Origin of the sequence: Planomonospora alba, assembly GCF_039534085.1 — a bacterium.
GTDB lineage: Bacteria > Actinomycetota > Actinomycetes > Streptosporangiales > Streptosporangiaceae > Planomonospora_B > Planomonospora_B alba.
In genome coordinates, this window is the sequence record NZ_BAAAUT010000011.1 from 1 (window position 1) to 54,143 (window position 54,143).

The 54,143-nt window shown below is 73.4% G+C and carries 55 protein-coding genes; 24 read left to right on the forward strand and 31 right to left on the reverse strand.

Features of this window, described 5'->3' with window-relative positions; all coding sequences use genetic code 11:
• Nucleotides 1-74: 74 nt before the first annotated feature.
• The 5 genes from serB to ABD823_RS08405 form a co-directional block, all read right to left on the reverse strand.
• On the reverse strand, nt 75-1,298 hold the full coding sequence (gene serB / locus ABD823_RS08385; RefSeq protein WP_344857529.1) for a phosphoserine phosphatase SerB: 1,224 nt from the start codon (nt 1,296-1,298) through the stop codon (nt 75-77).
• A gap of 175 nt (nt 1,299-1,473) precedes the next feature.
• Entirely contained in the window at nt 1,474-2,256 is a 783-nt protein-coding gene (locus ABD823_RS08390) for a COG1470 family protein (protein ID WP_344857531.1), read from the reverse strand.
• Nucleotides 2,257-2,281: 25 nt separating this feature from the next.
• Nucleotides 2,282-3,031, reverse strand: a complete 750-nt coding sequence (locus tag ABD823_RS08395) for a LutC/YkgG family protein (RefSeq protein WP_344857533.1) — start codon at nt 3,029-3,031, stop codon at nt 2,282-2,284.
• Nucleotides 3,028-4,467 (reverse strand): LutB/LldF family L-lactate oxidation iron-sulfur protein, encoded by a 1,440-nt coding sequence (locus ABD823_RS08400; RefSeq protein WP_344857535.1) that lies wholly within the window; start codon nt 4,465-4,467, stop codon nt 3,028-3,030. Before ABD823_RS08400 ends, ABD823_RS08395 begins: the two co-directional genes overlap by 4 nt.
• A complete protein-coding gene (locus ABD823_RS08405) occupies nt 4,464-5,240 on the reverse strand; it encodes a (Fe-S)-binding protein (RefSeq protein ID WP_344857814.1) in 777 nt (258 codons plus the stop codon). Before ABD823_RS08405 ends, ABD823_RS08400 begins: the two co-directional genes overlap by 4 nt.
• Nucleotides 5,241-5,699: 459 nt before the next feature.
• Between ABD823_RS08405 and ABD823_RS08410 the strand changes: the two genes are divergently transcribed.
• Complete coding sequence (locus tag ABD823_RS08410; RefSeq protein ID WP_344857816.1) at nt 5,700-6,455, forward strand: FadR/GntR family transcriptional regulator; 756 nt, start codon at nt 5,700-5,702, stop codon at nt 6,453-6,455.
• 8 nt (nt 6,456-6,463) lie between these two features.
• On the opposite strand, the gene ABD823_RS08415 is transcribed toward ABD823_RS08410, so the two are convergent.
• Complete coding sequence (locus ABD823_RS08415) at nt 6,464-7,594, reverse strand: S-adenosylmethionine:tRNA ribosyltransferase-isomerase (protein WP_344857537.1); 1,131 nt, start codon at nt 7,592-7,594, stop codon at nt 6,464-6,466.
• A complete protein-coding gene (locus ABD823_RS08420; protein WP_344857539.1) occupies nt 7,591-8,259 on the reverse strand; it encodes an SDR family NAD(P)-dependent oxidoreductase in 669 nt (222 codons plus the stop codon). The genes ABD823_RS08415 and ABD823_RS08420 overlap by 4 nt, the downstream gene beginning before the upstream one ends.
• Nucleotides 8,260-8,416: 157 nt before the next feature.
• On the opposite strand from ABD823_RS08420, the gene ABD823_RS08425 reads away from it, so the two are divergent.
• A complete protein-coding gene (locus ABD823_RS08425) occupies nt 8,417-9,541 on the forward strand; it encodes a GAF domain-containing sensor histidine kinase (protein WP_344857541.1) in 1,125 nt (374 codons plus the stop codon).
• Nucleotides 9,542-9,620: 79 nt separating this feature from the next.
• Nucleotides 9,621-10,253 carry a response regulator gene (locus ABD823_RS08430; RefSeq protein WP_344857543.1) on the forward strand — a complete coding sequence of 211 codons (633 nt, stop codon included), beginning with the start codon at nt 9,621-9,623 and terminating at the stop codon, nt 10,251-10,253.
• Nucleotides 10,254-10,378: 125 nt separating this feature from the next.
• Here the strand turns inward: ABD823_RS08430 and ABD823_RS08435 are convergent, their stop codons facing one another.
• Nucleotides 10,379-10,942 carry a dihydrofolate reductase family protein gene (locus ABD823_RS08435; RefSeq protein ID WP_344857545.1) on the reverse strand — a complete coding sequence of 188 codons (564 nt, stop codon included), beginning with the start codon at nt 10,940-10,942 and terminating at the stop codon, nt 10,379-10,381.
• Nucleotides 10,943-11,106: 164 nt separating this feature from the next.
• Here ABD823_RS08435 and ABD823_RS08440 point away from each other — a divergent pair, with 164 nt between their 5' ends.
• Nucleotides 11,107-11,748: a winged helix-turn-helix transcriptional regulator gene (locus ABD823_RS08440; RefSeq protein WP_344857547.1), complete on the forward strand. Its 642-nt coding sequence runs from the start codon at nt 11,107-11,109 to the stop codon at nt 11,746-11,748.
• An 80-nt stretch (nt 11,749-11,828) separates the two neighbouring features.
• Here ABD823_RS08440 and ABD823_RS08445 read toward each other — a convergent pair whose 3' ends face one another.
• Nucleotides 11,829-12,548, reverse strand: a complete 720-nt coding sequence (locus ABD823_RS08445; protein ID WP_344857549.1) for a hypothetical protein — start codon at nt 12,546-12,548, stop codon at nt 11,829-11,831.
• Nucleotides 12,549-12,614: 66 nt separating this feature from the next.
• On the opposite strand from ABD823_RS08445, the gene ABD823_RS08450 reads away from it, so the two are divergent.
• From ABD823_RS08450 to ABD823_RS08465, 4 genes are all read left to right on the forward strand, one after another.
• Complete coding sequence (locus ABD823_RS08450; protein ID WP_344857551.1) at nt 12,615-13,409, forward strand: ABC transporter ATP-binding protein; 795 nt, start codon at nt 12,615-12,617, stop codon at nt 13,407-13,409.
• A 94-nt stretch (nt 13,410-13,503) separates the two neighbouring features.
• A complete protein-coding gene (locus ABD823_RS08455) occupies nt 13,504-14,553 on the forward strand; it encodes an SPFH domain-containing protein (RefSeq protein WP_344857553.1) in 1,050 nt (349 codons plus the stop codon).
• Between the two features lie 78 nt (nt 14,554-14,631).
• Nucleotides 14,632-15,411, forward strand: a complete 780-nt coding sequence (locus tag ABD823_RS08460; protein ID WP_344857555.1) for a sulfite exporter TauE/SafE family protein — start codon at nt 14,632-14,634, stop codon at nt 15,409-15,411.
• 29 nt (nt 15,412-15,440) lie between these two features.
• The gene (locus tag ABD823_RS08465) at nt 15,441-15,671 is read left to right on the forward strand and encodes a hypothetical protein (RefSeq protein ID WP_344857557.1); all 231 of its coding nucleotides are present in this window, start codon (nt 15,441-15,443) and stop codon (nt 15,669-15,671) included.
• A gap of 155 nt (nt 15,672-15,826) precedes the next feature.
• On the opposite strand, the gene ABD823_RS08470 is transcribed toward ABD823_RS08465, so the two are convergent.
• The 5 genes from ABD823_RS08470 to ABD823_RS08490 form a co-directional block, all read right to left on the reverse strand.
• Nucleotides 15,827-16,741, reverse strand: coding sequence for a Rieske (2Fe-2S) protein (locus tag ABD823_RS08470; protein WP_344857559.1), 915 nt, complete (start codon nt 16,739-16,741; stop codon nt 15,827-15,829).
• A gap of 40 nt (nt 16,742-16,781) precedes the next feature.
• Nucleotides 16,782-17,387: an HD domain-containing protein gene (locus ABD823_RS08475; RefSeq protein ID WP_425566581.1), complete on the reverse strand. Its 606-nt coding sequence runs from the start codon at nt 17,385-17,387 to the stop codon at nt 16,782-16,784.
• A 70-nt stretch (nt 17,388-17,457) separates the two neighbouring features.
• Nucleotides 17,458-19,623 carry a molybdopterin-dependent oxidoreductase gene (locus tag ABD823_RS08480; protein ID WP_344857561.1) on the reverse strand — a complete coding sequence of 722 codons (2,166 nt, stop codon included), beginning with the start codon at nt 19,621-19,623 and terminating at the stop codon, nt 17,458-17,460.
• A gap of 142 nt (nt 19,624-19,765) precedes the next feature.
• Nucleotides 19,766-20,416, reverse strand: a complete 651-nt coding sequence (locus ABD823_RS08485) for a hypothetical protein (RefSeq protein ID WP_344857563.1) — start codon at nt 20,414-20,416, stop codon at nt 19,766-19,768.
• Complete coding sequence (locus ABD823_RS08490; RefSeq protein WP_344857565.1) at nt 20,403-20,636, reverse strand: hypothetical protein; 234 nt, start codon at nt 20,634-20,636, stop codon at nt 20,403-20,405. The genes ABD823_RS08485 and ABD823_RS08490 overlap by 14 nt, the downstream gene beginning before the upstream one ends.
• A 648-nt stretch (nt 20,637-21,284) precedes the next feature.
• Between ABD823_RS08490 and ABD823_RS08495 the strand changes: the two genes are divergently transcribed.
• Nucleotides 21,285-22,145 carry a helix-turn-helix domain-containing protein gene (locus ABD823_RS08495; protein WP_344857567.1) on the forward strand — a complete coding sequence of 287 codons (861 nt, stop codon included), beginning with the start codon at nt 21,285-21,287 and terminating at the stop codon, nt 22,143-22,145.
• Nucleotides 22,146-22,218: 73 nt separating this feature from the next.
• Entirely contained in the window at nt 22,219-22,425 is a 207-nt protein-coding gene (locus ABD823_RS08500) for a DUF397 domain-containing protein (RefSeq protein WP_344857569.1), read from the forward strand.
• Between the two features lie 82 nt (nt 22,426-22,507).
• Here the strand turns inward: ABD823_RS08500 and ABD823_RS08505 are convergent, their stop codons facing one another.
• Nucleotides 22,508-22,915: a Fur family transcriptional regulator gene (locus ABD823_RS08505; protein WP_344857571.1), complete on the reverse strand. Its 408-nt coding sequence runs from the start codon at nt 22,913-22,915 to the stop codon at nt 22,508-22,510.
• Between the two features lie 126 nt (nt 22,916-23,041).
• Here ABD823_RS08505 and ABD823_RS08510 point away from each other — a divergent pair, with 126 nt between their 5' ends.
• Nucleotides 23,042-24,157, forward strand: coding sequence for a CapA family protein (locus ABD823_RS08510; protein ID WP_344857820.1), 1,116 nt, complete (start codon nt 23,042-23,044; stop codon nt 24,155-24,157).
• Nucleotides 24,158-24,203: 46 nt separating this feature from the next.
• Entirely contained in the window at nt 24,204-24,869 is a 666-nt protein-coding gene (locus tag ABD823_RS08515; RefSeq protein WP_344857573.1) for a TetR/AcrR family transcriptional regulator, read from the forward strand.
• A 110-nt stretch (nt 24,870-24,979) separates the two neighbouring features.
• On the opposite strand, the gene ABD823_RS08520 is transcribed toward ABD823_RS08515, so the two are convergent.
• Nucleotides 24,980-25,876 carry a hypothetical protein gene (locus tag ABD823_RS08520; protein ID WP_344857575.1) on the reverse strand — a complete coding sequence of 299 codons (897 nt, stop codon included), beginning with the start codon at nt 25,874-25,876 and terminating at the stop codon, nt 24,980-24,982.
• A 170-nt stretch (nt 25,877-26,046) separates the two neighbouring features.
• On the opposite strand from ABD823_RS08520, the gene ABD823_RS08525 reads away from it, so the two are divergent.
• On the forward strand, nt 26,047-26,586 hold the full coding sequence (locus ABD823_RS08525) for a hypothetical protein (RefSeq protein WP_344857577.1): 540 nt from the start codon (nt 26,047-26,049) through the stop codon (nt 26,584-26,586).
• A 17-nt stretch (nt 26,587-26,603) separates the two neighbouring features.
• Here the strand turns inward: ABD823_RS08525 and ABD823_RS08530 are convergent, their stop codons facing one another.
• The 7 genes from ABD823_RS08530 to ABD823_RS08560 form a co-directional block, all read right to left on the reverse strand.
• Nucleotides 26,604-27,377, reverse strand: a complete 774-nt coding sequence (locus tag ABD823_RS08530) for a hypothetical protein (protein WP_344857579.1) — start codon at nt 27,375-27,377, stop codon at nt 26,604-26,606.
• A gap of 160 nt (nt 27,378-27,537) precedes the next feature.
• Nucleotides 27,538-30,129, reverse strand: a complete 2,592-nt coding sequence (clpB, locus tag ABD823_RS08535; RefSeq protein WP_344857581.1) for an ATP-dependent chaperone ClpB — start codon at nt 30,127-30,129, stop codon at nt 27,538-27,540.
• 34 nt (nt 30,130-30,163) lie between these two features.
• Nucleotides 30,164-30,511 carry a heat shock protein transcriptional repressor HspR gene (locus tag ABD823_RS08540; protein WP_425566582.1) on the reverse strand — a complete coding sequence of 116 codons (348 nt, stop codon included), beginning with the start codon at nt 30,509-30,511 and terminating at the stop codon, nt 30,164-30,166.
• 2 nt (nt 30,512-30,513) lie between these two features.
• Nucleotides 30,514-31,698 (reverse strand): molecular chaperone DnaJ, encoded by a 1,185-nt coding sequence (dnaJ, locus tag ABD823_RS08545; protein ID WP_344857583.1) that lies wholly within the window; start codon nt 31,696-31,698, stop codon nt 30,514-30,516.
• A gap of 28 nt (nt 31,699-31,726) precedes the next feature.
• Nucleotides 31,727-32,344 (reverse strand): nucleotide exchange factor GrpE, encoded by a 618-nt coding sequence (grpE, locus tag ABD823_RS08550; protein WP_344857585.1) that lies wholly within the window; start codon nt 32,342-32,344, stop codon nt 31,727-31,729.
• A 28-nt stretch (nt 32,345-32,372) separates the two neighbouring features.
• Nucleotides 32,373-34,244 (reverse strand): molecular chaperone DnaK, encoded by a 1,872-nt coding sequence (gene dnaK / locus ABD823_RS08555; protein WP_344857587.1) that lies wholly within the window; start codon nt 34,242-34,244, stop codon nt 32,373-32,375.
• 303 nt (nt 34,245-34,547) lie between these two features.
• Entirely contained in the window at nt 34,548-35,057 is a 510-nt protein-coding gene (locus ABD823_RS08560; RefSeq protein WP_344857589.1) for a hypothetical protein, read from the reverse strand.
• Between the two features lie 262 nt (nt 35,058-35,319).
• Between ABD823_RS08560 and ABD823_RS08565 the strand changes: the two genes are divergently transcribed.
• Nucleotides 35,320-37,371, forward strand: coding sequence for a neutral/alkaline ceramidase (locus tag ABD823_RS08565; RefSeq protein WP_344857591.1), 2,052 nt, complete (start codon nt 35,320-35,322; stop codon nt 37,369-37,371).
• A gap of 183 nt (nt 37,372-37,554) precedes the next feature.
• Nucleotides 37,555-38,349 (forward strand): pyrroline-5-carboxylate reductase, encoded by a 795-nt coding sequence (gene proC, locus ABD823_RS08570; protein WP_344857593.1) that lies wholly within the window; start codon nt 37,555-37,557, stop codon nt 38,347-38,349.
• Nucleotides 38,350-38,452: 103 nt separating this feature from the next.
• On the opposite strand, the gene ABD823_RS08575 is transcribed toward proC, so the two are convergent.
• The 4 genes from ABD823_RS08575 to ABD823_RS08590 form a co-directional block, all read right to left on the reverse strand.
• Nucleotides 38,453-39,190 carry an ABC transporter permease gene (locus tag ABD823_RS08575; protein WP_344857595.1) on the reverse strand — a complete coding sequence of 246 codons (738 nt, stop codon included), beginning with the start codon at nt 39,188-39,190 and terminating at the stop codon, nt 38,453-38,455.
• Between the two features lie 5 nt (nt 39,191-39,195).
• Entirely contained in the window at nt 39,196-40,125 is a 930-nt protein-coding gene (locus tag ABD823_RS08580; RefSeq protein WP_344857597.1) for an ABC transporter ATP-binding protein, read from the reverse strand.
• Between the two features lie 102 nt (nt 40,126-40,227).
• Entirely contained in the window at nt 40,228-40,887 is a 660-nt protein-coding gene (locus ABD823_RS08585; RefSeq protein ID WP_344857599.1) for a response regulator transcription factor, read from the reverse strand.
• Entirely contained in the window at nt 40,884-42,083 is a 1,200-nt protein-coding gene (locus ABD823_RS08590; RefSeq protein ID WP_344857601.1) for a sensor histidine kinase, read from the reverse strand. The genes ABD823_RS08585 and ABD823_RS08590 overlap by 4 nt, the downstream gene beginning before the upstream one ends.
• 197 nt (nt 42,084-42,280) lie before the next feature.
• Between ABD823_RS08590 and ABD823_RS08595 the strand changes: the two genes are divergently transcribed.
• From ABD823_RS08595 to ABD823_RS08625, 7 genes are all read left to right on the forward strand, one after another.
• Nucleotides 42,281-43,444 (forward strand): acetoin utilization protein AcuC, encoded by a 1,164-nt coding sequence (locus ABD823_RS08595; RefSeq protein ID WP_344857603.1) that lies wholly within the window; start codon nt 42,281-42,283, stop codon nt 43,442-43,444.
• A 110-nt stretch (nt 43,445-43,554) separates the two neighbouring features.
• Nucleotides 43,555-44,334: a phosphatase gene (locus tag ABD823_RS08600; RefSeq protein ID WP_344857822.1), complete on the forward strand. Its 780-nt coding sequence runs from the start codon at nt 43,555-43,557 to the stop codon at nt 44,332-44,334.
• A 322-nt stretch (nt 44,335-44,656) separates the two neighbouring features.
• A complete protein-coding gene (locus tag ABD823_RS08605; RefSeq protein ID WP_012887307.1) occupies nt 44,657-44,860 on the forward strand; it encodes a helix-turn-helix domain-containing protein in 204 nt (67 codons plus the stop codon).
• A 211-nt stretch (nt 44,861-45,071) separates the two neighbouring features.
• Complete coding sequence (locus ABD823_RS08610; RefSeq protein WP_018654693.1) at nt 45,072-45,170, forward strand: 30S ribosomal protein bS22; 99 nt, start codon at nt 45,072-45,074, stop codon at nt 45,168-45,170.
• Nucleotides 45,171-45,193: 23 nt separating this feature from the next.
• Nucleotides 45,194-46,219 (forward strand): NAD-dependent epimerase/dehydratase family protein, encoded by a 1,026-nt coding sequence (locus ABD823_RS08615; RefSeq protein ID WP_344857606.1) that lies wholly within the window; start codon nt 45,194-45,196, stop codon nt 46,217-46,219.
• On the forward strand, nt 46,216-47,211 hold the full coding sequence (locus tag ABD823_RS08620) for a lysophospholipid acyltransferase family protein (RefSeq protein WP_344857608.1): 996 nt from the start codon (nt 46,216-46,218) through the stop codon (nt 47,209-47,211). Before ABD823_RS08615 ends, ABD823_RS08620 begins: the two co-directional genes overlap by 4 nt.
• Before the next feature lie 193 nt (nt 47,212-47,404).
• Nucleotides 47,405-48,448, forward strand: coding sequence for an alpha/beta fold hydrolase (locus ABD823_RS08625; RefSeq protein ID WP_344857610.1), 1,044 nt, complete (start codon nt 47,405-47,407; stop codon nt 48,446-48,448).
• Nucleotides 48,449-48,505: 57 nt separating this feature from the next.
• Here ABD823_RS08625 and ABD823_RS08630 read toward each other — a convergent pair whose 3' ends face one another.
• The 3 genes from ABD823_RS08630 to ABD823_RS08640 all read right to left on the reverse strand — a co-directional run bounded on the left by ABD823_RS08630 (nt 48,506) and on the right by ABD823_RS08640 (nt 50,909).
• A complete protein-coding gene (locus ABD823_RS08630; protein ID WP_344857612.1) occupies nt 48,506-49,372 on the reverse strand; it encodes an HAD family hydrolase in 867 nt (288 codons plus the stop codon).
• Nucleotides 49,373-49,448: 76 nt separating this feature from the next.
• The gene (locus tag ABD823_RS08635; RefSeq protein WP_344857614.1) at nt 49,449-50,084 is read right to left on the reverse strand and encodes a DUF5667 domain-containing protein; all 636 of its coding nucleotides are present in this window, start codon (nt 50,082-50,084) and stop codon (nt 49,449-49,451) included.
• Between the two features lie 180 nt (nt 50,085-50,264).
• Entirely contained in the window at nt 50,265-50,909 is a 645-nt protein-coding gene (locus tag ABD823_RS08640; RefSeq protein ID WP_344857616.1) for a sigma-70 family RNA polymerase sigma factor, read from the reverse strand.
• A 204-nt stretch (nt 50,910-51,113) separates the two neighbouring features.
• On the opposite strand from ABD823_RS08640, the gene ABD823_RS08645 reads away from it, so the two are divergent.
• Entirely contained in the window at nt 51,114-52,796 is a 1,683-nt protein-coding gene (locus ABD823_RS08645; RefSeq protein WP_344857618.1) for an antibiotic biosynthesis monooxygenase, read from the forward strand.
• Nucleotides 52,797-52,819: 23 nt separating this feature from the next.
• Here the strand turns inward: ABD823_RS08645 and ABD823_RS08650 are convergent, their stop codons facing one another.
• Nucleotides 52,820-53,068 carry a glutaredoxin family protein gene (locus ABD823_RS08650; protein WP_344857620.1) on the reverse strand — a complete coding sequence of 83 codons (249 nt, stop codon included), beginning with the start codon at nt 53,066-53,068 and terminating at the stop codon, nt 52,820-52,822.
• Nucleotides 53,069-53,347: 279 nt separating this feature from the next.
• Between ABD823_RS08650 and ABD823_RS08655 the strand changes: the two genes are divergently transcribed.
• Entirely contained in the window at nt 53,348-54,055 is a 708-nt protein-coding gene (locus ABD823_RS08655) for a redox-sensing transcriptional repressor Rex (RefSeq protein WP_344857622.1), read from the forward strand.
• The last annotated feature ends 88 nt before the right edge of the window (nt 54,056-54,143 follow it).

Below are 54,143 nucleotides of genomic sequence, written 5' to 3' on the forward strand. Positions count from 1 at the left end.
GTCGGCCGGTTCGCCACGTCGCACCATGGCCGATCATCTAACCGCACCGGCCGTGGTCATTTATCAGACACGGCCTAGTGCTCCGCGGCGGTCAGGCCGTCCTCGGCGTCGGCGGCCTCGACCTCGGCCCGCGGGATGCCGAGCAGGTAGAGGATCGAGTCGAGGTACGGCACGCTGACCGCGGCGTCGGCCGCCTGGCGGACCACCGGCTTGGCGTTGAACGCGATCCCCAGGCCCGCCGCCGCGATCATGTCCAGGTCGTTGGCGCCGTCGCCGACGGCCACGGTCTGGCTGAGCGGGATGCCCGCCTCGCGGGCGAAGCGCTCCAGGGCGCGCGCCTTCCCCGCCCGGTCCACGATCTCGCCGACGACCCGGCCGGTGAGCACGCCGTCGACCACCTCCAAGGTGTTGGCCGCGGAGTAGTCGATCCCGAGCTCGTGCACGAGACCGTCGGTGAGCTGGGTGAAACCGCCGCTGACGATCGCGAACCGGTAGTCGAGCCGCTTGAGCGTCCGCACGAGGGTGCGGGCGCCGGGAGTGAGCACGATCTCCTTGCGGACCTTCTCGAAGATCTCCTCGGGCAGGCCCTCCAGCAGCGCGACCCGCCGGCGGAGCGACTCGGCGAAGTCGAGCTCGCCGCGCATGGCCTCCTCGGTGACCCGGGCGACCTCGTCGAGGCAGCCCGCGTGCGCGGCCAGCAGCTCGATCACCTCGGCCTGGATGAGCGTGGAGTCCACGTCCATCACGATCAGCCGCTTGGCCCTGCGGTACAGGCCGGTGCGCTGCACGGCCACGTCCACCTGCTGCGCGTGCGCCTCCACGGCCAGGTCGGCGCGGAGCGCGTCCGGGTCGGCGCCGGAGACGGCCAGTTCGATGCAGGTCACCGGGTAGCTGGACAGCCGCTCGATCCGGTCGATGTTGGCTCCGGAGGCGGCGATCCGGCCCGTGATGCCCGCCATCGCGGCGGGCAGCAGCGGCGCGCCGAGCACGGTGACGTGCAGGCGGCCGCGCCGGCGCTTCTCCTTGGTGTCGGAGCCGGTGGCCAGCTGGACCTCCATGCCGAGGTCCTCGGCGACGCGCTCGACGGCGGTCCACAGCGCGCCGAGGGTCTGGCCGGTTCCGGTGGAGGCGCCGCCGGTGTGGGCGACGAGGACGCCGAGGGTCAGCCGGCCGCGGATGACGACCTGCTCGATGTCGGCCACGGCGACGGGGAAACCGGCGAGAACGGCGAAGAGCCGGGACGTGACGCCCGGGCGGTCGGGGCCGGTCAGCGTGATCAGGAGCGTGCGCTGGTTCATCGCCTCCTACGCTACTTGCCTCGGGAAACGGCCGGGAACGCGGTTCATCATCCGGACGCCCGCCGTTCGCCGGCCCGTGTTTCCGCAGGCCACGCCGTACGGCGTGCGCAGGCCCCGTACGGCCCGCGGCGGGGCCCGCCCGCCGCGGGAGCGGGTCCCCGCCGGAGGGGTACGGCTAGCGGCGCACGATCGTGGTCTTGACCTTCACGTACTTCAGGTCCACGCCGGTGTCGAGACCGTGGATGTTCAGGGTGTCGAGGCCGCCCGCGGGGACGTCGATCGAGGCGCTGGCGAACTCGGCGGTCGCGGTGCCCCGGGCGCCGCTCCGGAGCCAGACCTTGACCTTGACGGTGGCGGTCTTGCCGGGGTTCAGCCGGTCGAGCAGGCAGCCGACCTCGCGCCGGTCGGCGTCGACCTCGCAGTAGGAGCCGGACGGGCCGGTGACGCGGATCTTGTAGGCCTGCTTGGGGGTGTAGCCGCCGATGTAGGCGACGTCGGTGTACCAGTCGCCGACGTTCTTGACCTTGAGCGTGTAGGTGATCGTACGGCCGGAGTAGGCCCGGCGCGGGTAGTAGCCGTCAGCTTCAGCGGTGAGAGCGGAGGAGCCTCCTGGACCCCGGCCACGGGCGGGACGCTCGCGGTCTGGGCGTTGGCGGTCTGGGGGGCGAGCAGCAGGCCGCCCGCCATGGCGAGGGCGGCGAACGCGGTCAGGTGCCGGCGCATGGTTTCTCCCGTCGGGACGCGATTGTCGGCACCCAGCATGCGGAGATCGACTTGGAGCTCTCTTGCAGCTGAATGATCGCGCTGCTCGCCGCTCCCGGCCCCGGGACGGCGGGGGCGGGCGGCTCGGAACCCCCCAGCCCCGGAACCCCCCAGCCCCGGAACCCCGCAGCCCCGGAACCCCGCAGCCCCGGGACTCCAGGACCTCGGCATCCCGGGCCGGGGAGAGGAAGGCCACGGGAGGGCGCGCCCTCCCGGGCCGCTCAGCGGACGACGACGACCTCCAGGGTGCGCGGGCCGTGCACGCCCTCGACCCGCTGAAGCTCGATGTCGCTGGTCGCGGACGGGCCCGAGACGAAGGTCAGCGGGCGGACCGGGTCCAGGCGCGCCAGCCCCTCGGGCACGGAGAAGACGACCTGGTCCGCGCGGACCACGCACAGGTGGTAGTCCGGGACGAGGGTCAGGGCGCGCCGCCCCTGCCCGGGTCCGCCGTCGAGGACCAGCGTCCCGGTGGCGGCGATGGCGACGGCGGCCGTGGTCACCACGCCGGCCGCCGCGTCCAGCTCGCCGACGGGCAGCGGCGGGTCGTCGTGGACCGTCCGCACGGCGGCCAGCCCGGCCCGCCACCGCTCCGGGAAGCCCTCCGGCACCACCACCCGGCCCGCGCCCCGCGCGGCGGCTCCTGGAAGCGCCTGCGGCCGCACCTCCGGCGGTGTCCCCGGCCGTGCCCCGGACGACGCCTCCGGCAGCGCCCCCGACAGCGCCCCCGACAGCGCCCCCGACAGCGCCTGCGCGATCGCCTCCACGGCCTCCCCGGCGTCCACCAGCCGCACCGCGGCCCGGTAGTCGGCCAGGCGCTCGGCGAGCAGCGCGAGCGTCTCGGCTGAGCCGGGCGGCGGGGTGCCGCCGGTGGAGTGGCGCCGGGGCACCGGCACGTCGCCGGGCCGCTCGGTGCCCGGCACGTCCGTCAGGGCGCGGCGGATGCGGCCGAGGATCTCGTCCCGCGCGTTCATCGGCGTGTCCTCTCCCACCAGGCCCGGAAGCTCTCCTTCGGCGGGGCCGGGACGTCTCGCGCGTCGGTCCACGCCGACAGCGGCCCGGGCAGCCGGCCGATGCGCCCGCGCCGGGCGGCCAGCCGTCCGGCGGCCGAACCCGTGCGCTGCGCGGCGGCCAGCCGGGAGGGGGCGGAGAACACCCAGCCCGCGGCGCCCATCGCCAGCCGCTCCAGCGCCCTGCGGCGCCCGGTGGACTCCGCCACGACCCGGGCGCGCAGGTGGACCAGGACCTCCGGAATGTTGATCTTCACGGGGCAGGCGTCGTAGCAGGCGCCGCAGAGCGTCGAGGCGTACGGCAGGGCGCGCTCGGCCTCCCCGGCCGTGCCGCGCAGCTGCGGGCCGAGGATCGCGCCGATCGGGCCCGGGTAGACGGACCCGTAGGCGTGCCCGCCGACCCGCTCGTAGACGGGGCAGACGTTGAGGCAGGCCGAGCAGCGGATGCAGTTCAGCGCCTGGCGGCCGATCCGGTCGGCCAGCACGTCGGTCCTGCCGCCGTCCAGCAGCACGAGGTGGAAGACGCGGGGCCCGTCGCCGTCGGTGGTGCCCGTCCAGGCCGAGGTGTACGGGTTCATCCGCTCGCCGGTGGAGGAGCGGGGCAGGAGCTGGAGGAAGACCTCCAGGTCCTGCCAGGTGGGGACCACCTTCTCGATGCCGACGACGGAGATCAGCGTCTCGGGGAGGGTCAGGCACATGCGGCCGTTGCCCTCCGACTCGACCACGACGGCGGTGCCGGTCTCGGCCACCAGGAAGTTGGCGCCGGACACGCCGACCTTCGCCCGCAGGAACTTCTCCCGCAGGTGGGTCCGGGCGGCCGCGGCGAGCGCGGCGGGCTCGTCGGTGAGGCCGGCGGGCGCGGGCACGCCGTAGGCGGCCATGTTCCGCAGGAAGATCTCTCTGATCTCGGCGCGGTTGCGGTGGATGGCCGGCACCAGGATGTGCGAGGGCAGGTCGTCGCCGAGCTGCACGATCAGCTCGGCGAGGTCCGTCTCGTAGGCCGCGATGCCCGCCTCGGCCAGTGCCTCGTTCAGGCCGATCTCCTGGGTGACCATGGACTTGACCTTGACCACCTCGCGCTCGCCGGTGGCCCGGACCAGGTCGACGACGATGCGGCCTGCCTCGGCGGCGTCGCGCGCCCAGTGCACCCGGCCGCCCGCGGCGGTCACCTTCTCCTCCAGCTGGAGCAGGTAGGCGTCGAGGTGGCGCAGGGTGCGCTCCTTGATGGCGCGCCCGGCCTCGCGCAGCTCCTCCCAGTCGGGCAGCTCGCCGACCACGGCCGCCCGCTTGCTCCGGATGGTGCGGGTGGCGTGCGCGAGGTTGCGGCGCAGCTGCGTGTCGGACAGGGCGCGCCTGGCCGCGGCCGGGAAGGCGGGCATGCCCAGGAACGTCGCGCTCACCGCGGCGCCACCCCCTCGCCGGCCCGGGCCGGCAGGGCGGCCTCCGCCTCGGTGGAGGCGAGGATCTCGGCCAGGTGCAGGGTCCGCACGCCCGCGCGCAGGCGGGAGAGGGCGCCGCCGATGTGCATCAGGCAGGAGTTGTCGCCCGCGCAGAGCACCTCGGCGCCGGTGTCCAGCACCCGCCGCACCTTGTCGGCGCACATCGCCACCGACGTGTCGGCGTTCTTCACCGCGAACGTCCCGCCGAAGCCGCAGCACTGGTCGGCCTCGGGCAGCTCGACCAGGTCGATGCCGCGTACGGCCCGCAGCAGGGCGAGCGGCCGGTCGCCGACGCGGAGCATGCGCAGCGAGTGGCAGGTGGGGTGGTAGGTGACCCGGTGCGGGAAGTAGGCGCCGACGTCGGTCACCCCGAGCACGTCCACGAGGAACTCGGACAGCTCGTGGACCTTCGGGGCGGTGGACTCCACCGCGGCGGGCAGGGCGGGGTCGCCGGAGATCTCCGCCACCCGGGAGTGGTGCTCGCGGACCATGGCGGCGCACGAGCCCGAGGGGGTCACCACGGCGTCGTAGCCCGCGAACACCTCGGCGAAGCGCCGTACCAGCGGCACGCACGCGCGCTGGTAACCGGTGTTGAAGTGCATCTGGCCGCAGCAGGTCTGACCGGTGGGGAAGTCCACCGTGCAGCCGAGCCGCTCCAGCAGCCGCACCACCGCTCTGCCCGTCGCGGGGAACATCGTGTCGTTGAAGCAGGTGATGAACAGGGCGATCCGCATGATGCCTCCGGTGCGCGTCACGGTCGCGGGAGCGTCCGCGCGGCGACGCGGACCTGCGGGGGGAGCGGTATGCCCGGCCCCGCTCCGGGGAACCGGCCCTCGCGGGCCGCGCGCCGGACGGAGGCGGGACGGGGGACGGGAGCGGGACGGAGTCGGTGCATGCGGCCCTCTGCGTGTTTGGTCAGACCATAGCTTGGCTCGCTCAGCTAAGCAGGAGCATGCGCCCCTGTCCAGGGAGTCCCCGGTTTGGTCTGACCAATATCTGGGCTTCTCAAGCTAGGCTCGGCGTGCCCCGGTGCCCCGGTGCCCCGGTGCCGCGAGCCGTACGGCGGACCGGCGTGCCCCGGTGCCCCGAGCCGTAGGGTGTGCCGCCGCGGACCGGTGCGGGTGCGGGGCGGGAGGCGAGCCCCGGAGGAGCCGTGCGGAACGACGAGGGGGAGGCGGGCATGGGTGGGACTCATGGGTGAGGCGGCGGAGTGGGAGCCGGTGCCGCGCTTCCGCACCTTCGAGCTGGTGCTGGCCCGGATCGAGGAGCAGATCCTCGCCGGAAGCCTGCGGGTGGGGGACCGGCTCCCCCCGGAACGCGAGCTGGTCGAGCTGCTCGGCGTCAGCCGGGCCGCGGTGCGCGAAGCCCTGCGGGTCCTCGAAGCCCAGGGGGTGCTCCGCTCCAAGGTGGGCACGGGACCGTCCTCGGGAAGCGTGATCACGGCCATGCCGAGCGCGGGGCTCACCCAGTTGCTCCGGCTGCACATCGCGCTGGCGAACTTCCCCTTCGACGACGTCGTCGAGTCGCGCGCCACCCTGGAGAGCGCGAGCGCCCGCCTGGCCGCCGGGCGCGCCACCGAGGAGGACCTCGCCCGGATGCGCGCCGAACTGGCGCGGATGGACGAGCCCGGGCTCTCCCGGGAGCGGTTCAACGACCACGACACCGCCTTCCACGTGGCCGTGGCGGAGGCCGGCGGGAACCGCCTGATGGCCGACATGACCGTCGCGGTGCGCAACGCGGTCCGGCACACCCTGCTCGGTGCCTTCCACCGGATCGGCGACTGGGAGGCCGTCGCGGCCCGGCTGCGCGCCGAGCACCACGCCATCTACGACGCCGTCGCCGCCCGGGACGGTGAGCGTGCCGGGCGCCTGGTGGAGGAGCACATCCGCGACTTCCACCGCGATGTCGTCGGCGCGGCCGGGGAGGACGGTCCGGCCGGCCCGCGGTAGCGCGGTGGTCAGCGGAGGATCAGGTGGAGGTCGCCGAACTCGTGCCAGAGATAGCGTTCCCGCAGCGCCTCCTCGTAGGACCGGGAGAGCAGCTCCCGCCCGGCGATCGCCGTCAGCATCAGCAGGTGGCTGGAGCGCGGCTCGTGCAGGCCGGTGAGCAGGCCGTCCACCACCCGCACCCCGGTCGAGGGGGTGACGACGTGCGAGGTCCAGCCGCGCGCCGCCCGTACCCCGCCGTCCGGGGCGGCCGTCTCCAGCGCCCGGACCACGGTCGTGCCGACGGCGATCACCCGTCCGCCGTTCTCGCGGGCCAGCCGTACCTGGCGCGCGGTGCCCTCCGGCACCTCGAACCGCTCCGGATAGGGCGGCTCGTCCTTCTCCGGTGAGGCCACCCCGGTGTGCAGAGTGACCGGTGCGACGCCGATGCCGCGCGCCACCAGCTCCGTGACCAGGCCGGTGGTGAACGGCCGTCCGGCGCTGGGCATCTCCGCGCTGCCCGGGACCACCCCGAACACGGTCTGGTACGCCGACAGCGGCCAGTCCTCCTCCACGTAGGAGTAGCGGATCGGCACGCCGTACCGGCTCAGGTAGCCGGGGACCTCGCGGTCCAGGCGGGCCCGCCAGAGCCGCGGCGTCCGGCGTTCGAGCAGCCGCAGGGTGGCGCCGCCGGGCAGCGGGAGCCACTCGCCGGGCGCGCCGCCGGTGTAGGGCTCGCTGGCCCGCGCCGTACGGCGGCGCAGCTCGACCAGCCAGGCGCCGTCGGCCAGCTCCGTGGAGAAGTGCACCGCGAGCCGGTCCAGCCGGACCGCGGCCGGGAGCGTGGCGGAGTTGTTGACCACGAGCAGGTCGCCGGGGTCGAGCAGACCGGGCAGGCCGGTGAAGCGGTGGTGCTCCACCTGCCCGGTGCGCCGGTGCGCGACCAGCAGCCGGACCCCGTCCCGGGTCAGTCCCCGGGCTTCCGGCGGGCGGCGCGCCTCCAGCTCGGCCGGAAGCGTGAAGTCCGGGCCCATCACGTCCGCCGCGCCCGCCGTCTCCGCGGCACGCATCGTGCCCGCCGCGCCCATCACATCCGCGGCACGCATCGTGCCCGGCGTGTCCGTCACCTCCGCCATGTCCGTCACCTCCGTCGCGTCCGTCATGGGAGGGCCACCCGCCCGCTCGCCGGGCGTTCGGCGAGCAGCCGGAGCAGCGCGGGGACGACGGCCTGAGGGCCGGGCGCCGCCGACGCCTCCTCCTGACCGACCGCCTCGGCGAGCATGGCCGTGTTCATCTCGCCCGGGTCCACCCACCAGACCGCGACCTCGGGCTCCTCGGCCGCGAGCACGTTGGAGAGCTGGTCCAGCGCCGCCTTGGTCGCGCCGTACCCGCCCCAGCCCGGATAGGCGGCCACGGCGGCGTCGGAGGAGACGTTGACGATCGCGCCGCGCCGCTCCCGCAGGCCCGGCAGGGCCGCCTGGATCAGGGCGAGCGGGGCGAGCACGTTGGTCCGCAGGAGGTCCTCCAGCACGGCGAGCGGGTAGCCGGCCAGCGGCGGCAGCGGCGTCGCGCCCAGCCCGGAGGCGTTGTTGACCAGCAGGTCCAGCCCGCCGTGGTCCCGTACGGCCGCCGCCAGCCGGTCCCGGTGGGCGGGGTCGGCGACGTCGCCGGCCAGGGCGAGCGCGCCGAGCCCGCCGGCGGCGGCGTGGAGTGCCCCGGCGCCCCGGGCGGTGAGGATGAGCCGCCAGCCGTCGGCGGCCAGGGCGCGGGCCAGCGCCAGGCCGAGTCCGCGGGAGGCGCCGGTGATGAGTGCGGTCTTCGTCGTCATGTCCCGACGGTAGGAACCGGGCATGGTGTCGCACATCGGACGCGGGACGGGGGCGGCACGGGCCGATGGGCCTAGGTCCGGCGGCCGAGGCGGGGCACGGTCCGGCCGGTCCGGCGGCCGAGGCGGTGGGCCGGCCCGGCCGCCTAGAGTCTCGTCCATGGACGGAGAGCGGGACGACGTGCTGCACGCGGTGAGCTCCGCCGTGCTCGCGGTGACCAGGCACCTGTCGGTCCGGGAGGTGCTCCAGGTCATCGTCCGCTCGGCGCAGCGGCTGCTGGACGCCCGCTACGCCGCGCTCGGCGTGCCCGACGACGACGGGGCGTTCGCCGAGTTCGTCGCCGAGGGCGTCTCCGAGGAGGAGTGGGAGGCGATCGGGCCGACGCCCCGCCAGCACGGCATGCTCGGGGCGATGCTGCGCGAGGGCGCGCCGGTCCGGCTGGCCGACATCCGCCGGGACCCCCGCTTCGACTCCTGGCCGCGCGCCCATCCGGTGCTGAAGGACTTCCTCGGGGTGCCGATCCGCGACGGCGACCGGGTGCTCGGCATCATCTTCCTGTCCAACAAGCGCACTCCGGGCGGGTTCACCGAGACAGACCAGCGGCTGCTGACGATGTTCGCCGCGCACGCCGCGATCGCCCTGACCAACGCCCGCCTCTACGAGCGGAGCAGGGAGCTCGCCCTGGTGGAGGAGCGCACCCGGATGGCCAGGGAACTGCACGACGCGGTGACCCAGAAGCTGTTCTCGCTCCGGCTCACCGCCCAGGCGGCGGCCTCGCTGGTCACCCGCGACCCCGGCCGGGCGCTGGGGGAGCTGGAGCGGGTGGAGCGGCTGGCGGGGGAGGCGCTGGCCGAGCTCCGCGCGGTCATCGTGGAGCTGCGCCCGGCGGAGCTCGACCGCCACGGCCTGGCCGAGACGCTCCGCAAGCACGTCCGGCTGCTGGACCGGCTCCACCCGGCCTCGTTCTCCTTCGAGGAGGGCGAGGTGTGCGCGCTGGGGCCGGAGACCGAGGCGGCCGTGCTGCGGATCGCCCAGGAGGCGCTGCACAACGCCTCCCGGCACGCGGCCGCGGAGGCGGTCACCGTACGCCTGGGCTGCGAGGAGGGCCGCCTGGTCATGGAGGTGCGCGACGACGGGACCGGTTTCGATGCGGCCGCGGTCTCGGGACACGGGCTGGGCATCGCCTCGATGGGCGACCGGGCCCGGGCGCTGGGCGGGAGCGTGCGGGTGGTCTCGGAACCGGGGCGCGGCACGCTGGTGCGGATGGAGGTGCCCACGGGATGATCCGCACGGGCGCCCGTGCGGCGGGCGGGGAGAGGGCGGGCCGCCGGGGCGGCACTCCGGCGGACGGGGAGGCGGCGCGATGATCCGGGTGCTGGTCGCCGACGACCACCCGGTCGTCCGGCAGGGGTTGCGCACGTTCCTGGACCTGCAGGACGACCTTGAGGTGGTCGGGGAGGCCCGGGACGGAGCCGAGGCGGTGGAGCTGGCCGCCTCGCTCGCCCCGGACGTGCTCCTGCTCGACCTGCGGATGCCGGTCCTCGACGGCCCCGGCGCGCTGGCCCGGATCGCCGAGCGCGGGCTCCCGGTGCGCGTGCTGGTGCTGACCTCGGTCACCGACCGCGGGGACGTGGCCCCGGCGATGCGGGCCGGGGCGGCGGGCTTCCTCTACAAGGACGTCGAGCCCGCGGCGCTCGTCCAGGCGATCCGGGCGGTCCACGGCGGGCAGGTGCTGCTGGCCCCCGAGGCCGCCGAGGCGGTGCTGGCGGCGCCCGCGCCCGCCCCCGCGGGGCCGGGTCCGGCGGTGCCGCTGACCGACCGGGAGCGGGAGGTGCTGGCGCTGCTCGCCGCGGGCCGCTCCAACCGGGAGATCGCCCGGGAGCTGGCGGTGGCGGAGAAGACGGTGAAGACCCACGTCTCCAACGTGCTGATGAAACTGGGCGTGCAGGACAGGACCCAGGCCGCGCTCTACGCGGTCCGGCACGGCCTGGCCTGACCGCCGCCCGGCGGCGGTCGGGAGGGCCCCGGCCTGCGTCCGCCTCCGCGGGGGTCACCCGCGGGAGCCGCGGAGGGCTCCCGCCGGAGGCGGCCGTCCGGACGCCCCGCTTCCCGGGGGAGCGGTCAGGAGCGGACCGGTGCGTAGCAGAGCGCGGTGATGCCGCACTCGAACGGCTGGGTGGTGACGAGCCGGAAGCGCTGGACGGCGCCGGTGGTGGGGAAGACGGGCAGCCCGGTGCCGATCGCGGTCGGGTTGACGATCAGGTGGAGCTCGTCGACCAGCCCGGCGGCGATGAGGTTGCGCGCGAGGGTGGAGCCGCCGTAGGTGATGATGTCGCCGCCGGGCCGGGCCTTGAGCCCGCCGATGGTCTCGGTGAGGTCGCCGCCGACGACGGTGGCGTTCTTCCAGGGCGACTCGGTGAGGGAGCCGGAGACGACGACCTTGGGGGTGTCGTTCATCCAGTCGATCGTCTCCTGGGGCTCGCCCTCGGGCCCGGCCTCCCAGGCGGGGATGAAGCCCTCGGCGAGCCTGCGGCCCAGCACGATGGTGTCGACCGGCTTGGTCAGCGCGTCGAGGTAGGCGTTGAGGTCGTCGCTCCAGGGGAAGTGCATCCAGTCCATCTCGCCGTCGGGGCCGCCCATGTAGCCGTCGGCGGTGGTCTGGACCTGGAGCTTGAGCTTGCGCATGAGGGCGTCCTTTCGAGGAGGCCGGAGACGGCGCCGCCGGGGGCGGCTCTCGTCTTCCGCGTCGTCAGGGGTTCATCGGGACTCGCGTCCCGCCGTCGTGCTGAAGCAAGCTTGCTAAAAACAAGCTAGCTATGTCAACGGGTGTGTGACATAAAATCCGAAGCATGGCGAAGCGTGAGTTCGGACAGTACTGCGGGCTCGCCCGCGCGGTGGAGATCGTGGGCGAGCGCTGGGCGCTGCTCATCATCCGTGATCTTCTGGTCGGCCCCCGGCGCTACACCGACCTGCGCAACGGGCTGCCGAAGATCCCGACCAACATCCTGTCGGCCCGGCTGAAGGAGATGGAGGCCGCCGGCGTGGTGCAGCGCCGCGTCCTGCCCCGCCCCGACGGCTCGGTGGTCTACGAGCTGACCGACTACGGCCGCGACCTGGAGGAGGCCGTCATGCACCTGAGCCGGTGGGGCGCCAGGTCGCTGGGCGAGCCCCGCCCCGGCGAGATCGTCACCCCGGCCTCGATGGTCCTGGCGATGCGCAACACCTTCCGTCCCGAGGCCGCCGCCGGGCTGGCGGCCCGCTACGAGGTGCGCATGGGCGAGACCGTCTTCCACATGCGCGTCGCGGACGGCGCGCTGAACGCGGGTGAGGGTCCGCTGCCGGACGCGGACCTGGTCATCGAGACCGGCATGGCGATCAAGGCGGTGATGGCCGGGGAGATCACCCCGGCCGAGGCCGTCGCCACCGGCGCCGTGCGCATCGAGGGCGACCCCGCGCTGCTGGAGCGCTTCGCCGAGGTCTTCGCCATCTGACCCGCCGTCCGCCCCGCCCGCCCGCCGTGCCCCGGCGGCGCCCCGGCCGTACGGTCCCGGCCTCGGGGACGGGGCGGCGGTCAGACGAGTTCGGTGATGGCGTGGTGGGCGGCCACGCGCGCCCGCCGTACCGCGCGGTCGAGCTCGCGCAGGGCCTGGCTGCGCACGGCGACCTGGCCCGAGGTCAGGCCCCGGTCGTCGGCCAGCCGGAGCACCGCGGCGAGCCGGGCGGCCAGCGCGGCGACCCGGTGGGCGCGGGCGGGATAGCCGGGCGCGAGGCCCTCGTCGTCGGACCTGACCGGGCGCCGGCCCTGGGCCGGTCCCTCGACGCCGAGCAGCGCGTCGGTGGCCGCGCGCATCGCGAGGGCCAGCGCGTGCTCGGCCTCGGCGAGGGAGGGCAGGTCGGGGGCCGCGGGGGAGGCCTCGAACACGCTCCAGCGCACCCCGGCGTACGATGATCCGCGGCGGTCCGGCGCCGGGACCAGCCCCAGGCACCTGCCGGGGAGGACGGCCGTCACGGCCTGGCCGGCGTCGACGGCCGCGGAGTTGAAGGGGGGCGGTCCGGTGAGCCCGAGCGGGTCGCCCGCGACGGGGAGGGCCAGGCGCAGTGCGGACAACCCCTCGCCCCGCAGGTCGGCGAGGACGCTCCGGAGCGGGACGTCCCCGGCGGCGGTGGCGACGAGCTGCGGTCCGGCCTGCCGTTCCACGCGGTCGGCGGCCTCGTCGAGGCCCGTCCGTCCGGCGAGCCAGGCGTTGCCCCAGCAGACCAGCGTTGCCGAGATCGGTGAATCAGGGTGCACCGATCCACGATATGCGCTTGTCCTGCAATAGGTTTTGACCGAGCGATTATCAAGGAGGCGTGGCGCATGGGCGGTCAGGTGCTTCGGCTACAGGATGTCACCGTCCGCAGGGACGGGGCGGTCCTGCTGCGGAACATCGAGTGGACCGTCCACGAGGACGAGCGGTGGGTCGTCATCGGCCCCAACGGGGCGGGCAAGACGACGCTGCTCCAGGTGGCCGGGGCCATGCTGTTCCCGACCGAGGGCACCGTGGAGATCCTGGACGAGCGGCTGGGCCAGACCGACGTGTTCGACCTGCGCCCGCGCATCGGGCTGGCGAGCGCGGCCCTGGCGGAGCGGGTGCCGCCGGAGGAGAAGGTCATCGACCTGGTGCTCACCGGCTCCTACGCGATCCTCGGCCGCTGGAAGGAGGAGTACGACTCCCACGACGTCACCCGGGCGGTCGAGCTGATCGACCAGCTCGGCTGCGCCCACCTGATCCGCCGCCGGTTCAACACCCTGTCGGAGGGCGAGCGCAAGCGGGTGCAGATCGCCCGGGCGCTGATGCCGGACCCGGAGCTGCTCCTGCTGGACGAGCCCGCCGCCGGGCTGGACCTGGGCGGCCGGGAGGACCTGGTCCGCCGGCTGGCGGTCCTGGCGCACGATCCGAAGGCACCGACGATGGTGCTGGTCACCCACCACGTGGAGGAGGTGCCCAGCGGCTTCACCCACGCCCTGCTGCTCCGGCACGGCTCGGTGGTCGCCCAGGGCCCGATCGACCACGTGATGACCGCCGACACCCTCTCGCGCACCTTCGGTCTCCCGCTCAGCCTGGAGCGGGGGGCGGACGGCCGGTGGTACGCCCGCGCGCAGCAGTTCTGAGCTGAAATGTGACTCAGGCCACTGCGGGGAAGTAAAACGAAATACCATTCCAGGTGACGAGAGATCCATTTGACTCGACCGCCCGGAGTGGCCAATGGGATCATCGCTTGTCGCCGCGCTCGTCGTGGTCGCCATCGCCGCGCTCGCACTGGTCCGGACGGTCCGCATCGTGCCGCAGGCCACGGCGGGGATCGTGGAGCGGCTCGGGAGATACCACCGCACCCTCCTGCCCGGACTGAACCTCGTGGTCCCCTTCATCGACCGGATCAAGGAGACGATCGACCTGCGCGAGCAGGTCGTCTCCTTCCCCCCGCAGCCGGTCATCACCTCCGACAACCTCGTCGTCTCCATCGACACGGTCATCTACTTCCAGGTCGTCGACCCCCGCGCGGCGACCTACGAGATCGCCAACTTCCTGGTCGGCGTCGAGCAGCTCACCGTGACGACGCTGCGCAACGTGGTCGGCGGCATGGACCTGGAGCGCACGCTGACCTCCCGCGAGGAGATCAACAGCGAGCTGCGCGGGGTCCTCGACGACGCCACCGGCAAGTGGGGCATCCGGGTCAACCGGGTCGAGCTCAAGGCGATCGACCCCCCGGCCTCCATCCAGGACTCGATGGAGAAGCAGATGCGCGCCGACCGCGACAAGCGCGCGGCGGTGCTCACCGCCGAGGGGCAGAAGCAGGCGGCCATCCTCACCGCGGAGGGGCAGAAGCAGGCCGCGGTCCTGGCGGCGCGCGGCGAGGCGGAGGCCGCGGTGCTGCGGGCCCAGGCCGACGCCGAGGCGCGGGCGATGCGGGCCAAGGGCGAGGCCGACGCGATCGCCATGGTGTTCCGGGCCATCCACGAGGGCAAGCCCGACCAGCGGCTCCTCGCCTACCAGTACCTCCAGACGCTCCCGCAGATCGCCAAAGGCGACGCGAACAAGCTCTGGATCGTGCCCTCGGAGATGGGCAGGGCCCTGGAGGGGCTGGGCGGCCTGTTCGCGAACGCCGTCGCCGCCGGGAGGGAGGCGGGTGCGGTGCCGGAGCCGGGGCGGACGGGAGCGGGGGACGGCGGTGCGCGTGCGCCGGGGGCCCCGGACCCGGCCGGCGACGCGCCCGGTACGGACGGGGCGGTGAGGGGGACCCCCGCCCCCGGGTGAGGACCGGCCCCCTCCTAAGGTGCGGTGAGTGCCGTGCACCGTCAGCGGGCGCGAGCCGTACGAGTGAGGAGGGCGCGCATGACGCCGTGGGAGGCGGTCGCGATCTTCGCGGCCGGGATCGGGGCCGGGGGCATCAACGCCGTCGTGGGCTCCGGATCGCTGATCACGTTCCCCACGATGGTGGCGGTGGGGCTGCCACCGGTCGTGGCCAACGTCTCCAACAACATCGGGCTGGTGCCCGGCTCGCTGACCGGGGCGCTGGGCTACCGCGCCGAGCTGAAGGGGCAGCGCGACCGGCTGGTCCGGCTGGGGGCCGGCTCGCTCCTCGGGTCCCTCATCGGCGGCGTGCTCCTGCTCTCCCTGCCGGAGCGCACCTTCACCGTGATCGTGTCGGCCCTGATCGGCCTGGCGTGCGTGCTGGTCGTGGCGCAGCCGAGGCTCAGCGCCCGGATCGCCGCCCGGCGCGAGCACGCCCACCCGCACGGCGGCCCGTGGCTCTGGCTCGGCGTCTTCGGCGCCGGGATCTACGGCGGCTACTTCGGCGCGGCCCAGGGCGTGCTGCTCATCGGGCTGCTCGGCATCTTCCTCGAGGAGGAGCTGCAGCGGGTGAACGCCGCCAAGAACGTGCTCTCGCTCGTGGTCAACGGGGTCGCGGCGGTGCTGTTCGTCACGGCCGACGCGCTGGACCTGTTCCCCATGGCCGAGATCGACTGGCGGGCGGTGGCGCTGGTCGCGGTGGGCGCGACGATCGGCGGCTATCTCGGTGCCCGGGTGGGCCGGAAGCTGCCCGCCCCGGTGCTGCGGGGGTTCATCGTCTGCGTCGGCGTCGCGGCCATTGTCAAACTGGTGTACGGATAAAATCTACCCTGTATGGGTATGAACCCGACATGAAAGGCGACAGGGTAGAGATCGTCATCGACGCGGGGGACTCCTCGCGCACGTACGAGGTCGCCGCGACCAGGGCGGGCCGCCGGGTGGAGATCGCCAACCGCCGCGGCGGCGTGGTCGAGGTGAGCGAGGTCACCCGGAGCGGTACGGCGGTGCGGACCGCCAGGTTCATGTCCAGCCGGGTCCTCGCCCTGGTCGAGCATCCCGCGGACGGCGGCGCCGAGGACTGACCGCTCCGGCCCCCGCCCCGCCTCCGCGGCGCGGGGTCCCGTCCCGGTGCCGCGGAGGCGGGCCCGCCGTGCGCGGTGCCGGGTTCCGCGTTCCCGTTGTGCGGGGTTCCGGAGTTCGCGCTCCCGCCGTGCGCTGCGCCGGTCCGGCGCGGCGGTCAGCGCTGCGCCGGGCGGACCTGGATGACGCCGTCGCGGCGGATGCGGGTGTCGAAGGCCGGCACGGGCGCGGTCGCCGGACCGTGCACGACGGCTCCGTCCGAGAGCCGGAAGGTGCTGCCGTGCCAGGGGCAGGTCACGCAGGCGGCTCCGCCCTCGGCGACCAGCCGCCCCTGGTGCAGCGGGCCGGCGAGGTGCGGGCAGTGGTCGGCGAGCACGGTGACCTCGCCGTCGACCCGGAGCACGAACAGGTCGATGTAGCCCAGCCGCCGGGCCACCGGCCGGCCGTTCGGCAGGTCGTTGAGAGAACACAGGTCGTACCAGCCCAGCGGGACCAGGTGGGCGACCGAGTCGGCGTGGTTGGCCCCGACCGCCTGCCGGTAGGACAGGTGGCCGCCGAGGAAGCCGCCCAGGCCCGCCGCGCCCAGCCCGGCGTACGACAGGAGCCGGGCGGCCCGCTCGCGCCCGCCGATGCGGAGCGCGAGCGAGCCGGCGTAGAGGCCGAAGGCGGTCAGGTTGGTGATCGCGTGCACGAAGCCGACGCGCTGCTGCTCGCGATGGATGACGGACCAGTCCGTGATGCCCGAGGCGACGGCGGGCAGCGCGGCGCCGAGCCCGGCGGTGAGCACGGTCCGCGCGGCGCGGGAGCCGGTCCCGGTCAGGTCGATCACCGACGTCGCCGCCCAGCAGCCCACGACGAAGGTGACGAGCGGCGGGTGGAGGGGCTTGCCGGTGGGGACGCCGTGCAGCAGGTCGCGCAGGCGCCCCGGCCCGATCCTGCGGCGTACGGCCTTGGCCAGGCCGCGGATCGGCCGGTCCAGCCGTGACGACCGCTCGATCGGACCGACGATGTCGATCGTGGACGCCAGACTCTTGAAGCTCCGACGTCCGGCCTGGACTGATTCCTTCACCATCGCCCCCTCTCGACCCATAGGGACCTACCCGGGAACCGCGTTATGCACGCGCCAGATGTCCCCGATGGACGGAGAGCTCGACGATCTCCGTGGCGTAGGCGCCGAGGGTGGGTGACCCCTCTTCGATGATCTTCACTTTCTCCAGCACCTGCTCGGCCGTCACCTTGTAGAGCGACCAGGTGCCGCCCTCGTTGTGGTGGTTGGCCAGGATCGGCGCGATCCGGTCCAGGGCCTTGGCGAACCTGGCCTCCGGCGTCTTGCGCTCCTCGAACTCGTCCCAGAGCGCGCGCAGCCGCGCCGCCTGGTCCTCGGGGAGCAGCCCGAAGATCCGGTCGGCGGCCTTGCGCTCGATCTCCAGCTGGTTCTCCACGGCCTGGGAGTCGTAGATGAAGGTGTCGCCGGCGTCGATCTCGACGATGTCGTGGACGAGCAGCATCGCGATGACCTTGTCCAGGTCGGTCCCCGGCGGAGCGTGCTCGGCCAAGACCATTGCCAGCATGCCGACGTACCACGAGTGCTCGGCGTCGTTCTCCCGCCGCGACCCGTCCATCAGGGTGTTGCGGCGGACGACGCGCCGGAGCTTGTCGATCTCCATGGCGAAGGCGAGCTGGGCGTGCAGACGGTCCTGTTCTGGAGGGGTGGTCACGGGCGCAAGCCTAGTGCTCGCCGCAGGTCCTTTCCCGCCGGGCCATGGCGTCGCGGGGCGTCGCGGGCGGTCAGACGGGCGCGACGGTGACCGGGACCCCGTTGAACACCGCGTTCCCGGAGGGCGCGTCGACCGCCGAGGCGTCCGTCAGCGCGTTCACGCTCACCCCGGCGTGCTCGGCCGCGACCCGCTGCGCGCTGCCGGCGTGCCCCCAGCCGTGCGGCAGGCTCACCACGCCAGGCATGATCGAGTCGGTCGGCTCCACCGGCACGGTCACCTCCCCGGCGGCGCTGCGGACCACGGCGTGCCCGCCCAGCCCGAGCCTGCGCACGTCGTCCGGGTTGACCTGCAGCGTGCACCGGTTGCTCCCGCCGACCAGCGGGGCCACGTTGTGCAGCCAGCTGTTGTTGGAGCGCAGGTGCCGCCGGCCGATCAGCACCATCTCCGGTGCCGGCACGGCCAGCCGCGCGCGGAGCCGGGCGACGTCCTCCACCAGCCGGGGCGGGGCCAGCTCCACCCTGCCCGAGGCGGTGCGCAGCACCTCGCCCAGCCGGGGGGCGAGGGGGCCGAGGTCGAGCCCGTGCGGGTGGGCCCGCAGCTCGGCCAGGGAGAGCCCGTAGGGGCCGAGCTTGAGCATGGCGTCCAGCCGGAGCTCGGCCCCGCTGTCGCCCTCCAGCCCGGCGCGGAGCTCGGCCGGGTCCCGTCCCTCGACCGGCGAGCCGGGCGTCCCGACGGCCCTGCGGAGCAGCTGGTCGAGGATCAGCTCGTCGAGCACGGCCGGGTCGGCGTCCGCGCCCTGCCCGGAGGCGATCAGCGCGAGCCTGGCGAGGATCTCCGCCTCCGAGGGCCGCCCGGGCTCCGGCGGCAGCACCGGCGGGGAGAACCGGGCGTAGTTGCGCACCGCGAAGGCCAGCAGCGAGAAGTCGTAGTGCGGTGAGCTCAGCACCGGGGGCGGGGGCAGGACGACGTCGGCGTGCCGGGTCGTCTCGTTGAGGTAGGGGTCGACGCAGACCATGAACTCCAGGGTGCGCAGGGCCTCCTCCAGCCGGGGGCCGTCCGGCGCCGAGAGCACGGGGTTGCCCGCCACCACGACCAGCGCCCTGACCTGTCCGTCGCCCGGGGTCGCGATCTCGTCGGCGAGGGTGGCCACCGGCAGCTCCCCGTTCGCCTCCGGCAGGCCCCGCACGCGGCTGTGCCAGCGCCCCGCGGCGTACGGCCGGCGCCGCCGCCCGGTCTCCGTGGCGGGCTTGGCGAACATGACGCCGCCGGGCCGGTCGAGGTTGCCGGTCAGCACGTTGACCGCGTCGACCAGCCACTGGGCGAGGGTGCCGAACTCGGCGGTGCAGGTGCCGATGCGGGCGTAGACGGCCGCGGTGGGGGCGGCGGCCAGCTCGCGGGCGAGCCGTACGATGACGTCGGCGGGTACTCCGCAGGCCTCCGCCACGACCTTGGGGGCGAAGTCCTCGGCGAGGGCGCGCAGCTCCGCCAGGCCCTCGACCTCGACGCCGACCGAGGTGAGGTCCTCGGCGAAGAGGGTGTGGACGATGCCGAACAGCAGGTGGGCGTCGGTGCCGGGGCGGACGAACAGGTGCTCGTCGGCGAGCGCGGCGGTGCGGGTCCGCCGGGGGTCGACGACCACGAGCCTGCCGCCCCGGGCGCGCAGCGCCTTCAGCCGGCCGGGGAAGTCGGGGGCGGTGCAGAGCGAGCCGTTGGACTCCAGCGGGTTGGCGCCGAGCATCAGCAGATAGTCGGTGCGGTCCAGGTCGGGCACCGGGATGGCCAGCGGGTCGCCGAACATCAGGCCGCAGGAGACGTGCTTGGGCATCTGGTCGGCGGTGCTGGCGGAGAAGACGTTGCGGGTGCCGAGGGCGCGGATCAGCGGCGCGCCGTACAGGGCCCCGGCCATGGTGTGGGCGTTCGGGTTGCCGAGGTAGACGGCCAGGGCCTGGCGCCCGTGCGCCTCGGCGACGCCGGTCAGGCCCCGCTCGACGGCGCGGAAGGCCTCCGCCCAGGTGGTCTCGCGCCAGGTGCCGCCGGTGCGGACCATCGGGGCGCTGAGCCGGTCGGGGTCGGAGTCGAGCCGGCCCAGGCTCGCGCCCTTGGGGCAGATGAAGCCCCGGGAGAACGGGTCGTCCGGATCCCCCTTCACCGAGGTGACCTGCCCGGCGTCGTCGAGCGTCAGCCGCAGACCGCAGACGGCCTCGCAGAGGGGACAGGTCCGGTGGGCGGTTCGCATCGGCACTCCTGGGTTCGATGAATGAACTCATCATTACCCGGCGCCGGGGACGAGGGGAAGCCCCGAGGCCCGTTCTCCGGGACACGCCGGTGCCCGCGCGGGGCGGCCGGGCGGCGGTGCCCACCCGGTCCGCGCGGCGCGGTCAGGCGGCCCGCGGCAGGCGCCCGTCCTCCGGCCTCTCCTCCACCGCGCCGTCCCGGATCCGGGGCGTGCGCCCGATCCCGCCGTAGACGCGCTCGAACTCGGGGGAGAGCCCGGGCGGCACCTCGGCCTCCCTGCGGACGATCTCCAGGACGACCAGGTTGGCCCACCGGGGATGGCGGGTGACGACCACCCGCCTGGCGAGGCATGCCGCCGCGATCTCCTCGGCGTGCGCCCGGAAGTCCGCCGCGCAGATCCCGGCCCTGATCATGATCACGGCCCGTTCGCCGGCGGCGGTGGGGGTGATCCTCATGACCAGCGGCAGCCTGCCGGACCGCGTGTGCAGGGGCGTCTCCATGCACACCCGGTGGATGCGGTGCCGGGAGGCCAGGCAGCGCAGACGCGCGATGGTCCACCCGCGTCCGGTGCGGGTCGCGGCGGGGAACCAGACGGTGCTGGTGAGCGCCAGGAACGGCCACCACTCGCCCGCGCGCAGGCTCGCCGCCACCAGGGCGACGGCGGCGCCGGTCACGATCGAGAGCACGATCTCCGTCCGCCACCGCCAGAGCCGCACCGGCAGGGGCGCCCTGCGGACCGGCCACGAGGACTCCCGTGACCGGTGGCGGTCGTCGCGGGGGTTACGCGGCGACATTCTCGCTCACTTCGCCGGTCGCGTAGATGCGCTCGGCCTTCTGCAGGTCGAACAGGGGGTTGCGGTAGTGCCGGGCGCCGAACCCGGTCCTCTGCACGGTCCAGCCGAGCCGGTAGGCCCACTCGTCCTGGTCCATGCAGAGCTCGTCGTCGGCCCGCTCGATCATCCGGGCCAGCCGGGTCTTGATTGCGTAGATCCCGTTGATGGCGTAAAAGTGCATGGGAGGCTCCCTCCGTGGCGTCGTTGCGGAGCTCTTGTGACAGCATCCGGGCCGGTGGCCGCCGGCTCGATGCATTCGTGCCTTGTGGGCTTTCCGTGATGCTTTCGCGGCTTCGTGTGCCGCCGGTGCGCGACCGTCGGCCGTCGCCCGCCGTCTCCCCCGTCGCGTGACCATCCGCCTCCCTGGAACCCGGGCGCTCGCGCGAGGCCGTGCCGCCGCCGGTGCGTCCGGGCGGCGGAGCCTCCCCTAATCAGATGCTCCCCCGGGGTGTCAAATGCTGCAATACTCTGCCGCCGGAAATATCAGGGAACTTTTCATGCAAGCGGTGGTGCACGCCCTCGTGCAACTTGCATGGGAAAGGGGATGCCGGTCCGGGGCCGCAAACTGAGGGGCGTGCGAGCCGCCGGGGGCGGAAGGTAAAGGCGTTCCCGGAAATCCTCGCCGTCCGCCCGGGGTGACGGCGGGGACTTCTCCGGCCGACCCTCTGTCACGGAAAGGCTTGCGGCAAGGTTTTATGGAGAGAACATTGGGAGAACCCGCGCAGCTCCTCGTGCAAGTTGCAGTGTACGATGAGGCCGAGGCTCCGAATTGTGGGGCCTTAAACAGTCCTGTAGCGATACACCTCCATATCGGTGAGGGGGTCGGACGGTGCCCGAGCGTGGCAGTCCAACCGTTCGCCGGCTGAGGCTCGGCCAGGAGCTGCGCCGGCTGCGGGAGGGCTGCGACCTGAGCGGTGAGGACGTCGCCGTGCGGCTGACGTGGTCGGCGTCCAAGGTCAGTCGCATCGAGAACGCCAAGACCATGCCGCGCAGAAGCGACGTCGAAGCCCTCGCCGAGCTGTATGGAGTGGATGAGGCCCGGCGGCAGGAGCTGCTGGAGCTTCATCGGGACGCGGCCCGGAAGGGCTGGTGGGAAGACTATTCGGACTCCCTGCCCCAGGAACTCACCACCCTGCTGGGGCTGGAGGCGGAGGCGGTCTCGGCGCTCAACTGGGAACCCCAGCTCGTGCCGGGTCTGCTGCAGACCGAGGAGTACGCGCGCGAGGTCATTCGTGCCACGCAGCCGATCACTCGGATTCCGCCGGGAGAGTTCCGCAGCCGGGTGAACGCCCGTATGGCCCGGCAGGACCTCATCACGAGGAGCGCCGATCCGCTCAGGCTCTGGGTGGTCATGGACGAGTCGGTCCTCCTGCGCCGCTTCGGCGGCGCGGCGGTGATGCGCGGACAGCTCGGACACCTGATCGAGCTTTCCCGGCTGCCGAACGTGCGTGTGCAGGTCCTGCCTCTGCACGGCGAGCACCCGGTGAACACCGGCTCCTTCTTCCACCTCAAGTTCCCCGCATTCCACGACGTCGTGTACCTGGAGTCGCTCTACAGCGCGCGCTTCGTGGAAGACGAGGAGATGGTGTACGGCTATGAGATCGCCTTCGGCCATCTGCAGTCGGAGGCATTCGGTGTCGACGGCTCTCGGGAACTCATCGAGAAGATCATCGATGAGCGTTGGAGATAGGCAGTCTCCTCAACCCTCCTGAGCAGCTGCCCCAGCGGGAACCGAGGGCGTTTCCCGTAAAGGAGATAGAGACATGTATGAAGCTGATCTCGCGGGTGCGGTCTGGAAGAAGAGCGCCCGCAGCGCGGCCAACGGCAACTGCGTGGAGGTCGCCCGGCTGTCGGGCGGGCGCGTCGGCGTCCGGGACAGCAAGGACCGGCAGGGGCCGGTCCTGATCTTCACTCCGGGTGAGTGGGACGCCTTCGTCGGGGGCGTCAAGGACGGCGAGTTCGACCTGTGACGACGGGTACGGCCTGCAGCCGCGGGAGGGACGCAGGCCGTACTCGGGGGAGAGGCGGGAGCGGGGCCGCCGGGCGGCTCCCTCAGCGGCGGCAGTCGGGGCAGACGCCCCAGTAGGTGATGTCCGCCTCGTCGACCAGATACCCGGAGTCGGAGGCAGGGTCGAGGCACGGGGCGTGCCCGACGGCGCAGTCGACGTCCGTGACCTTCCCGCACTCCCGGCAGACGAGGTGATGGTGGTTGTCGCCCACCCGGGTCTCGTAGCGGGCGGGGCTGCCGGCCGGCTCGATCCGGCGGAGCAGGCCCTTGCCGTGCAGCGCGTTCAGCGAGTCGTAGACGGCCTGGAGGGAGACCTGGCCGACCCGCTCCAGCACGCCGCGGTGGATGGAGTCCACGTCGAGGTGGTCGCCCTCCCGCACGGTCTGCATGATCGCGACCCGGGCCGCGGTCACCCGCAGGCCGGCCTGGCGGAGCAGATCGTCGTCTTCCATGCCGTCAACATTACGTCCCAAATTTGAGCTGTCCAACTAATGGATTCCTTCCAGTTCGGTCGGGGGGCCGTCTCGGCGGGCGAGTCGTCCCACTTACCGGGGTGGAGATGGCATGCTCGGATGACGATGAACACCTATACCCGCCGCCGCCTCGGAGTGGCCGCCGCCGCCGTATCCGCCCTGCTCGCCGCGGCCTGCACGGCGGCCGAGTCCGCCGCCCCGGAGAAGGCCCGGGACGGGGACGGGACCGCCCGCACGCCGGCCACCGCGGTGGAGGCCACGCCCACCCCGGAGCGCGGGCCGTTCACCATCTCCTTCGGTGGTGACGTGCACTTCGAGGGTGTCCTGCGAACCAGGCTGAACACCAATCCTCGCACCGCCCTGGGGCCGATCGCCAAGGTGCTCCGCAGAGCGGACATCGCCATGGTGAACCTGGAGACCGCGATCACCACCGGCGGCACCCCCGCCCCCGGCAAGCAGTACACCTTCCGCGCCCCCGCCAGCGCGCTGACCGCGCTGAAGGCGGCGGGGGTGGACGTGGCGTCCATGGCCAACAACCACGGCATGGACTACATGGACAGCGGGCTGGCCGACTCGCTGGCCGCGATCAGGCGCGCGAAGTTCCCGGTCGTGGGCGTGGGCGCGAACGAGGCCCAGGCGTACCGGCCGTGGCGGACGACCGTCAACGGCAACCGGGTGGCGATCATCGGCGCGACCCAGGTGCTGGACTCGGAGTTCATCACCGCCTGGACGGCGAAGGGCGACAAGGGCGGGCTGGCCTCCGCCAAGAACGAGGCGCGGCTCATCCGGGAGGTGCGCAGGGCGCGCCAGGACTCCGACACCGTCATCGTCCACCTGCACTGGGGCACCGAGCTGCAGAAGTGCCCGAACGAGGCGCAGCGGAGCCTGGCGCCCAAGCTGGTCGCGGCCGGGGCCGACGTGGTCGTGGGAGGCCACGCGCACATCCTGCTCGGCGGCGGCTACCTGCGGAACGCCTACGTCAACTACGGCCTGGGCAACTTCGTCTTCTACAACTGGGGGCCCGAGACCGGCAGGACCGGCGTGCTCACGCTGACGATCAACGGCCGGAAGGTGCTCAAGGACCAGTGGACGCCGGCCGTCATCCAGGGTGGCGTGCCGGTCCCGCTCACCGGCGACGCCCGGCAGCGGGCCGTCGCCGACTGGAAGTCGCTGCGCGGGTGCACCGGTCTGGCCGCGAAGCCCGGACGATCCGGTGATTGACCCGATAGCGCCTGACCGGACGGGGCCGGACGGGCAAGATGGAAGGATGTCGTCCATCCTGCCCACCGAGGAGTGCGGTGAGACTCCACTGCGGCGCCAGCCCACCCAGCGACGCAGCGCACGGCGTGTCGAGAGGATGCTCGACGCGTGCGCGGAACTGCTGGACGAGATCGGGTACGAGGCGCTGTCCACCACCCGGATCGCCGAGCGCGCCGGGGTCGCGATCGGCTCCGTCTACCAGTTCTTCCCGGACAAGCGGGCCATCGCCCAGGCGGTGACCCGCCGCCACATGGAGAGATTCGTCTCCCGGATCGGTGCGCGCTTCCTGTCCGAGGACTACGGGGGGTGGTGGGACGCGGTCGACGCGATCATCGACGAGTACGTCGAGATGAACCGGACCGTTCCAGGATTCCGCTCCCTGCACTTCGGCGACGTGGTCGACCTCAACATGCTCGACCCCGTGGCCGAGAACAACACGGTGATCGCCGGACGGCTGCGCGGCCTGCTCCTGCAGGAGTACGGCCTGGCCGACAGCGAGGAGCTCGACCTGGCCATCCTCGTGGCCGTCGAGGCGGGGGACGCGGTGCTGAAGATGGCCTTCCGGCGCGACCCGGACGGTTCCCCCGAGATCATCGCCGAGGCCAAGCGGCTGATCCGGGGTTACCTGAACCGGGAGTTCGCCAGGGGGGCCGCGGACCGCGAGGCCCGGTAGGGACGCGGGCCGGTCCGGACGGTGCCCGCGCCCGGGACGGCGGCCGCAGGGGCGCGCGGGGCGGGGTGCTCAGGGGCCGGACGCGCGCGGGACGGGTCCGGGCGGCGGGATCACCAGAGCGCGAAGCGCGGGGCGGACAGGGGCAGGACGGGCGGGTTCCCGAAGGGGAAGGTCTGCCCGGTGTGGGCGTGCGGGGCGATCGGCGGCCAGAGGCCGTCGGCCTGCGCGGTGCCCGGGAGCCATGTCCGCGGGCCGGACGGGGCGCCGGGGCGCCGGCCCTCGCCGCCGCCGGACGGCGTCCCGGCCTCCGCCGCGGGTGCCCGCCCGGTGGCGGCCCGGTCCCGCCCGGTGCCCGGTGCGGTGTCCCCCACGCTCCCGGCCTCCCCGGACTCCGCGGCCTCCGTGCCGGTGTCCGCGGCCTCCGTGCCGGTGTCCGCGGCCTCCGTGCCGGTGTCCGCGGCCGCCGGCACCGTGCCCGCCGTGTCCGCCGCGGTGTCCGGCACCGTGTCCGCCGCGGTGCCCACCGCCGTGCCGTACACGGGTCCCGCCTCTCCGGCCTCCGGCGTCTCCTCCGTGCCGAGGGCGAGCGCGGTGTCCGGGACGGTGCCCGAGGCGCCTGCCCAGGAGTCCCCCGCCGTGCCGTCCGTACCGGGCGGCGCCTGCCGCGGCGTGCCCGGTTCCGCGGCCCCGTCCCGCTCCCGTCCCCGGCGGTCGGTGCGGTCGCGCTCGCCGCCCTTCTTCCCGCGCGCCCGGTGCGGGGCGTGCGCCGCGGCCGTCTGCCGCGCCTTCGGCGCGGAGCGGTACGAGGGGCCGCAGAGCGGGAAGGGGGGCACGGCGAGGGCCGGGCCGGGCAGACCGGCCTCGCGCAGCCGGGTCTCCATGGAGGCGAGCCTGCGGTGGGCCTGGTCGATGGCCTCCAGCCGCGCCGAGAGATATCCGGCGCATCCCGGGACGATCACGGAGAGAAGCGCCGCGCACGTCAGGGTGAAGGTCATCTGCCTGGACATGCCCATCGCACCTCCTTCGAAAGGCACCGCTCCTGGAGCAGGAGGCGTCCGGGATATGCCCGCTTCCTACGGATAAAAGCTCAGCGTGAACAAATGTGCACGTGTAGTTGCGTAACGCATACCTGTGCATTGGGCGGACGAAACAGAGTCCCGCTCGGTACGCTCGCGCTGTGGCGCATGTGACACGTGAGCAGCTCGACCGGCTGCTCGACCAGGCACTCATGGCCGACGATCACGAAAGCCTCGCCCGGCGGCTCGAAGAGCTGGCGGAGGCGTACGTGTCCGGCGACCTCTCGCGGGCGGCGGTCCTCGTGCTCGCCGCCGAGGAATGGCGGCAGGCGGGCCGGCCGGCCCGTGCCCTCCACTGCTTCCAGCGGGCCGCGGACGACGGCGGGGAGGCGGGTGCGGATCCCCGGGCAGGGGTCGCCGACACCCTCTTCGAGCTCGGGCGGCCCGACGAGGCCCGGCAGGTGATCGAGGCGATCGAGTCCGGCGGGGCGGTCTCCCCGGCCACCGCGCTGAGCATCGCCGAGACCCTCGTCGCGTACGGCGACCCGCGCCAGGCCCACGCCTGGGCCACCCGGGGCATCGGCGACGCGGAGCCGGGCGGGGCGGAGCACGCCGCGCTGCTGCGCGTCCGCTACCGGATCCGGGTGGATCTCGGGCTGCCGGAGGACGACCTGGACGGGCTGCTCGACACCGCGCGCTGAGCCGGGCACCGCACCGGTCACGGCAGCGCGCGGTCCAGCGGCAGGTCCGGGAGCACCCCGTCCAGGATCGGGAGCCTGCGCCGCTGCCCGCGCTCGGGCGGGGGCTCCGTGGCCTCGGTGCGGGGCGCGGCCGGGACCTGCCGGGTGGCGGCCGGAGGGGTGCTCCCCCGCACGATCCTCCCCGTGGCCCGGCGGGGCGGCGGCATCGGCGCGGGCAGCGCCAGGACGGTGCCGTTCGTCAGCACGCCGGCGGCGTTCGCGAACGGCGGCACCGAGGGCACGGCGACGGGGTGCACGACGGGTGACGGCGCGCTCGGCAGTCCGGGCAGGTCCGGGATCGGGTAGACGAACTCCACCCACACCAGGCCGGGATAGCCCGGCACGCCGAGGGGCAGGGCGGGGAAGCCGAGAGCGCCGGCCACCCCGCCGACATCGGCGAAGCTGAGCACGGCGGAGGCGCGGGAGAGACCGGACAGGCCGGTGGCCTGCGCGAGCAGGTCCGGGGCCGGCAGTGACGCGCGGGTGCCGGACCGGCCGGTCGCCCGCGGCCGCGCGGCCGGGGCCGGAGGGTGTCCGGCCACCGGGGCGTCCGGGGCCCACCGCCCCACCACCGGGGGCCGGGAGGGCCGGCAGGAGGTGTCCCGGCCCCCGGAGCCCGGCGCGCCCGCCGCGTCGCCCCGCCGCGGGCAGGGCTCCGCGGCCGCCGCCGGGGGCGTCGCGGTCCCCGCCGCGCAGGCCGCGGCGAGCAGCACCGCCAGGAGCCCCCGAGCGCTCCGTGAGCCGTTCGACACGCCCGCCCCCTGCGCTTCCCCGACACCCCTGATGGTCCGATTGACTGTCGAACGTAACAGGGGGGGACTTTGCGGGGGCGGGCTTGACCCAATGCTGGGAAATCCCTTACCCGATCACGGGACCCGGGGCCGCGAGGCCGCGCGGGCCCGGGTCACCGGGTCACGGGGCCGCCCTGTCGGCCGTGCCGACCGTCAGGGAGTCGTGCTCCTGGTCGAGGTCCACGAGCACCTCGTCGCCGTCCTGGATCTCACCGGAGAGCACCTTGCGGGCCAGCGGGTCGCCGATGGCCGACTGGACCAGCCGGCGCAGCGGGCGGGCGCCGTACAGGGGGTCGTAGCCGGTCAGGGCCAGCCAGTCGCGGGCGGCGGGGCAGACGGTGAGGGTGAGCCTCCGGTCGGCCAGCCGCCGGGCGAGGTGCGCCACCTGCAGATCGACGATCTTGGACAGCTCCTCGCTGCCGAGCGCGTCGAACAGGATCACGTCGTCGAGCCGGTTCAGGAACTCCGGCTTGAACGCGCTTCTGACCGTGTTCATCACGGCCTCGCGCTTGGCGCCGTTCTCCATCGTCGGGTCCACCAGGAACTGCGAGCCGAGGTTGGAGGTGAGGATCAGGATCGTGTTGCGGAAGTCGACCGTGCGGCCCTGCCCGTCGGTGAGCCGGCCGTCGTCCAGGACCTGGAGCAGGATGTCGAAGACCTCCGGGTGGGCCTTCTCCACCTCGTCCAGCAGCACCACGGTGTACGGCCGGCGCCGCACGGCCTCGGTGAGCTGGCCGCCCTCCTCGTAGCCGACGTAGCCGGGCGGGGCGCCGACCAGCCGGGCCACGCTGTGCTTCTCGGAGTACTCGCTCATGTCGATGCGGACCATGGCCCGCTCGTCGTCGAACAGGAACTCCGCCAGGGCCTTGGCCAGCTCGGTCTTGCCGACGCCGGTGGGGCCGAGGAACAGGAAGCCGCCGGTCGGCCGGTCGGGGTCGGCGATGCCCGCCCGGGCCCGCCGGACGGCGTCGGAGACGGCCCGCACGGCGTCGCGCTGGCCGATCAGCCGGGCGCCGATCTCCTCCTCCATGCGCAGCAGCTTGGCGGTCTCGCCCTCCAGCAGGCGGCCGGCCGGGATGCCCGTCCAGGACGAGATGACCTCGGCGATGTCGTCGGGGCCGACCTCCTCCTTGACCATGGCGTCCTGCGGCTCCGCCACCGTGCTGGCCTCGGCCAGCTCGGCCTCCAGCCGGGGCACCTCGCCGTACATCAGCCGGGAGGCGGTCTCGAAGTCGCCGTCGCGCTGGGCCCGCTCGGCCGCGCTGCGGGCCTCGTCGAGCTGCTTCTTCAGGTCGCCGACCCGGTTGAGCCCGGCCTTCTCCCGCTCCCAACGGGCCACCAGGGCGTTCAGCTCCTCCTTGCGGTCGGCCAGCTCGGCGCGGAGCCGCTCCAGCCGCTGCCGGCTGCTCTCGTCGGTCTCCTTGGCGAGCGCCAGCTCCTCCATCATCATCCGGTCGACGTTCCGCTGGAGCTGGTCGATCTCCACGGGACGGGAGTCGATCTCCATGCGGAGCCGGGAGGCCGCCTCGTCGATGAGGTCGATCGCCTTGTCGGGCAGGAACCGGGAGGTGATGTAGCGGTCGGAGAGCGCGGCGGCGGCGACCAGCGCGCCGTCGGAGATCTGGACCTGGTGGTGCGCCTCGTAGCGGCCCTTGAGGCCGCGCAGGATCGCGATGGTGTCCTCGACGGAGGGCTCGCCCACGTAGACCTGCTGGAAGCGGCGCTCCAGCGCTGGGTCCTTCTCGATGCGCTCGCGGTACTCGTCGAGCGTGGTCGCGCCGATCATCCGCAGCTCGCCGCGGGCCAGCATGGGTTTGAGCATGTTGCCCGCGTCCATGGCGCCCTCGGCCGCGCCCGCGCCGACCATGGTGTGCAGCTCGTCGATGAAGGTGACGACCTGCCCCTCGCTCTCCTTGATCTCGTTGAGCACGGCCTTGAGGCGCTCCTCGAACTCGCCGCGGAACTTGGCGCCGGCGACCATCGCGCTCAGGTCGAGGGCGATCAGGCGCTTGTCCTTCAGGCTGGAGGGCACGTCGCCGGCGACGATCCGCTGGGCCAGACCCTCCACGACCGCGGTCTTGCCCACGCCGGGCTCGCCGATGAGCACGGGGTTGTTCTTGGTGCGGCGGCTGAGCACCTGCACCACCCGGCGGATCTCCGTGTCGCGGCCGATCACCGGGTCGAGCTTGCCGGCGCGGGCCCGCTCGGTCAGGTCCACGCCGTACTTCTGCAGCGCCTGGTAGGTGTCCTCGGGGGTCTCGCTGGTGACCTTGGCGCGCCCGCGCACCTTCTCGAAGGCCTCCAGCAGCGCGTCCGGGCCGGCCCCGCGCGACCTCAGCAGCTCGGCGACCGGGCCGCCGTCGGCGGCCAGCCCGACCATCAGGTGCTCGGTCGAGACGTACTCGTCCTCCAGACGGCGGGCCCGCTCGGCCGCGGTGTGCAGCACGGCGAGCAGCTGCCGGGAGCTGGTGGGGGCGCTGACCGTCGAGCCCTGCGCCTTCGGCAGGGCCGCCAGCTGCGTCTCCGCCTCGGTGCGCAGCTGCTTGGCGTCGGCGCCGACGGCCTCCAGCAGGGGTACGGCGGTGCCGCCGGTCTGGGCGAGCAGGGCCGCGAACAGGTGGACCGGGGCGACCTCCGGGTTGCCCTCGGCGGCGGCGCGCCGGATGGCGGAGGAGACCGCCTCCTGGCTCTTCTGCGTCAGCTTGTAGTCCATGGGACAGTCCCCCCGGTCGTGGTGGCTGCGGGTGTCAGGCGGGTGGTAGCTGGTACTGGATCAGGGCGCGGATCGTCGCGACCTCCGCGCGCAGGCGGTGGTTCTCCTCGCGCAGGCGCATGACTTCGTTCTCCAACTCCAGGATCCGCTTGATGCCCGCGAGGTTGATGCCCTCCTCCTGGGAGAGCCGCTGGACCTCGCGGAGCATCAGGATGTCGCGGGTGGAGTAGAGCCGCCCGCGGCCCGCCGTACGGCCCGGCCTGACCAGGCCGAGGCGGTCGTACTGCCGAAGGGTCTGCGGGTGCAGCCCCGACAGCTGGGCGGCCACCGAGATCACGTAGACAGGGGTGTCATCCGACAGATCGAAGTAGTTGGCGTCCATGGCTACTCGCTTCTGGCCTGTTGGATCAGCTCGGCGCGCGGGTCACCGCCGGAGGTGGCGTCGCGGAACTCCTCCAGGACGGAGCGTGCCTTGTCGTCGAGCTTCTGCGGCACCAGGACCTCGACCGTGACGAGCAGGTCGCCCTTGGTGCCGTCCTTGCGGGTGACCCCGCGGCCGCGGACCCGGAAGGTGCGGCCGTTCGGGGTGCCCGGCGGGATGCGCAGGGTGACCGGCATGCCCTTGAGGGTCGGCACCTTGATCTCCGCGCCGAGGGCCGCCTCGGTGAAGGTGACCGGCACGGTGACCGTCAGGTTCTCGCCGGAGCGCCCGAAGACCGGGTGCGGCTTGACGTGGACCTGGACGTACAGGTCGCCGGCCGGACCGCCGTTCTCGCCGGGCGCGCCCTTCGCCTTGAGCTTGATGCGCTGGCCGTCGCCGACCCCGGCCGGGATACGGGCCTGGATGGTGCGGGTGCTCCTGCCCCGTCCGCTCCCGTCGCAGACCGGGCACGGGTCGTCGACCAGCAGGCCGCGGCCCTTGCAGTCGCGGCACGGCTCGGAGAAGGCGAAGTTGCCCAGGTTCCGGCTGGCCGCGCCGGTGCCCTCGCAGGTCGGGCAGACCCGCGGGGTGGTCCCGGCCTTGGCGCCGGTGCCGGCGCAGGCGCCGCAGGAGGAGGAGCTGGTGAGCCGGAGCGAGACGGTGGTGCCCTCCGCCGCCTCGGTGAAGGAGAGCGTCACCTCCGACTCGACGTCCTGGCCGCGCCGGGCCCGCCTGGTGGTGCCGCCGGGGCGGGTGGCGCCGCCCCGGCCGCCGAACAGGCCGCCGAAGAGGTCGCCGATGCGGTCCCCGGCGCCCTGCTGGGCGGTGCCGCCGAACAGGTCCCCCAGGTCGAAGGGGAACCCGCCCCCGCGGGCACCCCCTCCGGCACCCGCGTAACCGCCGAGTCCCGATCCGAACAGCGCGCGCGCCTCGTCGTACTCCTTGCGGCGCTTGGCGTCGGACAGGACGTCGTAGGCCTCGGAGACCTCCTTGAACTTCGCCTCGGTCTCGGAACTGCCCTGGTTGGCGTCCGGGTGGTACTGCCTGGCCAGCTTCCGGTACGCCTTCTTGATCTCTTCGGCGGTGGCGGACTTGGGCACACCAAGGACGGCGTAGTAGTCCTTCTCCAGGTAGTCCTTGGTGCTCATCTGTCTTCCTTCTCCAAGAGGGGGTGGATCAGTCGTCGTTCGACTCGGGCTCACCGGGCTCGGCGACCGCGACCCGCGCGGGGCGGAGGACGCGCTCGCCGATCCGGTAGCCGGGCTGCAGGATCTCCACGCAGGTCGGCTCGGTGACGTCGGCCGAGTAGCTGTGCATCAGCGCCTCGTGCACCTCCGGGTCGAACAGGTCGCCCTTGGAGCCGAAGGGGCTGAGTCCCAGCTTGCCGAGGACCGACTCCAGCGCCTCGGCCACCTTGGCGAAGCCCCCGGTGAGCTCTCCGTGGTCACGGGCCCGGCCGATGTCGTCCAGGACCGGGAGCAGCTCGGTCAGCGCGCCGGCCACGGCCTGCTCCTTGATCAGCATGCGGTCCCGCTCGACCCGCTTGCGGTAGTTGGAGTACTCCGCCTGCAGGCGCTGCAGGTCCGCCGTGCGCTCGGCGAGCTGGGTGGCCAGCTCGACGGCGGCCGGGTCGGCCGCGGAGCCGGGCTTGCCGGTCTCCGGAGCCCCGGCGGCCTGGCCGGCCCGCTCCTGCTCCGCCTCGCCGTTCGCGCGGGGCTGCCCGGTCTCCGGGTCGATCTTCCGGTTGTCGCGGATCACGGGCTCCTCCCCGGAACCGTTCTCACGCGTGTTCACGGTCGTGCTCCCCTCGGCTCGCCTGCCGTCACTTCGCGTCGTTCTCGCGCTTCGGCTCGTCGTCCACGATCTCCGCCTCGACCACGTCCTCGTCGGCCCGCTGGTCGCCGGCCGCGTCCTCGGCACCGGCGCCGGGCTGGGCCCCGGCTCCCTGCGCCTGGGCGTAGATCGCCGAACCCATCTTCTGGCTGACGGCGGCGAGCTTCTCCGCGGCGGTGCGGATGGCGGCCGTGTCGGTGCCCTCCAGCGCCTTCTTCACCTCGGCGACGGCGTCGGTGACCTCGGTCTTGACGTCGTCCGGCACCTTGTCGGCGTTGTCGCTGAGGAACTTCTCCGTCTGGTAGACGAGCGAGTCGGCGTTGTTGCGCGTCTCGGCCTCCTCGCGGCGGCGCTTGTCCTCCTCCGCGTAGGACTCGGCCTCGCGCATCATGCGCTCGATGTCCTCCTTCGGCAGCGCGGAGCCGCCGGTGATGGTCATCGTCTGCTCCTTGCCGGTGCCGAGGTCCTTGGCGGAGACGTTGACGATGCCGTTGGCGTCGATGTCGAAGGTGACCTCGATCTGCGGGATGCCGCGCGGCGCCGGGGCGATGCCGGTCAGCTCGAAGGTGGCCAGCTTCTTGTTGTAGGCCGCGATCTCGCGCTCGCCCTGGTAGACCTGGATCTGCACCGACGGCTGGTTGTCCTCGGCCGTGGTGAAGACCTCCGAGCGCTTGGTCGGGATCGTGGTGTTGCGCTCGATGATCTTGGTGAAGATGCCGCCCTTGGTCTCGATGCCCAGCGAGAGCGGGGTCACGTCGAGCAGCAGGACGTCCTTGACCTCGCCCTTGAGCACGCCGGCCTGCAGGGCGGCGCCGATGGCGACGACCTCGTCCGGGTTCACGCCCTTGTTGGGCTCCTTGCCGCCGGTCAGCTCCTTGACCAGCTCGGTGACGGCGGGCATGCGGGTCGAGCCGCCGACGAGCACGACGTGCGCGATGTCGGAGACCTTGATGCCGGCGTCCTTGATGACCTGGTGGAACGGGCCCTTGCAGCGCTCGAGCAGGTCGGCGGTGAGCCGCTGGAACTCGGCGCGGGTGAGCTTCTCGTCCAGGTGGAGCGGGCCCTCGGCGGAGGCCGTGATGTAGGGCAGGTTGATGCTCGTCTCGGACTGGCTGGACAGCTCGATCTTGGCCTTCTCCGCCGCCTCGCGCAGCCGCTGGAGAGCCATCTTGTCCTTGGACAGGTCGACGCCGTGGGCGTTCTTGAACCGGTTGACCAGCTCGTCGACGACGCGCTGGTCCCAGTCGTCACCGCCGAGGTGGTTGTCGCCGCTGGTGGCCTTGACCTCGACGAAGCCGTGGCCGTCCTCCTGGCCGACGTCGAGCAGGGACACGTCGAAGGTGCCGCCGCCGAGGTCGAAGACCAGGATCGTCTGGTCCTGGTCCTTGTCGAGGCCGTAGGCGAGGGCCGCGGCCGTCGGCTCGTTGATGATGCGCAGGACGTTGAGACCCGCGATCTGGCCGGCCTCCTTGGTGGCCTGGCGCTGGGCGTCGTTGAAGTAGGCCGGGACGGTGATCACGGCGTCGGTGATCTTCTCGCCCAGGTATGCCTCGGCGTCCTGCTTGAGCTTCTGCAGGACGAAGGCGCTGATCTGCTGGGGGGAGAACTTCTTGCCGTCGATCTCCTTGGACCAGTTGGTGCCAATCTCGCGCTTGACCGAGCGGATCGTCCGGTCCACGTTGGTGACGGCCTGCCGCTTGGCGACCTCACCGACCAGGACCTCGCCGTTCTTCGCGAACGCGACCACGGACGGCGTGGTCCGCGAGCCCTGCGCGTTGGCGATGACGGTGGGCTCACCGCCCTCGAGGATCGAGACGACGGAGTTGGTCGTCCCCAGGTCGATACCTACCGCACGTGCCATGAGTACGTCCTTGTAGTCAAAGTTGAGTCGGTCTGACTCATAGTCGGGTATCGCAGGATGTTTGTCAAACGACTTGAGTCTATGGGGCTCAACCTAAAGGAGCGCGAAGACATTCCCCCTATCAGGGGAACGACGGAGGTTTCCGTGCGGGGCGTGGGGCGCCGGGTGTGTGATTCCCCTGCGGGCGCGGGGCGTGGGGTCGCGTCCCCGGGCCCCGGGGTGCGCGCCCCGGGGCCCGGAGCGCGCATCCCGGCGGGATCCGCCGGGGGCCGGGAGCGCTCGGTGCGGACCGGCGAGGGCCGCTCAGCGGGCGCCGTCGACGATCTTGCGTCCGCCGAGGGGCTTCTTGAGCTTGACCGTGGTCGACTTCTGGATGGCGATCTCGATGCAGGCGACGTTCTGCACCGTGCTGCTGGGCCCCTCCCAGAGGGTGACGGTCACCCGCCCGGAGGTCTCCTTCACGGTCACCCGGTCGAGCACGTTGCAGGGCTCGACCCCCGACCACCAGACGATCCGGAGGGTCCGGTCGTTCTGGTGGCGCTTGGCGGTCAGCCACCGCACCTTGCGGGGATCGACGGTGTCGCCGGTGGCCTTGACCGGCTTGGGGCCCCGGGTGGGTTCGTCCCTGGGGGCGACGGTGCTCGCCACCGGCAGGGAGGGGGCGGTGGCGGTCTCCGGGGGCACCGGCGACCCGGTGGACCCGGTGGCGGGGGAGCCGGCCGCGGTGGATCCGGCGCCGGTCCCGGTCTCGGTTCCGCAGCCCGCGGCCAGGAGCAGGGTTCCCGTCAGCAGCGGGATCGTGAGCCTACGCATACCCCTATGACGGACCCGGCCGGCGGGCGGTTCAGGATCCTTACCCCGAGTCTTGACAGCGTTCCGCGCCGGACGCAGCATGAGCAGGACTCATGTTTCCTCGTGGCGCGCCGGCCGGCGGACCGGGTGCCCCACTGCACGCGCCCCGGCCGGTCCCGGCACCGGCCGCTCCCCTTCCTTCCGCCGACACGCCACCCGCACGTCCCCGACAGGCCCACTCCCGCAGATCCACCCCGTCAGGTTCCACCCCCCAGGAGACTGCATGCGGTCCGCGCGCTCCAGAACCCGGTCCCTGTCCCTGCTGCTCGCCGCGGCCCTGGCCGCACCGCTCCTGCCGGCGCCGCCGGCGACGGCGCACGCCGGGGGCGATCCCGCCCCCTACCTGGTCGGCCGGGGCCTCTCCGACGTCACCGGAGAGATCGCCGAGGTCGGCATGATGGGTTACTCCAGCTTCGAGCAGAAGGCCACCGGCCTGCACCAGCGCCAGCGTTCGAGGGCCTTCGTCATCGTCGACAGGGCCACCGGCAGGCGCGTCGTCTACGTCAGCGCCGACCTCGCCATGATCTTCGACGCGGTCCGGCAGAAGGTGATCGAGAGGCTGCGGCAGCGGTACGGCTCGCTGTACGGCGAGCAGAACGTGCTGCTGTCGGCGACGCACACGCACGCGGGCCCGGGCGGCCACTCCCACCACCTGGCCTACAACCTCGCCAGCCTCGGCTTCCAGAAGGACACCTTCGGCGCGATCGTCGACGGGATCGTGGAGTCGGTCGCCGAGGCCCACGACGACCTGAAGCCGGGCACCGTCTCCCTCGGCCGGGGCGAGCTCGCCGACGCCAGCGTGAACCGGTCCCGCACGGCCTTCGAGCGGAACCCGGCGCGGGACAGGGCGGCCTTCCCCGGCGCGATCGACCCGGCGATGACCGTCCTGCGCTTCAAGCAGGGCGGCGCCGACGTGGGCGCGATCAGCTGGTTCGCCACCCACAACACGTCCCTGACGAACGCCAACACCCTCGTCAGCGGGGACAACAAGGGGTACGCGGCCTACCGCTGGGAGCACGACCACGAGGGCGTGCGCTACCTGGACGACGCGCCGGGCTTCGTCGCGGCCTTCCCCAACACCAACGCCGGCGACATGTCGCCCAACCTGAACCTGCGGCCGGGCTCGGGCCCCACCGAGGACGAGTTCGCCAACACCCGGATCATCGGCGAGCGCCAGTTCGCCCGGGCCAAGGAGATCTACGACCGCGCGGCGACCCCGGTCACCGGCGGCGTCGACGCGCGGATGCGCTTCGTCGACATGGAGGACGTCGCCGTCGACGGGAAGTACACCCCGGACGGGAAGCCGGGCCGCACCTGCACCGCCATGGTCGGCGCGTCCACGATCGCGGGCAGCACCGAGGACGGCCCGGCCATCCCCGGCTTCCGGGAGGGCATGACGGGACCGATCGGCGCCCTGCTGGCCTCGCTCGACGTCCAGCCGTCGGCGTCGCTGCTCGCCTGCCAGGCGCCCAAGGCCAACCTGGTGCCGACCGGCCTGATCACCGACCCGGTGCCCGTGACACCGAGGATCCTGCCGCTGCAGATCATGAGGATCGGGCAGCTGTACCTGGTGGCCGGGCCCGCGGAGTTCACGATCGTCTCCGGGCTGCGCATCCGGCGCACGGTCGCCGAGGAGCTGGGCGTGCCGCTGGAGAACGTGCTGCTGCAGGGCTACGCCAACGCCTACAGCCAGTACGTGACCACACCGGAGGAGTACCGGCTCCAGCAGTACGAGGGCGGCTCGACGCTGTACGGTCCCAACACCCTGCCCGCCTACCAGCAGGAGTTCGCCAAGCTCGCCGCGGCCCTGCGGGACGGCGCCCCGGTCGAGGCGGGCCAGGCCCCGCCCGACCTGTCGGGGCGGCAGTTCACCCTCCAGACGGGCGTGGTGCTCGACAGCGCGCCGCCGTCCACCTCGTTCGGGCAGGTGCTGGTCCAGCCCGCCGCCTCCTACCGGCGCGGCGAGCGGGTGGAGGCCGAGTTCGTCACCGGGCACCCGAAGAACGACCTGCACCGCAACGGGACCTTCCTGGAGGTGCAGCGCCTGGTGGACGGCCGGTGGGAGCGCCATCTGGACGACGGCGACTGGGCGACGAGGTTCCGCTGGACCCGCCTGAACGCCCTCACCGGCACCTCCAAGGCCACCGTCACCTGGGACGTCGCCCCGGACACCCCGGTCGGCACCTACCGCGTGGTCCACTTCGGGGACCGGCGGAACCTGTTCGGCGGGGTCACCCCGTTCACCGGCGTCTCCAGGGCCTTCACCGTCTCCTGACCGCCCGGCCGCCGTCCGCGGGCCGTACGGCCGGCACGCCGTACGGCCCGCGCGCCCGGCCGCCGCTCCCCGGACCGCCCGGCCGTCCCCCCGCGGACGGCCGGGCTCGCCGTGCCGCCGCGCCGGCGCACCCCGTAGGCTGGTCGTTCCCGATCCCTAGGCGAAGAACTAAGGTGCGCTGGCATGATCGCGATTCTCGGTACCGGAAAGATGGGCGAGGCGCTGCTGTCCGGACTGCTCCGGGCCGGGACCAGGCCGGACGACGTGATCGCGACCGCCCGGCGCGCCGAGCGGGCCGAGACGCTGCGGGAGCGGTACGGCGTGCGGGTGCTGTCCAACACCGAGGCCGCCAAGGACGCCGACACCCTCATCCTCGCCGTCAAGCCGCAGGACATGGGGGCGCTGCTGGCGGAGATCGCCCCCTGCGTCCCGGCCGGCACCCTGGTGATCTCGGCGGCGGCGGGCATCACGACCGCGTTCGTGGAGGCCCGGCTCGGCGGGGAGGTCCCGGTGGTCCGGGTGATGTCCAACACGCCGGTGCTGGTGGACGAGGCGATGAGCGTGATCTCCGCGGGCACGCACGCGGCAGAGGAGCACCTGCGGCGCACCGAGGACCTGCTGCGGCCGGTCGGCAAGGTGCTGCGCATCCCCGAGTCCCAGCAGGACGCCGCCACCGCGCTGTCCGGCAGCGGTCCCGCCTACTTCTTCTACCTGGTCGAGGCGATGGTCGACGCCGGCATCCTGCTCGGCATGCCGCGCGCCGCCGCGCTCGACATGGTCACCCAGTCGATCGTCGGCGCCGCCATCATGCTCCGCGACTCGGGCGAGCACCCCGTCATCCTCCGCGAGGCGGTCACCTCGCCCGGCGGCACCACGATCGCGGCCATCGCCGAGCTGGAGCGCCACAGCGTCCGCGCGGCCTTCCTGGCCGCCATCGAGGCGGCCCGGGACCGCGGCCGCCAGCTCGCCTCCGGCTGACGCGCCGCGGGATGCCCGTACGGAAACGGGCCCGCGCCGATCCGGCGGGGGCCCGTTTCCGTCCGCGCTCCCGGGCGCGGGGCCGCGGACGGCGCCCGGGCCGTCAGGCGTCCCGGCGCCGCAGCAGCACCGCGGCGGCGACCAGGGTGACCGCGATCCAGGCGCAGTAGACCCCGAAGCCGGCCCAGGGGCCGAGCTGCCCGTCCACGGCCTCGACGCGGACGATCTGGTCGCCGGCGTTGGTGGTGAAGTACTTGCGCACCGTCGCGCCCCACTCGCCGGGCAGCATGCCGGTCATCTGCGGCAGGACGAAGATCAGCGCGGTCATCGCGACGATCGCGCCGGGCGTGTGCCGGATCAGCGCGCCGAGCGCCAGCCCGAAGATCCCGCTCGCCGTGATGAGCAGCCCGGCGCCGACGACCGCGCGCAGCACGCCGGGGTCGCCGAGCGCGGCGCCCTTGTCCCCCAGTACGGCCTGCCCGGCGAAGAACGCGGCGAACGACGCGGCCAGCGCGACGGCGAAGGCCGTCACGGCGAAGACCGCGACCTTGGCGGTCAGCATCCGCAGGCGCCCGGGGACCGCGAGCAGCGTGGTGCGGATCATGCCGGTGCGGTACTCGCCGCTGATGACCAGGACCCCGAGCGAGGCCACCGCCAGCGAGGCGAACGAGGAGCCGGAGAGGCTGATCATGGTGGCGTCGGTGAGCCCGGCCTCGTCGCCCAGGTCCCTGGAGACGAAGGCGAGCAGCAGTCCGAAGCCGACCATCAGCGCCACGGCCGCCAGCAGGGTCCACACGGTGGACCGCACCGAGCGGAGCTTGGTCCATTCCGATCGCAGCACGCCCGTCATGCCCGCACTCCCGTGTACTCGGCGCTGTCCTGGGTCAGTTCCATGTACGCCGCCTCCAGGGACGGCGCGACCGGCGTCAGCTCGTGCAGCGCGAGCCCGGCCCCCGCCGCGGCCTCGCCGACCGCCGCGGCGCTCATGCCCGTCACCCGCAGGTGGTCGCCGTGGGGCGTCACCTCCACCCGCGTCCCCGCGCCGTTCACGGTCCCGGCCCCGCCGAGCACCCGCGCGAGCTCCGGCAGGCGCGGCCCGCCGACCCGGACGTACGCCTGGGAGCTGCGGCCGATGAACTCGTCCACGCTGGTGTCGGCGATGAGCCTGCCCCTGCCGATGACGACCAGGTGGTCGGCGGTCTGGGCCATCTCGCTCATCAGGTGGCTGGAGACGAACACCGCGCGGCCCTCGGCGGCCAGGTCCCGCATCAGCGTGCGGATCCACAGGATGCCCTCGGGGTCGAGCCCGTTCACCGGCTCGTCGAAGAGCAGGACCTCCGGATCGCCGAGGAGGGCGGCGGCGATGCCCAGCCGCTGCGACATGCCCAGCGAGAAGCCGCCGACGCGGCGGCGCGCCACCGCGGTCAGGCCGGTGAGGGCGAGCACCTCCGCCACCCGCGAGGCCGGGATCCCGTTGCTCTGCGCCAGGCAGAGCAGGTGGTCGCGGGCGCTGCGCCCGCCGTGGACCGCCTTGGCGTCCAGCAGCGCGCCGACCTTGCGCAGCGGGTGCCTGAGCGCGCCGTACGGCGTGCCGTCGATGAGGGCAGTGCCCTCGCTCGGCCGGTCCAGGCCGAGGATCATGCGCATGGTGGTCGACTTGCCCGCGCCGTTGGGGCCGAGGAAGCCGGTCACCTGGCCGGGCCGCACCTCGAAGGAGAGCCCGTCCACGGCGACGGTCGAGCCGTACCGCTTCGTGAGTGACTTGACGTCGATCATGCTTCCAGCCTCCCGCCCGGCGGGCCGCGGGACATCGTGCCGCGGGACGGTTCGGGGGCTGGGAGCGCGGTACGGCCGGTGCCGCCGGGTAGGACCCTGGTCCTACCCCCCGGGTGCGACGAGCCCCGCCTCGTAGGCGGCGATCACCGCCTGCGCGCGGTCGCGCGCGCCGATCTTCGCGAACAGGCTGGTGACGTGGTTCTTCACGGTGGACGGCGAGACCGCCAGCCGTTCGGCGATCTCGCCGTTGGAGTGCCCGCGCGCGATGAGCACGAGCACCTCCCGCTCGCGGTCGGTGAGCGGGGCGAGCGCGCCGGGCGCGGGCGCGGGCCGGGGCCGGTCGGCGCGGACGAACGCGCCGATCAGCCGGGTGAGCAGCCGGGGCGCCACGGCCGCCTCCCCCCGGTGCACGGTCCGCACCCCCTCCACCAGTTCCTCGGGCGCGATGTCCTTGGGCAGGAAGCCCGAGGCCCCGGCGCGGAGCATCGCCACCACGTACTCGTCCAGGTCGAACGTGCTCAGACCCAGCACGCGCGTCCCCGGCAGGGCCTCGCTGATCTCCCGGGTGGCCGCGACGCCGTCCGTGCCGGGCATGTGCACGTCCATCAGCACCACCTCGGGGCGCAGATCGCGGCTGAGCCGTACGGCCTCCGCGCCGTCGGCGGCCTCGCCGACGACGGACATGTCGGGCTGGGCGTCGATGATCATGCGGAACCCGGTGCGCACCAGGGCGTGGTCGTCGGCCAGCAGTACCTTGATCAACGGTTCTCCTTCACCGGTGCCGGATCCGCCGGTGCCGGATCCCGGACCTGCGGGACCGGGATCCGGGCGCGGACCCGGAAGCCGCCCTCGGGACGCGGGCCGGTCTGCAGCTGCCCTCCGCACAGCGCCACCCGCTCGGCCATGCCGCCCAGCCCGAAGCCGCCGCCGTCCTGCTGCACCCCGTCCTTCCCGCCGAGCCCGTCGTCGAGGACCTCCACCTCGACGGAGCCGGGCAGGTAGGCGAGCCGGACGCTGACGCGGGCGCCGTGCGCGTGCTTGCGGGTGTTGGTGAGGGACTCCTGCACGACCCGGTAGACGGCGTGGTCCACCGCCGAGGGCAGCGGGACGGCCCGGCCGGTCACCTCCAGCTCGGCCGGGAGCCCCGCCAGGCGCGCCTGCGCGACCAGCGCCGGGAGGGCGGCCGCCGTGGCCCCGGAGTGGTCCTCCGGCTCGCCGTCGTCCTCCACCCGGAGCACGTGCAGCAGCTGCCGCATCTCCGCCATCGCCTCGCGGCCCATGCGCTCGGCGGTGACGAGCGCCTCCTGGGCCCGCTCGGGGTCGCTCGCCATGGTCGTGCGGCCGGCGCCGACGAGCACGTTGATGGTGGTGATGTGGTGGGCCACGACGTCGTGCAGCTCGCGGGCGATGCGGCGGCGTTCGGCGCGCACCGCGTCGTCGGCCGCCTGCTGCTGCCTGCGTTCGCGCAGCTCGCCGCGGAGCCGGAAGAACTGGCCCATTCCGGTGAAGACGAGGGGGAGGGCGATCGGGACGGCGGAGTAGGGCAGCGGCTCCAGGAACAGCTGGTAGAGCGGTCCGGACACCAGCACCGCGACGGCGGAGACGCTCCAGGCGGTCTTGCCCGCCGCGTAGCGCCCCACGCTGTACAGGCCGATCGTGCAGGGCAGGGTCAGGGGCTCGCCCAGGCCGAGCAGGGCGCACAGCGTGCCGAGGACCAGGGTGGCGAGGGCGACCGCGACCGGGCGGCGGCGCCGCAGGAGCAGGAGGACGGCCCCGGCCGTGGCGATCGCGACGGCGGTGACCCGGTGGGAGGGGCCGGTGGGGGACCCGTAGAACTCGGGGGGCAGGGTCAGGGCCGCCACCGTCTCGGACGCGAGCACCAGGACGGCCAGCAGGCCGTCGAAGATCCGGGAACGTCCCAGGGTCCGCCAGACCTTCCGCACACCCCGCCAACGCATGGCACGACAGTACGGCATGCCCGGCGGGCCGGACATCTTTGGACATGTCGCCCGGGGTTCCGTATCCGGGCGCGTCGTTCCCCCGGGGGGGTACGCGCGCCCCCGGGGGAACGACGCGACGGCGGCCGTGCTGTAACGTCGCCCACATCGCCGATGTCGCCGACAGCGCCCGTAGGGACGAGCCGAGGAGAGTGCGGATGAGCCGGTCGGTGCGGGTCGTGTGGGAGGACGCGCTCACCGCCTACGACTTCGGGCCGGGGCATCCGATGGCGCCGGTCCGGGTGGAGCTGACCATGGCGCTGGCCCGGGAGCTGGGCGTGCTCGACGCGGTGGAGCTGGCCGGCTGCGCGCCCGCCACGGACGACGAGCTGGCCATGGTCCACCGGCGTGACTACATCGCGGCGGTCAGGCGGGTCTCGGAGACCGGCCGGCCGGACCGTGCCGCGGGGCTGGGCACCGACGACAACCCCGCCTTCGCCGGGGTGCACGAGGCGTCGGCGCTCATCGCCGGGGCCACGCTGGCGGCGGCCCGCGCGGTGTGGACGGGCGAGGCCGAGCACGCGGCGAACGTCGCCGGCGGGCTCCACCACGCGATGGCGGGCACCGCGAGCGGCTTCTGCGTCTACAACGACCCGGCCGTGGCCATCGCCTGGCTGCTGGCGCAGGGGGCCTCCAAAGTGGCCTACGTGGACGTGGACGTGCACCACGGGGACGGGGTCCAGGCGATGTTCTACGACGACCCCCGGGTGCTGACCGTCAGCCTCCACGAGAGCCCGCGCACCCTCTTCCCCGGCACCGGGTTCCCCGGCGAGCACGGGGCCGAGGGCACCGCGGTCAACGTGGCGCTCCCGGCCGGCTGCGGGGACGGCGGCTGGCTGCGCGCCTTCCACGCGGTGGTGCCGCCCCTGCTGCGGGAGTTCGCCCCCGACGTCCTCGTCACCCAGCACGGCTGCGACAGCCACGCGCTGGACCCGCTGGCCCACCTGATGCTCAGCCTGGACGGGCAGCGCGCCGCCTACGCCGCGCTGCACGAGCTGGCCCACGAGACCGCGGGCGGCCGGTGGGTGGTGACCGGCGGCGGCGGGTACGAGCTGGTGCAGGTGGTGCCCCGGGCGTGGACCCACCTGCTGGCCGAGGTCTCCGGCCGCCCGCTGGACCCGTCCACCGCCACCCCGCAGGGGTGGCGGCAGCTGGTGCGCGAGCGGACCGGCGAGACGCCGCCGCTGTCGATGACCGACGGCCGGAAGCCGGATTTCACTGACCTGTCCGCCGGTTACGACCCGGCGGACCCGGTCGACCGGGCGATCCTGGCGACCAGGAACGCCGTGTTCCCCTTCCACGGACTGGACCCGATCCCGTGACCGCAGAATCCGAGCCGGACCACCCGCGCCGCACCGCCCCCGCGGACGTCTCCCGGGCCGCCCCCGGCGCCTCCCGGAGCGCTCCGCACGGCGCCCCGCAGGGAGCCCCCATGTCCCGCGGCGAGCTCGCCGAGCACCTGGTCCGCACCAGGATCGCCGGTGACGTGGCCACCAGCCGGCAGAACAACCTCGACCACTACCGGTCGCTGGCCAACCGGGACCCGTACCACCTGTTCGGGCTGACCCTGGGCGGTGACTGGTCCTACCGCGACGTGCTGGAGCTGATGTCCAAGTCCGCCGGGGTCGTGGCGGACCCCGGGCACCGCGAGGGCCAGGACACCATCGACCCGGAGCGCACGATCGACGCCGTCGAGGCGATGGCCGACGTGATCGCCGGGGTGCTGGGGGCCGGCGGCGCGCGGATCCTGGTGGCGACCGGGCATCCCACGGGGCTGCTCACGATCCACCTGGCGCTGGCGCGCCTGGCGCGCGCGTACGGGGCGACGCTGCTGACCCCCGCGGAGGACTGGTCCTACGTCGGCGCCGGCTTCGGGCGCAGGCGCAAGATCCGCTACCTCGACGACGTCGCCATGCTCGACGACCGCGGGGCCTTCGTGCACACCCACGACCCGGCCCCGATGCGGGCCATGCTCGCCGAGCTGGGGGAGGACCGGCCGGACCTGGTCGTCGCCGACCACGGCTGGGCGGGGGCGGCCGGCGAGGCGGGCGTCCTCACCGTGGGCTTCGCCGACAGCAACGACCCCGCGCTCTTCGTGGGCGAGGCGGAGGGCAAGATCGCGGTCACCGTGCCGCTCGACGACAACGTGTTGCCCCGCCATTACGCTCCGCTGACGCGGCATCTGGTCGAGAGGGTCGCCAGCGCCCTCTGAGACGCCCGTGGCGTGGATGCGGCCGTCCCTATACGGGCTTTTCGCGCCTGCATTCCGTGCGGCTCGTCGACCCTTTGCCAACTTTTTGGGGTTTGTGGGCGACTCTTATGAGAGACGGCTGGCCCGTTCCAAGATCGAGGCGAGGGGGGCGGACCGGCCGCTGGCCAGCGAGTTTCCTTGTTTCGCTGACATTGGACTACCGGCACTGAGAAACTAGGGGGTTTGCGTGTCCGGAGTCCCGGCTTACGCTGACGGCAGTAGACGTGCGTGAGCGATGGCACCAGTGGGGATAACCCGGAAACACGTGCGGAAGAGGCGTCCGATGGGTGCAGGCGAAAGACCTCTCAGCGAGGTGAAGTTCCTGACCGTGGCCGAGGTGGCCACGGTCATGAGGGTGTCCAAGATGACCGTGTATCGACTCGTGCATTCGGGTGAGCTGCCGGCCATCCGGGTCGGCCGGTCCTTCAGAGTGCCGGAGCAGGCGGTGCACGACTATCTCCGGGATGCGTACATCGAGGCGGGTTGAAGCGACCACGGGCCCGTTCCCGGCGGATGAGGCCGGCGGCGGGCGGGCCCGCGCCTCGCCGAGGTAGCGGCGCGCGGGGCGCGCCGTGAGTTCCCGTGCCCGGGACCCCAGGGCCTGCGGGCGATCCACCGTGGATCGCCGGTAGTCTGTTGACCCGGTGTGCGTCCGCACGCCGGTTTGCAATCTCGGCTACCAGCTACCTGGGGGTCCCGTGGGCTCTGTGATCAAGAAGCGCCGTAAGCGCATGGCGAAGAAGAAGCACCGCAAGCTTCTGAAGAAGACCCGTATCCAGCGGCGTAACAAGAAGTAGCAACGCGGACCTGCGAGGCGTCGATGACCCACACCGTGCTCGTCACCGGGGTCTCGCGCCACATCGGCGCCCGGGTGGCGAGCGTTCTCGCGGCCGACCCGGACATCGACCGGGTCATCGGAGTGGACACGGTGCCGCCGCCTTCGCTCTCACGTGACGGCGGCGTACCCCTCGGCCGGACGGAGTTCGTCCGGATCGATCTGCGCAGTCCTGACATCGCCAGGGTGATCGCGGCCGCCGACATCGACACCGTGGTCCACGTCGGCCTGGTGAGCGTTCCCCCGCGGAGCGGCGGCCGTGCCCTGATGAAGGAGCACAACGTCATCGGCACCATGCAGCTGCTGGGTGCCTGCCAGCGGTCGGCGACGGTCCGCCGCGTCGTCGTGCGCTCCACCACCGCCGTGTACGGCTCGTCCCCCCGGGATCCGGCCGTCTTCACCGAGGACGCCGAGCCCGCCGAGCCCCCCGGCCACGGGTACGCCAAGGACGCCGCCGAGGTCGAGGGGTACGTCCGCGGGTTCGCCCGGCGGCGGCGCGACGTGACCGTCTCGACGCTCAGGTTCGCCAACTTCATGGGCCCGGGCGTCGATTCGCCGCTGACCCGCTACTTCTCCCAGCCGGTGCTGCCGACGGTGCTCGGCTTCGACCCCCGGCTGCAGTTCGTCCACGAGGACGACGCGGTCGAGGTCCTGCGCCGGATGGCCAGGGAGGACCACCCCGGCACGTTCAACGTGGCGGGCGACGGGGTGCTGCTCCTGTCGCAGTGCGTACGGCGGGCCGGCCTGCTCCCGGTCCCGGTCCCCTCCCCGGCCTTCCGCCTGCTGGGCGAGGCCGCCCGGAGCGCGGGGCTGGTGAACTTCTCGCCCGAGCAGCTCCGCCTGGTCTGCCACGGCCGCGCGGTGGACACCGCCCGGCTGACCGCGGCGCTGGACTGGAAGCCCAAGTTCTCCACGGGGGCCGCCTTCGAGGACTTCCTGCGCACCCGGCGCCCGGCCGGCGGCCTGCCCGGTGCCGTGCTGGACGCCCTGTCTCATATGGTGGTGAGATGAGCGCGACGGCGGGCCGGGCCGATGAGCCCCACGAGGCGCAGGTGATCCCCATCTCCCGGGGCCGCGCCGGGCACGAGCGGCCGGACGCGGGCGGCGGGAACGGTCCGCGCCCCGGTGACGGCCGTGACGACGCCGCGGGGGGCGGCCGCGGCGACGACCGCCTGGCCGAGCTCCTGGCGTTCCTGCGCCGCCGCCTCACCGGGCAGTACGAGGTCGACGAGTTCGGCTTCGATCCCGAGCTGACCGACAAGGTGCTCCTGGAGCTGATCCGTCCGCTCTACCGGCACTGGTTCCGCGTCGAGACGGTCGGCATCGAGAACGTCCCGGGCGACTGCGGGGCGCTCGTCGTCGCCAACCACTCGGGCACCGTCCCGGTCGACGCGCTCATGCTCCAGGTCGCCCTGCACGACGACCACCCCGACCGCCGCCCGATCCGGCTGCTCGGCGCGGACCTGGTCTACCGGCTCCCGGTGCTCGGCCACCTGTCCCGCAAGACCGGCCACACGCTGGCCTGCCCGGAGGACGCCGACCGGCTCCTGCGCAGGGGTGAGCTCGTCGGGGTCTTCCCCGAGGGCTTCAAGGGCGTGGGCAAGCCGTTCTCCGAGCGCTACCGGCTGCAGCGCTTCGGCCGGGGCGGGTTCGTCGCCTCGGCGATCCGGGCCGGGGTCCCGATCGTGCCCTGCGCGATCGTGGGGGCCGAGGAGATCTACCCGAAGATCGGTGACCTGCGCTTCCTGGCCAGGGCGCTCGGCCTGCCGTACCTGCCGGTCACGCCGCTGTTCCCCTGGTTCGGCCCGCTGGGGCTGGTCCCGCTCCCGTCCAAGTGGCTGATCGGCTTCGGCGAGCCCATCCGCACCGACGAGCACGACCCGGCCGAGGCGGACGACCCGATGGTGGTCTTCAACCTCACCGACCACGTGCGGGAGGTCGTCCAGCAGCAGCTGAACGAGCTCCGGCTCCGGCGGGGCCACGCCTTCCCGCCCCTGTTCTGACGCCTTCTGCGCCCCGCCTCCCGTGCCCTGCCTCCTCCGCCCCGCCTCCTGCGTGCCGGCCGCCGGGCCCCGGCGCGGTTGTGCGCCCGGGGGGAACCCGGCGGTGATTTTTATTAGGCGCGGCGTCTAACAGTTGGGGCTTTTGCCCGATATGGTGTGCTCGATACCGCACTTCCGAACGTGGGGAGGGGACATGGCCGCACGCCGTACCGCGACGCGGGCCGCGCTCGCCGGACTGGCCGTGGGGGTGGCGCTGGGGGTCGCCGGGCGGCGGAGAGGCGGGCGGGACGGGACGGTCCTCGGCGGGCACCGCGGGCGGCCGCTCACGGTCACCGTCGACGACGGCGTCCAGCTCGCGGTGGACGTCGAGGAGGCGGCGCCCGCGTCGGAGCCGCGCTTCGCGGTGGTCTTCGCGCACGGCTGGACGATGAACCGGCACTGCTGGCACTTCCAGCGGGAGGCTCTGGCCGGCCGGGCCACCCTCGTCTTCTACGACCAGCGGGGGCACGGCGGCTCGTCGGCCGGGGCGTTCGACGCCTGCACGATCGACCGCCTCGGCGACGACCTGGCCGCGGTGATCGAGCAGGCCGTGCCCGAAGGGCTCCCGGTGGTGCTGGTCGGGCACTCCATGGGCGGCATGACGATCATGGCCTTCGCCGAGCGCCACCCCGAGCTGCTCGCCTCCCGGGTGGTGGGGGTGGCGCTGCTGAGCACGTCGTCGGGGCGGCTGCGGGAGAGCACGTTCGGGCTCCCCGGGCCGGTGGGCCGGCTCGCCCCGGTCGTGGCCCCGGCCGTGTTCGAGCGCATGCGCGCCCGCGCCGAGGTCCTCGACCGCCGGGTCGCGCTCAGGACGCGCACCAACCTGCCGGTGACCCGCTACGTCGCCTTCGGGCCCGGAGCGCGTCGCGAGCACGTGCGGTTCGTCAACGAGATGGTCGCCGCCACGCCGACCGAGGTCGTGGTCGGCTTCTTCAACGACTTCCTCGTGCACGACAAGCACAGGGCGCTGGCCGCGCTCGGCTCGGTGGAGACGCTCGTCATGGTCGGCGCGCGCGACCGCCTGACGCCGAAGGTGCACAGCCACCGCATCGCCGAGGCGGTGCCCGGTGCGCGGCTCCAGGTCGTGCCGGGGGCCGGCCACATGATCGGCATCGAGCGGCCCGCGACCGTGAACGCGGCCCTGTCCGAACTGTTCGACCGGGCGCTCGGCCGCGCCGCGGCGCGGGACGGGAGCTGACGGCGGGGCCGGACCGCGAGGGTTGACGGCGGGGGCCGCGGGCGGGGCCGTACGGGCTCAGGCCGAGCGGTGGTGGCGGCGCAGGGCGATGGCGGCGGCGACCCCGCCCGCCACGGCCCCGGCGCCGGCCGCGATGGGCAGGCCGATCATCGTGGCCTTGCGCCCGGTACGGAAGTCCTTGACGTCCCACTCGTTCTGCCGGGCGTGGTCGCGCAGCTCGGAGTCGGGGTTGATCGCGACGGGATGGCCGACCAGGGAGAGCAGCGGCAGGTCGTTGGCTGAGTCGCTGTAGGCGAAGCAGCGGCTCAGGTCGAGCCCTTCCCGCCGGGCCAGCGCCCGCACGGCCTCCGCCTTGGCGGGGCCGTGGAGCAGGTCGCCGACCAGCCTGCCGGTGTAGACGCCGTCCACCGTCTCGGAGACGGTGCCGAGGGCGCCGGTGAGGCCGAGACGCTGCGCGATCACCCGGGCCAGCTCGATCGGGGTCGCGGTGACCAGCCAGACGCGCTGGCCGGCGTCCAGGTGGCTCTGGGCCAGGGCGCGGGTGCCGGGCCAGATGCGGTCGGCCATGGACTCGTCGTAGATCTCCTCGCCGAGCCGGACGATGTCCTCCACCCTGCTGCCCGCCACGAACGCCAGCGCGGTCTCCCTCGCCTCGGCGATGTGCTCGGGGTTCTCGTCGCCGCGGATGCGGAAGACCGCCTGGCCGAGCGCGAACCGGACCAGGTCGCGGGTGGTGAACAGGCCGCGCGAGGCCAGGCCCCGGGCGAAGTGGTAGATCGAGGCGCCGCGCATCATGGTGTTGTCGACGTCGAAGAAGGCGGCGGCGGTCGGATCGGGTTCGGCCATGGGCAGCGCGACGGCCGCCGCGGCCGCCACCTCCCCGGCCTGCTCAGCCGCACTCCGCCGTCGTATCAGCCGCTTCATAGCACCTCAGCCTAACCGGTACCCGCCGGTGCGGCCGGTGTACGCCGGGCCTCCGGTGCGAGGTTTCACCGGCCGGTCACTCCGGCGGTGCCAGGCCCTCGATGTAGTTGAGGTAACCGTTCGCCCTGCGCTGGTTCTCCTCGTCCAGTTTGGGGAGCATGCCCTCGATCCGGTTGCGCTGCTTGCGCACGAAGCGCTGGAGGCTCCCGGCGGCCTCCTGGGCGTCGTCCGCGTCGCGGCGCCGTACCCGGGTCAGGGAGGTGACCGCGGAGCGGGTGGTGTCCTCCATGTCCTGGAGGGTCTCGCCGACCAGGGCGCCCTGGTCCCGCGTGGCGGAGGCGGAGCCGAGCAGGGCCTCGACCTCGTCGGCGCGGGTCGAGGCGGACCGCAGCCCGCGGTCGGCCCGTTCGGCGTCGTCGGTGCTCAGGCGGAGCAGGGTGTTCTCGGCGGCGCGCTTGAGCGGGTAGAGCGTCTCTCCGGGCACCGACTGGTAGGCGGCCAGGCCCGTGGCCGCCATGCCGACGGCCAGCGCGGCGCTCAGGAGCTGGGAGAGCAGCAGCGGCCGGATCCGGCGCCGCCGTGCCCTGTGCCGCGCGGGGACCCGCTCGGCGGCCGGCCCGTCGGAGGCGGAGGCGTTCACCAGGCGCGCGCGGAGCTCGTCCCGGAACTCCGGCCGGGGGGCGCCCCCCAGGCGCGTGCCGAGTTCCGTCACGCGGTGCCGGGCGCGCGTCCGCGATCTCCGCGAGAGTCCGGACCTCCACCTACCCATGAACACTCCCTGCCGCCCCCGGAAGATGATCCATCGGTTCACCTGCCTAACGACGGCCGGGCACCCGGGTTACGCGGCGCCCCGTGCTCACCGGTCACGGGTCGGTCACCGCCACGGACCGGCTCAGCCGAGGTCCGAGGGGAGCGCGCGGGCCAGCGCCCGGATCGCGCGGAACTGCAGGGCCTTGATGGCGCCGCTCTTCTTGCCCATGATCAGCGCTGTCTCGGCCAGGGACATGCCGTGCAGGAAGCGCAGGACCACGCATTCCTGCTGCTCGGGGCGGAGTGCGCGGACGGCGCGGAGCACCCGGTCGTTGACCATCGCGGCGACGACGGCGTTCTCGGGGATGTGCGGGCCGTCGAGGGGGGTCTCGAAGACCTCGGCCGTGGTGACCTCGAGCCGGTAGCGGCCGGACTTGAAGTGATCGGTGACGAGGTTCCTGGCGATGGTCACGAGCCAGGCCCCGAAGTCACGTCCTTGCCAAGTGAAGTCGGCGATTCGGCGAAGCGCGCGGAGGAAGGTCTCGCTCGTGAGATCCTCGGCGAGCGGGTGGGATCCGACCCGCAGGTAGATATAGCGGTAGACCAGGTCGAGATAGCGGTCGTAGAGGGCGCCGAACGCCTCCGTGTCTCCTGTCTTGGCGCGCAGGACGAGCCTTCTCAGTTCCTCCGAGGCGTCCTCGCGGGGGGCGAGTTCGTTGCTGCGGACGGGCGGGGCCACCCCGGTGGCGGTCGGGAGGGGCCCGGCTAACGGCCATGTGTCTGGCATCCGGTATCCCTGGGGAGGAGGGTGCGGCGTGCCCGCCCACTCTAGGAATCATCAGGAAATTCCACAATCCGCTTCGCACCGTCGTGACTGGCGGTAGTCGGCGTATACGGTGTGGGGCCGGTGTGCGCGAAGACCGGTCCGGGGAGCCGGTCGGGAGATCCGGCTACCGGTTGGAGGGTAATGTCCGGCAGCATTGGAGACACCATGGAAGTCCTCGTCGCTGTCATCGCGTTCGCCGGAGCCCTGCTCGCAGCCGTTGCCACAGGCGCTCTCGCCAATCGGCTCCGGGGTGAGCCCACAGGGTGGCTCATCGCCTGGAGCATCGTGACGGCGATGCTGGCGGTGTCACTCGGAGTGATGGCCTTCGGCCTGTTCCTCGGATTCGGGGCGACCACATTCCGGCTTTACCAGCTGACCGGATCGCTGCTGGCGCCGCTGTGGCTGGCGGTCGGAGTGATCCAGCTGCTGGCCCGCAAACCGGCCGCCAGGTTCGGGTCCTGGCTGCCGGGCGCGGGGTTCACCGCCGTGGCGCTGGTGATCCTGCTGGTGGACCCGGTCCGGCAGGAGGGGCGGTTCGGCAAGGGCCTGCCCGTCGCGGCCGAGCACTGGAACCCCCCGCCCGCCTACCTCCTGATGGTGGTCCAGGCGTTCACCGCGGTGGTGCTGCTCGTCGGCCTCGTGATCGCGGTCCTGCGCTGGCGGCGCGACGGCGACGACTACGACACCGACAACCTGCACGCACTCGGCGTGCTCGCCCCGACCGGGCTGGCGCTCGCCGGAGCCTCCGCCCTCGGGGCCCCGGGCCTGCTCCTGGTGGTGCTGCACCTGCTGGTCGCCGCCGCCGTCTGGTACGTCGTGCTCCGGCCCCTCGCGCCCTACGAGGACGAGGACGAGGAGGACTTCGAGGACGACTGGGAGGAGCGGCCGAGCCGCCGCCCGATACCGCAGGACGTCCCCGTCGCGGGCCGCCGCACGACGCCCGAGCAGCCCTCGGGCGTGCCCGCCGCGCCGTCCCCGCGCCGGTCGGGCCTCGGCGACCTCGTCGCCGAGTACCGCGCGGGCGAGCAGGACGTCGACTACGCGGCGCGCATGCGCGGGCAGGGCCCGGCCACCGGCGACCCGATCGGCCGCCCGGCCGGCGACCCCGACGGCCGCCCCGCCGCGGACGACCCGTTCGGCGGCCCCGCCACCGGCATGTTCATGGCCGGCGAGTACGGCATGCCGATCCCGGGCCAGCCCGCCGGGGACCACGAGTTCACCCAGCCGCCGCCGCGCACCGGTCAGTTCGGCATGACCCCCTCCACCGGCCCCTCGACCGGGGAGTTCGGCCTGCCGTCCGCCGGGGGCCCGGCCACGGGGGAGTACGACATCCCGCTCAACGAGTACGGCGCCCCCGGCACCCGGAGCCGGGCCTCGCGCCCCATGCCCGCGGAGGAGGCCTTCGGCGGACGCCGCCCGATGTCCGCCGAGGAGGCGTTCGGCGCCCCGGCCGCCTCCGGCCGCTCGGGGGCGGCGCCCGGAGCGCCCGCGGGCGCGGGCGAGCCCGTCCGGCTCTCCCCCGGCATCTACGGCCTGCTGACGGTGTTCACCCTGATCGACGGGACCGGCGAGGCGTTCGACCGGCTGGCCGAGGAGACGGTGGAGGCCGTCCGGCGCAGCGAGCCCGACACCCTGATCTACGCCTGCCACTCGGTGAAGTCGGCGCCGCTCCAGCGCATCGTCTACGAGATCTACCGGGACGAGGTCGCCTACACCGAGCACCAGAGCCAGCCCCACATGGAGCGGTTCGTCGCCCAGCGGCAGAGCATGGTGCTCGCCGCCAACGTCATCGAGCTCAACGTGAACACCGCCAAGGTGATCCCGCTGCCGACCGCCTTCAAGATCTGACGCCGGGACGGGACAGGCCGGGCTCAGGCGCCGAGCGCGGCGCGCAGGCGGGCCTCGTCGACGCGCCAGAAGTCGTGCTGCACGCCGTCGACGAGGGTGACCGGGATCATCTCCCAGTACTTCGCGTGGTCCTCCTCGGAGGCGGTGATGTCGCGCTCCTCCCAGGGGACGCCCAGCTCCGCCGCGACCCGCTCGATCACGGCGCGGGCGTCGTCGCACAGGTGGCAGCCGGGCTTGCCCAGCAAGGTGATGCGGTGGTCCTGCGGTGCCATGCCGCAACGCTAACCGATCCCCGCCGCGCCCGGACCTCTCCCCGGGAGCGTCCCGCGGGAGGGCGCCGCCGTCCGGCACGGACGGCGGAGCCGCCCGTGCGGCGGCGGCCGGGCCGCCGGCGCGCCGAGCCCCGATGGGCGGTGTCGACTTCGCCACAACCGGTGCACCCACTTTGTGCACCGGTTCACAAAGGGACTAACCTGGATGACAGTGGCCTCATCTCGTCATCCGTCGCGTCCGGGCCGCGCCGGCCGCCTGTCCCTCTGGAGCTCCGGCACGTGATCCGCCGACTGTCCCAACCTCGCGAACGTGGCATTCCCGAGGCGACCGTCGCCAGACTGCCGCTGTATCTGCGTGCGCTCAACGGCATGTCGGAGCGGGGCCTGGCGACCGTGAGCTCGGAGGACCTGGCGCACGCCGCCGGCGTCAACTCCGCCAAGCTCCGCAAGGACCTGTCGCACCTGGGCTCGTACGGCACGCGCGGGGTCGGCTACGACGTCGAGTACCTCATCTACCAGATCTCCCGGGAGCTGGGCCTGACCCAGGACTGGGCGGTGGCCATCATCGGCGTCGGAAACCTCGGCCGGGCGCTCGCCAACTACGGCGGCTTCGTCTCCCGCGGGTTCCGGATCGCCGCGCTCCTCGACGCCGACCCCGACGTGGTGGGCGACCACATCGCAGGACTGGACGTCGAGCACATCGACGAGTTGGAAACCGTGATCAGGCGGCGGGGAGTGTCGATCGTGGTGCTCGCGACACCGGCGGCGGCGGCCCAGCAGGTGGCCGACCGGGTCATCGCCGCGGGCGTCACGAGCATCCTGAACTTCGCCCCCGTCGTGCTGTCCGTGCCTGAGGGGGTCGACATCCGTAAGGTCGACCTGTCGATCGAACTGCAGATCCTCGCGTTCCACGAGCAACGCAAGACGGATCGGATGACTGGGGGGCCCGCGATGGCCGAGGAATGGCCCGAGGCGGTGGACCTGTGAGTTCACAGATGGCGAGACAGGACCGGGGCGGACGGCGCCGCTCCGCGGCCCGCGGCGTGCCCGGCGCGTTCCGGCCGCGGCGAGGGGG

Excerpts from the sequence above, each read along its gene's own strand:
- ABD823_RS08405 (WP_344857814.1), bottom strand. The coding sequence starts at position 5,240 with ATGCGGATCGCCCTGTTCATCACCTGCTTCAACGACACGATGTTCCCC.
- ABD823_RS08460 (WP_344857555.1), top strand. The coding sequence starts at position 14,632 with ATGACGCCGTGGGAGGCGGTCGCGATCTTCGCGGCCGGGATCGGGGCC.
- ABD823_RS08510 (WP_344857820.1), top strand. The coding sequence starts at position 23,042 with ATGAACACCTATACCCGCCGCCGCCTCGGAGTGGCCGCCGCCGCCGTA.
- ABD823_RS08480 (WP_344857561.1), bottom strand. The coding sequence starts at position 19,623 with ATGCGAACCGCCCACCGGACCTGTCCCCTCTGCGAGGCCGTCTGCGGT.
- ABD823_RS08410 (WP_344857816.1), top strand. The coding sequence starts at position 5,700 with ATGGGTGAGGCGGCGGAGTGGGAGCCGGTGCCGCGCTTCCGCACCTTC.
- ABD823_RS08540 (WP_425566582.1), bottom strand. The coding sequence starts at position 30,511 with ATGGACGCCAACTACTTCGATCTGTCGGATGACACCCCTGTCTACGTG.
- ABD823_RS08455 (WP_344857553.1), top strand. The coding sequence starts at position 13,504 with ATGGGATCATCGCTTGTCGCCGCGCTCGTCGTGGTCGCCATCGCCGCG.
- ABD823_RS08430 (WP_344857543.1), top strand. The coding sequence starts at position 9,621 with ATGATCCGGGTGCTGGTCGCCGACGACCACCCGGTCGTCCGGCAGGGG.
- ABD823_RS08505 (WP_344857571.1), bottom strand. The coding sequence starts at position 22,915 with ATGGAAGACGACGATCTGCTCCGCCAGGCCGGCCTGCGGGTGACCGCG.
- ABD823_RS08620 (WP_344857608.1), top strand. The coding sequence starts at position 46,216 with ATGAGCGCGACGGCGGGCCGGGCCGATGAGCCCCACGAGGCGCAGGTG.
- ABD823_RS08640 (WP_344857616.1), bottom strand. The coding sequence starts at position 50,909 with ATGCCAGACACATGGCCGTTAGCCGGGCCCCTCCCGACCGCCACCGGG.
- ABD823_RS08625 (WP_344857610.1), top strand. The coding sequence starts at position 47,405 with ATGGCCGCACGCCGTACCGCGACGCGGGCCGCGCTCGCCGGACTGGCC.
- ABD823_RS08485 (WP_344857563.1), bottom strand. The coding sequence starts at position 20,416 with ATGTCGCCGCGTAACCCCCGCGACGACCGCCACCGGTCACGGGAGTCC.
- dnaK (WP_344857587.1), bottom strand. The coding sequence starts at position 34,244 with ATGGCACGTGCGGTAGGTATCGACCTGGGGACGACCAACTCCGTCGTC.
- ABD823_RS08395 (WP_344857533.1), bottom strand. The coding sequence starts at position 3,031 with ATGAACGCGCGGGACGAGATCCTCGGCCGCATCCGCCGCGCCCTGACG.
- dnaJ (WP_344857583.1), bottom strand. The coding sequence starts at position 31,698 with ATGAGCACCAAGGACTACCTGGAGAAGGACTACTACGCCGTCCTTGGT.
- ABD823_RS08630 (WP_344857612.1), bottom strand. The coding sequence starts at position 49,372 with ATGAAGCGGCTGATACGACGGCGGAGTGCGGCTGAGCAGGCCGGGGAG.
- ABD823_RS08650 (WP_344857620.1), bottom strand. The coding sequence starts at position 53,068 with ATGGCACCGCAGGACCACCGCATCACCTTGCTGGGCAAGCCCGGCTGC.
- ABD823_RS08490 (WP_344857565.1), bottom strand. The coding sequence starts at position 20,636 with ATGCACTTTTACGCCATCAACGGGATCTACGCAATCAAGACCCGGCTG.
- ABD823_RS08580 (WP_344857597.1), bottom strand. The coding sequence starts at position 40,125 with ATGATCGACGTCAAGTCACTCACGAAGCGGTACGGCTCGACCGTCGCC.
- ABD823_RS08615 (WP_344857606.1), top strand. The coding sequence starts at position 45,194 with ATGACCCACACCGTGCTCGTCACCGGGGTCTCGCGCCACATCGGCGCC.
- ABD823_RS08590 (WP_344857601.1), bottom strand. The coding sequence starts at position 42,083 with ATGCGTTGGCGGGGTGTGCGGAAGGTCTGGCGGACCCTGGGACGTTCC.
- ABD823_RS08465 (WP_344857557.1), top strand. The coding sequence starts at position 15,441 with ATGAAAGGCGACAGGGTAGAGATCGTCATCGACGCGGGGGACTCCTCG.
- ABD823_RS08425 (WP_344857541.1), top strand. The coding sequence starts at position 8,417 with ATGGACGGAGAGCGGGACGACGTGCTGCACGCGGTGAGCTCCGCCGTG.
- ABD823_RS08500 (WP_344857569.1), top strand. The coding sequence starts at position 22,219 with ATGTATGAAGCTGATCTCGCGGGTGCGGTCTGGAAGAAGAGCGCCCGC.
- ABD823_RS08565 (WP_344857591.1), top strand. The coding sequence starts at position 35,320 with ATGCGGTCCGCGCGCTCCAGAACCCGGTCCCTGTCCCTGCTGCTCGCC.
- ABD823_RS08595 (WP_344857603.1), top strand. The coding sequence starts at position 42,281 with ATGAGCCGGTCGGTGCGGGTCGTGTGGGAGGACGCGCTCACCGCCTAC.
- ABD823_RS08600 (WP_344857822.1), top strand. The coding sequence starts at position 43,555 with ATGTCCCGCGGCGAGCTCGCCGAGCACCTGGTCCGCACCAGGATCGCC.
- ABD823_RS08520 (WP_344857575.1), bottom strand. The coding sequence starts at position 25,876 with ATGTCCAGGCAGATGACCTTCACCCTGACGTGCGCGGCGCTTCTCTCC.
- ABD823_RS08450 (WP_344857551.1), top strand. The coding sequence starts at position 12,615 with ATGGGCGGTCAGGTGCTTCGGCTACAGGATGTCACCGTCCGCAGGGAC.
- ABD823_RS08645 (WP_344857618.1), top strand. The coding sequence starts at position 51,114 with ATGGAAGTCCTCGTCGCTGTCATCGCGTTCGCCGGAGCCCTGCTCGCA.
- ABD823_RS08440 (WP_344857547.1), top strand. The coding sequence starts at position 11,107 with ATGGCGAAGCGTGAGTTCGGACAGTACTGCGGGCTCGCCCGCGCGGTG.
- serB (WP_344857529.1), bottom strand. The coding sequence starts at position 1,298 with ATGAACCAGCGCACGCTCCTGATCACGCTGACCGGCCCCGACCGCCCG.
- ABD823_RS08435 (WP_344857545.1), bottom strand. The coding sequence starts at position 10,942 with ATGCGCAAGCTCAAGCTCCAGGTCCAGACCACCGCCGACGGCTACATG.
- ABD823_RS08560 (WP_344857589.1), bottom strand. The coding sequence starts at position 35,057 with ATGCGTAGGCTCACGATCCCGCTGCTGACGGGAACCCTGCTCCTGGCC.
- ABD823_RS08470 (WP_344857559.1), bottom strand. The coding sequence starts at position 16,741 with ATGGTGAAGGAATCAGTCCAGGCCGGACGTCGGAGCTTCAAGAGTCTG.
- ABD823_RS08415 (WP_344857537.1), bottom strand. The coding sequence starts at position 7,594 with ATGACGGACGCGACGGAGGTGACGGACATGGCGGAGGTGACGGACACG.
- clpB (WP_344857581.1), bottom strand. The coding sequence starts at position 30,129 with ATGGACTACAAGCTGACGCAGAAGAGCCAGGAGGCGGTCTCCTCCGCC.
- ABD823_RS08515 (WP_344857573.1), top strand. The coding sequence starts at position 24,204 with ATGTCGTCCATCCTGCCCACCGAGGAGTGCGGTGAGACTCCACTGCGG.
- proC (WP_344857593.1), top strand. The coding sequence starts at position 37,555 with ATGATCGCGATTCTCGGTACCGGAAAGATGGGCGAGGCGCTGCTGTCC.
- ABD823_RS08605 (WP_012887307.1), top strand. The coding sequence starts at position 44,657 with ATGGGTGCAGGCGAAAGACCTCTCAGCGAGGTGAAGTTCCTGACCGTG.
- ABD823_RS08420 (WP_344857539.1), bottom strand. The coding sequence starts at position 8,259 with ATGACGACGAAGACCGCACTCATCACCGGCGCCTCCCGCGGACTCGGC.